Genomic DNA, 56,409 nt, shown 5'->3' with positions numbered 1-56,409 from the left:
ACCCAACCGTGCGACAGCCGCGCGACAGACACACGGACCACCAGCTGGGTCACCGAAGCAGACGCCCCTGCCCAGCCCGACACCCCACACGCCCACCCCGCGGTGTCGGCTCGGACCCATCACCACGGAACCGGAACCGGCCTCGAAGACAAGCCCCGGCGCAGCCGAACCGACAGGCCGCTCACCCATACCCGAATTCTATCCAGTGATCCACACAACTGCTTGATTAGGATCGACCCCGATCTCAAGGCCGGTCGCCCACCACACCCCGGACACCCTTCTGCCAAAAGACCAGCCCGGCCGCCGACGGGCCACCTACGGGCCGACCCGCGTCCAGGTACGCCTGCCCGAGGGGTGGGCGGAAGTGGGCTGGATCCACCGCACCGTGGTCTCCCAGCCGTTCACCGACACGACCTTGCTGCCCGGAGTCGTCGCGCTTGAGTACCTCGCGCGGCTCCGCCGAAGGTACCTGGTGATCAATACCGCTGCCTTCGAGACAGCTTCGCCCCATCGTTGGCGAAAAGCCGACCGACACGCAACGCCGCCACAAGCCCGGCCGTCCTACCGCAAGTACTTGTACTCAGCTCTTAGTTGGAGGTAGGCATGCGAAGGTTGACGACAGCGGCCGCTGCGCTCGCGCTGGCAGGCGCCGGGCTGGTGGCCACGGCCGGGGTGGCCGGCGCCGCGACCGGCCAGGTGGGGAAGGCCGCCTCGGCCACCGCCTGCTCGACCGCCTGGGGCAGCAGCGGCAAGTCGGCCACAGACTCGGACTCCAGGCCGCTGAAGAACATCAAGACCAGCCAGAACACATGCTACGACCGCATGGTCTTCGACATCAGTGGTGCGACAGGCAAGCTCGGCTACCACGTCGGTTATGTCGACAAGTTCCACCAGGACGGCTCTGGTGAGCAGATACCGGTCAACGGCGGCGCCATCCTGCAGGTATATGTGTCCGCGCCGAGCTACGACCCGGCGACCGGTAGGCAGACCTACGCCGGGAAGGCCGGGCAGCCGCTGCCGGGTGTGAACATCACCGGATACAAGACGTTCAAGGACACCAAGTTCGGGGCGAGCTTCGAGGGGCAGACCCAGGTCGGCCTGGGCGTTCGCGCCAAGCTGCCGTTCCGGGTGCTCCAGTCCGGCGACCAGCTGATCGTGGACGTCGCGCACACCTGGTAACCCCGCGCAAGGCCAAAGGCTGCCAGGCCGCACCGCTGGTGCGGCCTGGCAGCCCGGATCCGAGCAGGGCGTGGTAAGCACGGGAGAGGCGGAGAAGATCGCCGTCGGAGCCGGCATCGGTGACCAACCGCAGCAAGCTGCCGAGCGCCAGACGCTCGGCAGCACAGGCTTCCAACTCTTGAGGAGACGAGTCCTGTTGTTGTGACGGGGCGGCCGGTGCAGGCGGCTTGTAGGAGGCAGACGCTGCGCATCGGGCCTGGGAGCCCGGAAACGTATCCAGGCTCCCAGGAACGGTTCAGGCGGGTAGAGAGGTCAGCCAGTCGGTCAGGAGCCGGTTGATCTCGGCGGGGCGCTCTTGCTGGATCCAGTGGCCGCAGCCGTCGAGGATGTGGGAGGAGACCAGGCCGGGCAGCGTGACGGGGTACGCCTTGATCGCGTCGGCCAGCCAGGTGGTGGAGGCGTCCAAACTGCCGCCGATGAACAGGGACGGCTGGGTGATGGGCGCGCCGTCGAAGTCGGCGAGGTCTTCCCAGTCCCGGTCCATGTTCCGGTAGCGGTTGAGTGCGCCGCTCATGCCGGTTCGCTCGAACTCCCCGGCGTAGACATCAAGGTCGTCCTCGCTGAGCCAGGCAGGCCGCCGGCCGACGGGGAACCGGTCGCGCAGCGTCCCGCCCCGACTGACGAAGTGCGGGCCGGGTGCGTCAGGGGCGGGCATGGTGTCGGCGGACAGGGCGGCGTAGAAGCCCGCGAGCCAGCCGCGGACGTCGGGCTCGATCTCGCCCTCGGCCCGACCGGGCTCCTGGAAGTAGGACACGTAGAACTCCTCGTCCCCGCCCATCTGCGCGAAGACCTCGCTGGGCCTCGGTCCGCCGCGCGGGATGTACGGAACACTGAGCAGCCCTACCGCGCGGAAGATGTCCGGTCTGGCCAGGGCGGAGTTGGCGGCGATGGTCGCCCCCCAGTCGTGGCCGACGATCACTGCGGACTGTTCGCCCAGGGCGTGCACGACTGCGGCGTTGTCCTCCACCAGGTTGAGCATCCGGTACGCGTCTGTGTCGCCGGGCTTGGAGGAACGGCCGTAGCCGCGGACATCGATGGCGACCGCGCGGTACCCCGCTGCGGCCAGCTCAGGCAGCTGGTGGCGCCAGGAGTACCAAGATTCCGGGAAGCCGTGCACGAGCAGCACCAGCGGCCCGGTGCCCTGTTCCACCAGGTGGATCCGGCCCGTGGGCGAGGAGACCAAGCGGTGAGTGACGTCCGTGGCTTGCTGTGGCATGAATCCTCCGGGGCTCTCGATCCGCCATGCGCGCCGAGCCCGTGCCGGCCCGCCGTTCAGCGCTTCAATACCGATCATGTGGCGAACGGTGCGGGCACAGCGAGTCTTCTTGCCGCTTCAGCAACACGGCTCTGGACGGTCCTGTCACATGCGTTCCGACGTTCCTGCCCGCGGCAAAGGCACGACGGCCGGACGGATGCGTCCGGCCCGGGTCCATCCGGGCCGCCCAGGTCCGCCTGGCTCAGGTCCGTCCGTCGCCCGGCCCCTCCGCCTCGTCCGCCTCAGACTCATCCGTCGCGGGACCGCCCGCTCTGGACGCCCCCGCCCGCAGCCCGTCCATCACGAGGTCCAGCAGACGCGTCGCACGCGGCTGCCAGTCGCTGTGCGGGTCGATCTGCCAGAGCCCGGCAATGGCGAGCACGAAGTCGTCGGGGGTCAGCCCCGGGCGGATGGTGCCGGCCTCCTCGTTCGCGTTCAGCAGGAGCGTGACCGCCTGGGTCACCGGGCCGTGACCCAGCTGAGCCAGGCTGCCGTGCGAGCTGGTGGTCTTGCGCAGCGCGTCGGCCAGGCCGGCCTTGGCCATGGCGTACTGGGCCAGGCGGTCCATCCACTCCCTCAGGGCCTGGTCAGGTGCGCGGGTCTGGAGCAGTTGGGCAGCGGTGTCGGCGACCTGCTGCATCTCGTAGCGGTAGACCTCCAGGACGAGGGCCTCGCGGTTGGGGAAGTTGCGGTAGAACGTCCCCTGCCCGACGCCCGCCTTCTTCGCGATCGCGCTCAGTGGGGCGTCCGCAGCCCGCGTCAGCTCTGCCAGCGCGACTTCCAGGATGCGCTCGCGATTCCGTTGCGCGTCCGAGCGCAGAGTCGCGCTCTTGTCTTCCTGCACTCGTCCTCCTTCCGGAATCACAGCCATGCCCGGCCTTGCTAACCGGACAGCTGTCCGCTAAGTTCAATGACTAACGGACAGCTGTCCGTTTAGGTCCACCATAGCGGCAGGTCCGGACAGCGTGACCGACCGGCGCCCCCGTCACTGGTTCATTCACCCGCATCGCCCTCGCCCTCCCGGACTCTCTGCCGGGATCGTCTCGTTCGACGCGCATCAGCAATGCGAAAGAAGGCTGATCATGGCCCCATCGACGTCCAGCGCCATCACCCTGAACATCAATGGCGAGAAGTACACGCTGCCCGTCGACCATCGCACCACCCTGCTCGACGCCCTGCGCGAGCATCTCGATCTGACCGGCACCAAGAAGGGCTGTGACCAGGGCCAATGCGGCGCCTGTACGGTGCTGATCGACGGGCGCCGCGCCGTTTCCTGCCTTCAGCTCGCGGTCGCGGCCGAGGGGCACGCGATCACCACCATCGAAGGCGTGGCCGATGGTGAGCGGCTGCATCCGGTGCAGCAGGCCTTTCTCGACCTCGACGGCTATCAGTGCGGTTACTGCACACCGGGGCAGATCTGTTCGGCCATCGCCGTGATCGAGGAACACGCGGCGGGCTGGCCGAGCGCCGTGACCGACGATGTCCGGCCCGAAGCGGGAGTGCCTGCGCTCACCGCCGAAGAGATCCGCGAGCGGATGAGCGGCAACCTGTGCCGCTGTGGCGCCTATGTGTCGATCGTGCAGGCGGTCGCGCGGGCGGCAGAGGCGGCCGAGGCCAAGGAGGCGGCAGCATGAGGGAATTCGGCTACGAACGCGCCTTCGACATCTCCGGAGCGGTCTCCCTGCTCGGCGCCGACCCCGACGCCCGCTTCCTCGGCGGCGGCACCAACCTCGTCGACCTGATGAAGGCCGGTGTGGAAAGGCCCGCGCTGCTCATCGACGTGACCGAACTTCCTCTCGACGGAGTGGAGTTCACTCAGGACGGTGGGCTGCGCATCGGCGCGACCGTCACCAACAGCGATCTCGCGGCCCACCCCGAAGTACGGCGTCGCTACCCGGCGTTGACGCAGGCCGTCCTGGCCGGAGCCTCGGGACAGCTGCGCAACATGGCCACGGTCGGCGGGAATCTGCTCCAGCGGACCCGCTGCGGCTACTTCACCGACCTGAGCAAACCGTGCAACAAGCGTGTCCCCGGCAGCGGTTGCCCCGCCGTCACGGGCGAGCACCACAACCACGCGATCCTCGGTGCCTCCGAGCACTGCGTCGCCACCCATCCCTCGGACATGGCGGTCGCGCTCGACGCCTTCGACGCCGTCATCTCGTACGAAACGGTGGACGGGCCGGGCGAGTTGCCGATTGCCCAGTTCTATCTGCCCGTAGGCGACACCCCGCACAGCGAGACTGCCCTTCCGCCCGGCGCGCTGGTCACCGGCGTCACGCTGCCGCCTGCCCCGGTCGCCGCCCACTCTCGGTACCGGAAGGTGCGCGAGCGCGCCTCGTACGCGTTCGCGATCGGCTCGATCGCCGCCGCGCTCGACGTCCAGGACGATGTCGTACGCGAAGTGCGCCTCGCGTTCGGGGCGGTCGCGTCCCGGCCGTGGCGGGCCCGTGCGGCCGAGCGGGTGCTGATCGGCGGCCCGGCGAGCGCGGAGGCGTTCGCCGCCGCGGCGGATGCCGAACTGGCGGCCGCGGAGGCGCTTCCCGAGAACGGATACAAGGTGACGCTGATACGCAACCTCGTCGTGGCCGTGCTGACCGAACTCACCGAGGAGGCAACCCGATGACGACGACCAAAATCGCCGCCGTGACGGGAGCCGTCGGCTCCGCCCACGCCCGGGTGGAGGGCCGGGACAAGGTCACCGGGGCGGCCCGCTACGCCGGAGAGATCTCCTTCGCCGAACTCGCCCACGGCTGGCTGGTGTTGTCGACCGTGGCCCGTGGCCGTATCCGCTCCGTGGCGGACGCCGCCGTCCTGGCCATGCCCGGCGTCCTCACCGTGCTGCATCACGGGAACGCGCCGCGCGTCGACACCGACTATGTCGGCATGCTGGGGCGGCCGAACCCGATCGTCGGGATCTTCCAGCACGACCGCGTGCCCTTCGTGGGCTGGCCGGTTGCGCTGGTCGTGGCCGAGACGTCCGAGCAGGCCAGGGAGGCCGCCGAGGCGCTGGTGGTTCGATACGACCAGGAGCCGCACGACGTCGCGTTCTTCCCGGGACATTCCGGTGCGTACACACCGGAGAACACCCCGATGGTCCAGGCCGTGACGGAGAAGGGGGACGTAGAGGCCCAACTCGGCGCTTCCGCAGTCGTCGTGGACGAGGAGTACACCACACCGGAGGAACACCACAACGCGATGGAGCCGCATGCGGCGACCGCTCGCTGGGACGGTGGCCGGCTCGACGTCGTCGACTCCAACCAGGGCAGCACCTGGGTGGCGGGCGAACTGGCGTCGCTCTTCTCACTCGATCCGGCTTCCGTACGGGTACGGGCCGAGCACGTCGGCGGCGGCTTCGGATCAAAGGGCCTGAGCCCCCACCAAGTGGCCGCCGTGATGGCCACGACCGTCCTCCATCGCCCGGTACGCGTCGTACTGACCCGCCGCCAGATGTTCTCCCTCGTCGGTTACCGCAGCCCCACGGTGCAGCGGATCAGGCTCGGCGCCGACGCGGACGGGCGGCTGCGCGCGTTCGACCACCAGGCGCAGAGTGTGACCTCGACCGTGCACGAGTTCATCGAGACGAGCGCCGTGATGGGGCGCGTGATGTACGACGCCGACGCGCATCACACCCTTCACCGGCTCGTACGGCTCGACGTGCCGACCCCGACCTGGATGCGCGCACCGGGTGAGGCACCGGGGTCCTTCGCCCTCGAATCCGCCCTCGACGAACTGGCCGAGAAGTGCGGCATCGACCCGATCGAGTTGCGCGCGCGCAACGAACCCGAGACGGGTCCCGTGTCCGGGCTGCCGTTCAGCAGCCGCAATGTGCTGGCCTGCTTCGAGGAGGGCGCCCGCCGCTTCGGCTGGGCGGACCGCGACCCGCGGCCCGGCCTGCGCCGTGAGGGGCGCTGGCTGCTCGGGACCGGCACGGCGGCGGCCACCTACCCCTCGGGAGTCGGCCCGTCCACTGCCGCCGTGACCGCGGAGCCGGACCGAACCTTCACCGTGCGGATCAACGCGACGGACATCGGGACCGGGGCACGGACCGCGATCACCTTGATCGCCGCGGACGCGCTGGCGGTGGATCCGGACCGCATCCGTCTGCACATCGCGGACAGCGACCTCGGCCCGGCGATGATCGCCGGCGGCTCGACGGGCACGCGCTCCTGGGCATGGGCAGTGAGGGTCGCGGCGGAGGAACTGCGGGAGCGACTGGCCCTCGGAGGCAGCATTCCCCCGGAGGGGATCACCGCCCGGTCGAACACCGCCGAGGCCATCGGCGCCCTCGCGGAGAAGGAACGGCACTCCTTCGGGGCACACTTCGCCGAAGTCGCGGTGGACATCACCACCGGTGAGGTGCGCGCGCGACGGCTGCTCGGCATCTACGCCGCGGGCACCATCGTCAACCCGCTCACCGCCCGCAGCCAGCTCATCGGCGGAATGACCTGGGGGCTGTCCATGGCCCTGCACGAGGAGGCGATCAGGGACCAGGCCTCCGGCGGCCACGTCGGCGCCGACCTCGCCGGCTACCACTTCGCCGCGCACGCCGACGTGCCGCCGATCGAGGCGGACTGGGTGGACGACCCCCTCCCGGACGACCCGGTCGGTATCAAGGGCATCGGCGAGATAGGCGTCGTGGGCGTCGCCGCCGCGATCGCCAACGCGGTGTGGCACGCGACCGGAGTACGCCACCGGGACCTGCCGATCCGTCCGGACCGCGTCCTGCGGGCAGCGGACGAAGCCCGGCGTCGGGCGGCGGAGGGAGCCCGGAGTGCTTGACATCGCCGAGGAGTTGAACCGCTGGTTCGATCAGGGCCGGGACTTCGCCGTAGCCACCGTCGTGGCCGCCCGCGGCAGCGCGCCGCGCGGTCCCGGCGCCGCCCTGGCCGTCGACAGTCACGGCACCGCCATCGGTTCCGTCTCCGGCGGTTGCGTGGAAGGGGCGGTGTACGACCTCTGCGTCCAGGCGCTCCAGGACGGCCGGACAGTGCGCGAACGGTTCGGATACAGCGACGAGGACGCCTTCGCGGTGGGACTCACCTGTGGCGGCGTCATCGAAGTCCTGGTCACGGCGGTGCGCGCGGACGCGCCGGTGTTCCAGGCAGGGGTGGCGGCCGCGGACCGAGGAGAGGCAGCGGCACTCGCCCGGGTGGCCCGGGGCCCGGGCGAACTGCTCGGCAGGGCGCTGCTCGTCCACCCCGACGGATCGTACGAGGGCAGCCTCGACGGACATCCGGAACTGGATCGGACGGCGGCGGCGGAGGCCCGCGCGATGCTGGACACCGGCCGCACGGGCACCGTCGAGATCGCGGAGGACGGGTCGCTCTGCCCGGGCGGCGTGACGCTGTTCGTGGAGTCGAGGGTGCCGCCGCCCCGGATGATCGTCTTTGGCGCCGTGGACTTCGCGACGGCGCTCGTACGGGCGGGCAAGTTCCTCGGCTACCACGTGACCGTGTGCGACGCCCGGCCGGTCTTCGCCACCCGCGTCCGGTTCCCCACGGCCGACGACGTCGTGGTCGACTGGCCGCACCGCTACCTCCGGCGCACCGCGACCGACGAACGAACCGTCCTGTGCGTGCTCACCCATGACGCCAAATTCGACGTTCCTCTGCTGGAGACGGCCCTGCGGCTGCCGGTCGCGTTCGTCGGCGCGATGGGCTCGCGCCGCACCCACGAGGACCGCAACCGGCGCCTGCGCGAAGTAGGCGTCACCGACCGCGAGTTGGCCCGCCTGCGCTCCCCGATCGGCCTCGACCTCGGCGCCCGCACCCCCGAGGAGACCGCCCTGTCCATCGCGGCGGAGATCGTCGCGGCGCGCCGGGGCGGGACGGGGGTTCCGCTGACCGGTTCGGGGACTCCCATTCACCATGACGTGGACGGGAGGGAGGAGGGCGAGGCCCGCTCCCGAGCCGCGGCGTGACCCGGCTCGGCTGCAAGGCGTGAAGGCCGGGGCGTCGCCGTGCAGGACAACCGGGAGCCCGAAGGCATCGCGGAGTCCGAGAAACCGTGGTCGGCCTCGCCCTGCTCGGGCCGCTGACGTCCACATCATGGGCGGCCGAGAGGCAGTTCGTCCCCCTCGGGCGGTCAGCAACCCGGCGCCGAGTCCGCCAGCCGGCCACGCGGCCTGGGCCGTGACTCGTCCTGGTCGCCGCGCAGCAGTTGCAGCCCGCTGTGACGAGCGCCGGGGCGTCTCGGCCTGACGGCGACGTACGGGATCGCGATGCAGCGCATTCCGGCGGCGTGTGCGGCGGCGGCACCCGGGCGGCGTCCGCCAGGGCCACGCAGTCGGCCGCGGACACTCCCCGGCGGCGCGGCGCCTCCAGGAGACCGAGACGGTCTGCGAGATCGCGGCAACGCTCGAGGAGCTTGTCACAGCTGAGTGGGCGAGCACTCCATGCCAGAGTAGCGACGATGCTTCGGACGGCCGCAGCACCCTGCGGCGGCCGGAGGCCGCTACGCGGGGCCCTCTCGGGCAGCCGAGTCGCCGGTTGGCTCGCGACTGCCATAGCTGCGGGAGCAGCCCCTAGCGGAGACGATGGGGGGAGGCAGGGCCACGCAAGCCGAGCCGCGGGCTCGGGTAGCGCCCTGACACCGCTGGGTGGCGGCGTGTGCAGTGAGGAGAGCCTGGGATGTGTGCAGCCGAGTCCCTGCGGAGCGGTCCCGACACGGCGGGCGTCGCTCCGACCGCGTCTGGTGGCCTCCTCGATGTGCTGAGCGTGGCGGCCATTCTCCTTGACGCCGAGGGCAGGATCGATCTCTGGAGCCCGCAGGCGGAGGACCTGTTCGGCTACAGCGCCGCGGAGGCCCTCGGCGAGTTCGCGGGCCGCCTGCTGATCGACGATGAGCACCTGGAGGCGGTGCTGGAGCTGTTCGCCCAGGTCATGGAGGGTGGCGGCAGCTGGGCCGGAGTCTTCCCCGTCCGGCACAAGGACGGCAGCAGGCGGCTGGTGGAGTTCCGCAACATGCGGCTGCTGGACGACCAGGGGGACTATTACGCCCTGGGTCTGGCCGCGGATCAGGCAACGCTACGGCAGGTCGAACGGGACCTGGCATTGTCCGCCCGCCTGGTGTCCCAGTCGCCGATCGGACTGGGTGTACTGGACACTGACCTTCGGTACGTCTCGGTCAACCCGGCGGAGGAGCGGATGAACGGCGTGCCTGCCGCCGAGCATGTGGGCCGGCACGTCCATGAGGTGCTTCCCTTCTTGGACGAGTCCTTCGAAGCGACGATGCGCGCGGTTTTGGCTACTGGCACCCCGGTCGTGGACCAGTACACAGTCGGCCGCACCCCAGCCGACCCGGACAATGAGCATGCTTGGTCGATCTCTTTCCACCGGCTCGAAGCGCCCAACGGGAAGGTGCTGGGGGTGGTGACCTCCAGCGTGGACGTCACCGAACGGCACCGTGCCGTCCAGGAACAACGCCGCACCGTGCTCACCCTCCAGCGCAGCCTGCTACCCCGCTCGCCACCGCAGCGGCCGGGGCTGGCTGTCGCCTCCCGGTACCAGCCGGCCCTGGCGGCCAGCGAGATCGGCGGCGACTGGTTCGACGTCATTGCGCTCGGTGGCGACAAGACCGCCCTCGTTGTCGGTGATGTCATGGGCAGCGGCGTCAGCGCCGCCGCCAGCATGGGTCAGCTCCGCACCGCCACCCGCACCCTGGCCGGCCTCGACCTCGACCCCGCCCAGGTCCTCCAGCAACTCGACCACATCACCGAGGACCTGGAGCAGGACACGATCGCCACTTGCGTCTACGCCGTCTACGACCCGCACAGCGCGCAGTGCCGCATCTCCCTCGCCGGCCACCTGCCCCCAGCTCTCCTCCGCCTTGACGGAAAGCACGAACTGCTCAAGCTGCCCACCGGAACCCCGCTGGGCGTCGGCGACGTCGACTTCCGCACCACCACACTGGCGCTGCATCCGGGCGATCAGCTCGTCCTGTACACCGATGGGCTGGTCGAGAGGCGCGACCAGCCCATCGACGCATGCCTGGACACCCTGCTCGCCCTCCTGGACGACCCGCATCGCTCCTTGGACGCAACCTGCGAGCTGCTCCTGCACACCCTGCGCCACCCCGGCGACCACGACGACGTCGCGCTGCTCATCGCCCGAGTCCTACCCTCCGTACTCAGCCGCGACGGCACACACCCGCCCGTGGCCTGAGAACTCCGAGCGAGCGTGCCTGCCCCGAGACCGGCAGCACGTACGGCAAGTTCCACAGTTGCTGGTCCCCTTCCAGCCCCGTGCATTCCCCAGGAACGCGCCGCCAAGAGGGCCGGGCAGAAATCGGCCGTCGATTCGTCCCGGAGGTCGTCAGGTGCAGGTCTGCGGTGAGCGCTTTGCGCCTTTGGGAGAGACCGCGCCGGGATGCAGCGCGCCGCACTCCGGAAAAGACTATGGGCAGTTTTCCGTTTTGGTTGCCGCCCGCTTGTGCGATTGAGGTTTCCAATGAATCCGATTGGTGCTGCCTGTTCGTCCCAGGGGATAAAACAGGAGTCTGTCCCGCCCGCCCCGGGCAGACACGGCGAGGCCTGCGCGGGCCGGGGGCGGATACAGCGGTCGCTGGCATGCTCAGCTGCGGGCATACTGCTCACGGGCTGCTTCGCTGCCGGTCAGAACGCAGCCGGTGACCGGGGTGGACGCCCCACGGCGCAGCACCAGACGCCGGTGACGTCGGGGAACGGAAAGCCGGCCAAAGCGCCGCCAAGCAGCCCCGGCACACGGGCGCCGGCCCCGACGGATGTGAACAGTGTGCTCGCCCGCTCTCTCGAACCGGTCCGAACGCGGAGCGGCGCTCAGGTATCGGTCGCTGTTCTGGAGCCCAGGAACGGTCGGCGGGCGGTGTACGGCCCACAAGGGCACGTCACCGCGAGCGTGGTGAAGGTGGATATTCTGGCGACCCTGCTGCTGCGTGCCCAGCACGAGAGACGGCCGCTCACCCGGTGGGAGGCATCGACCGCCGCTTCGATGATCCAGAGCAGCGACAACGCCTCCGCCAATGCCCTGTGGCAGCGTATCGGCGGCGGCCAAGGACTCACTGAGGCCAACAGGACCCTGGGGTTGACCTCCACCCAAGCGGGGCCGGGCCCCCAGTGGGGCCTCACCCAGACCACCGCGGCAGACCAGCTGGCCCTGCTGTCCGCCGTGTTTGACGACCATTCACCGCTGAATCGAGCCTCACGCGACCTGATCCAGTCCCTCATGGGCGAGATCGACGCCGACCAGGACTGGGGGGTGTCCGCGGCAGGCAGCCGTTGGCAACTCAAGAACGGCTGGCTGCTGCGCCCCCAATCCCAACGCTGGGCAATCAACAGCATGGGGCGGGTCAAGGCACACGGGAGCACGTTCTACCTCGTGATCCTCTCTCACGGCAGCCCGAGCATGTCCCAGGGCATCTCCGCCGTGGAGCAGGCAGCGCAGTCAGCCGTACATGTCCTTTGCAGCACTCCCCCTCCTGTGTCCCCGATCATCCGCTGACCTCTGCCCTGCCGCCCGAGGCCGCATCCCCACTGACACGAGTAGTTGCCTATGAGGCGGTGTTCGCGACGCTCGACGAGCTTGACGCCCCTGCGCCCCACATTTGCGTCAGGAGCTCAAGACGCCCGCTTGCCCGCCCGCCACTCCGGTGCAAGCACCGACCAGACCTCCTCGTCGTGCCGCTTCCCCCGGTACAGGTAGCTCTCCCGCAGCACGCCGTCTTTCGTCATCCCGAGCCGCCCCGCCACGGCGATGCTGGCCTCGTTCGCCGCCGAGACCCACCACTCCACGCGGTGGATGCCCCGCTCCTCGACGGCCCAATCGATGAGCACGCGCGCGGCCCCGGTCACCAGCCCCTTGCCCACCGCCGACGGCTCCAGCCAGCAGCCCGCCTCGGCGGTGCCCTGCTCGACGTCCATCCTCCGGAAGAGGACCGCGCCGACCAGCCTGCCGTCCGTCCAGATGCCGTAGAGCCGCCCGGCGTCGGCTGCGGCCTTCTCCGCGTACGCCTGGAGGAACGCCCGGCTCGACTCCAGGTCCGTTACGACGTCGGGTAGCGCGTTGTGCTGCCCGATGAACTCCCGACCTCGGTCCACGTGGGTCAGGAACTCCTCGGCCTGCCACGGTTCGAGTGGGCGCAGCTCGGCCCCGTCGTCGCCCAGGGATATCGCGTACATCGTTGCCTTCCACGGTCGGAACCAGCACACACGGCGCGAAGGGATCTTCTCACGGGCGTCGTCACGGGCGACTGGGACGGCGTCACGTGCCGGGCGACCCTGACCGCGGGCCGCCCTCGACAGGTCGTGACGCCAACGGCGCCCGACGCGCGATGTGTTCGGCCGACGACCGGGTCAGCGGGAGTCCTCCATACGAAGGCCCAGCGTTGGATCGGTTTCAGTGCTGTGGTGGATGTTCGAAGGGGAGGTCCTGGAAGACCACGCGCCCGGGCTCGATGAGTGACACGCTCGCTCTACGCACAGGGAAGTCGCTGCCGACGTAGCGATTACTCATCCGGTCCATGATCGCGATCGCCTCCTCGCCCTCAATCTCTGCGGCCACCCGGCCGCGAATCACCGCGCTGCGGTACGGGTTGTGTTCGTCGCATACTGAAATTCCCACCCGGCCGTCCCGACGCAGGTTCCTGAGCTTGACATTCTCCTGCGCGGAGAAGATCGCCAGGCGATCACCCTCGACGGCGATCCACACCGGCGAGACGTGGGGCGCGCCGTCAGGCATCAACGTCGCGACGTGGGCCATGTTTCGGCCGGTGAGCAGCTTGCGTACCTCTGGGGAAAGTTCAGCCACCTCTCCGAGCCTACCGATGACCGCCATTCCGCGGCCGGTGACACACCCGAGCGAAGCAGTCACATGATCGGCCGGACAAGTTCCAGTAGGGCTTTGCAAGGTGGATCATGCCGCGGGCCGCAGTTCCCAGCGCGTGCATCTGCGGCGTTGTTGTCGGTCGCCGCAGCCGCGGCATGATCCACCGGATGGGCTTCAGCAGCTGACGGACCAAGTGTGCGAGCCGCCCTGGTCGTTCGCGCCCGAGTCGTATCCGACCTCCTGCCCGGGAGCCAGGCAGAGGGTTACACGTCCCAGCAGCTCGCGGCCCTCGTACACCTTGACGTGGTCGGGGACGTTCGGCCCGGAGATGCCGTGGTTCGCCCACGAGGAGTCGTGCTTGAACATGTCGCCCTCCCACCAGTGGTCGTCGCCGCCGTGCTCAATCTTCAGCCCCTCGAAGTTCGCGTCCGTCCAGACGCAGAAGTAGCCACTGCGGCAGGGCGCTGCCTGGGCGGTGGCCGAGGTGCCCAGAACGGCGCCGGCGGACATCAAGGTGGCTGCGAGGAGAACGGTGAAGCGTTTCATGATGGCGGGTCTCCCTTGGGTAGGTGGTTGTCGAGCAGGGCTGTGGCTCCGGTGAGGGCGTGTGCGCGCAGCCGCCGCCAGTCGGCGATCTCGACGCGGTGCCGGGCGCGGACCTCGGCGAGGCTGCGCTGTGTCCGGGCCGCTTCGGGCTTGAGGTTGTTGACGATCACCGACGCCCTGAACCAGGCGCGCTGATCGCCGTAGAGCCGTCGCTGAGCTGCGGCCAGGCAGCCATCGGTGTGTGCGCGTACGACGTAGCCGGTGGGCAGTGCAATGGACAGCTCTGCCCGACCCCCGCCGAAAAGCGCGGCGGCGACCCGCTGTTGCTCGGGAGCCGGGGGCGGGCTCTGTCCGGGGCGAGGCGGGGTGAGGCCCTGGCGGGTGAGGCAAGCGTCCGTAAGAAGCTGGGTGGCGGTCTTGATCACCTCGTCCGGAACGGGGCGGGGCGCCGGGGCCGTACAGCCCGTCAGAAGGCAGCCGGTCAGCAGCAGGGAGGCAGTCAGCAGCCCGGCGACCGGCGTACGAAAGCTCATCTGCGGATCAGCCCTGCTCACACCCCATGGTGGTGTCACTCACGCCGTCGAACTTCGTCGCCCAGGCGGTCCAGTTGTTGTCATAGTCGTCCGGGCGGATCTCCCGGTAGAGGCAGCTGCCTCCGGGTGGGTAGCTGATCGCGAAAACGCTGACGGAGGCATGGGAGTCGAAGGAGTGGGCGTGCCGCATTACCCGGGGGTCGGCCTCGCGGTAGCCGGGCGGGGTGTAGGCCCAGGCTCCTCCCGAACCCATCTGGTTGGGCTCAGGCCAGAAGTACACCTGTCCCGGCGGTACGGCCTGCGCGTCCGGCGCAGCCTGGGCAGCAGGCACAAGAGCGGCGGCGAGGACAGTGGCGAACGCGGCTGAGGCGGTGACGAGTTGACGCATGCGGGTGGGGCCCCCGAGTGGTGGTGATCGATCTGAACGTGGTCACACTCCCCACCATTTACACGTCTATGCGCTTTACCACCCGTAAGGGTGACTTAGCCCGGTACGGCGGATCATGGTGTGAGCCGCAGGCGGACTGCGGCGACGGCGACGGTGCCGAGTAACGCCTGTAGGTCGCCCGCCGCCGGCGGCGTGGTTCACGGTCGAGGTTCTTCTGCTTGCCGCCGCGTTCGACCCACTGCCGGCCCGGGTGGGGCATTAGGTTGAGCGGGCCGAACTCGTTCAGGCAGAAGATGACTTCAGGCTCACCGACCTCGGGTATGACCTCACCGTCGGCGACCACGTAGAGGTTCTCGACTCGGGCCTTCTTGGCCGCATAGTCCGGATCGCGAGAGGTTTTCCAGGTCTTGAGGCGTTGAAAGGAGACGCGTTCCTCGCGGAGCAGGATGCGCAGGCCCTCATGGCTGATGTCGTCGACAAGCCCCTCAGCGACCAGGAAGTCAGCCAGGTGAATGACGTCGTGGACCCGGTCGTCGCTGGTGAACGACACCTCGACGATCTTCGCCACCGGCATGCCCTGCGCGGACAGCAGCACTATCTGGGGCCTGGCTCCAGGTCACCATTGACCCAGTGCCCCTGCGGATGATCCGCAACAGGCGCTGTCCCTCGTCATCGTCGATCTCACGGACACGCACTCGCTCTGCCACCCGCACACCATCGCGGAAAGGGAGCGTCCGGAGCCAGACCGGGCGGTCTTTTGAGGCGGCATCATGCCAGCGTCTTCCGTAGCCAGGACCGTTCCGCGCGGCTGGTGGCGCGGGCGATGACGAGCATGCCCCGGCGGTACGGGTCGTGGGTGTCGTCAGCGCCCAGTGGGCGGTCGCCATCGTGGAAGAAGCTCGCAGGCTGTTCCAGGAATTCCAGTCGTCGGCGCAGCACCGCGTGCTGGTCGGCGGTGTCGGGAAGCTGGGAGAGGAAGGCCAGGATCGTGAAGTACCGGGTGCTGTCGCTGATGTCCAGTGCGTCGGGCTCTCGAAGCCGGCGCAGCAGCTCGGTGCGGCCGACGGCGGTCAGGCTCAGGGTGTGCCGCTGAGCGGCCGAGACGCCTGGCTCGGTCCGCCTGTCCAGCAGCCCGGCGTTGACCAGGCGGTTGGTCGCCGGATAGAGGCTGCCGTCGCTGACCGGTCGGGAGTGGCCGGACAAGTGCGTTATCCGGCGGCGCAGTTGGTATCCGTGCAGTGGCCCGTCGGCCAGGAATCCCAGGATCGCGAGTTCGAGCATGCTGCTACTCTCGCACATCGAAACGAGGTACCTCGAATCGATGTAAGGGGTGGGGATGACGTATACCGAGGAATGGGTGACCGCGCGGGCGCGTGACGCCTACGAGCACGGCCGGGCATCGTTCGAAGTGCGGCCCGAGTGCTCGGCTCTGCTGGTCATCGACATGCAGGACGAATTCACCCGGCCCGGTTGGAGCCCCTACTGGGTGCCGGCGGCAACCCGGATGGCGCCAAGGCTGCGCCGGCTGGTTGAGGCATGCCGGGCTGTCTCGGTCCCGGTGATCTGGACCATCTTCGACGACACGCATCTCGGACTGGACCGGCCGCACGCCCTGCGATACCTCCCGCACGCCGACACTGTCTGGCGCAGGCCGGGCCCCGCCGAGGTGTGGGAGGAAATGGGCCACCGCGCCGACGAGGTCCTGATCCGAAAACCCTCCTACGGCGCGTTCTACGACACCCCGCTCGACACAACGCTGCGAAACCTCGGCCGCGACACAGTGATCGTCTCGGGAACGCTCACCAACTACTGCTGCGGCACCACAGCCCGACAGGCATACGAACGCGGATACAAAGTCGTGTTCGGATCCGACGTCACAGCCACCGACGACGAGTCCCGGCAGGAGCCAGAACTCGCCGTACTACGCAAAGGCTTCGCACTGGTGCTCACCGCCGATGAGATCACGAACCAGTTGACCGGAAACGCCTCCGGATGAGGCCCCAGGCAAACGTAGCCTGATACGGCATTAGTGGGCATTTGCAGGCACGTTGTAGTCGCACTGTGAGTCACACTTGAATGGGCCCACCGGCTCAGGCTTCAGCACAGCTCCACGACCCCCGAACCGTCAGCAAGTTGCTGACGCCAGCTGCGAAGCTTCCGAGACTCCCCCGCGCGAACCCCGCCGGTGCTGCCGCACTTGTCGCGCCGTCCCAGCGACACGCCGTGCCACGCGAACGACAGGAACACGCGGGCCGGAGAGCAGGGCGACTGGCCGAGGCAGCCAGTGGTGCCGGTCGGCCGCCGAGTCCAGACCGCTGATATACCTGGTCCGATCGATGACGCGGTGGCGGCGGCACCCCCGGGAACAGACGGCAGCCCGGCGGCGGGGAAGTCCCTCGTGCGGTTCACGAAGCCTGGTCGGCTGCCTCCCGGTCCTGTTGGCCGGCCAGCTCGCCTTGAACGAACGGGTCACTCGCAGGGTCGTAGGGCCCGTCGTGGTCCGCCAGGGTTTCCACGATGCGCTGCCATTCCTCTTCCTCGGATTCCCTCCGCTCACGCTGCTCGTCTGCTGCGGAGCTCTCTTCCAGGGAGTGCTGTACGGCTCGGAGCGCGGCTTTGGCCTCGTGGTGTGTCAGCCCAGTGGCCTGTTCACGAACGGAAGACCACGCGGCTCTGGCCGAAGGGATGGGCTCGTCCATGTCTGATGTGTCTCGTTCGGGGAGGGCACGGGAGCGAGAAGGCTTGGTCATGTTGTTCCCAGCGTTGTCGAGTTGCGGAGTGCAGGTCTGTCCGGAGACTGGCGAAGGGTACGTAGTGGCTGTTGTCCGCTGACTCGGGTCGCTATTCCTGCGGGGACCGGCGGGGACGCCGTACTGCAGTCGAAGGCGTCATTCCGCGCATGGCCATGCCCTTCGCCGGGCCGAGTATGGCTCGTCAGCGCTGGATACGTCAGGAGCCATGGGAGCGCGAGCCTACGCCGGGCGCGCCACCTCTATGCCCCCGGCCTGCAGTGCACGGGCCCGGTCTACCTGAACAGTGCGCGGATACAGGATGTCCTGGTGCTCGGCGGCGCGCGCATCAGCGGCTCGGGCGCATACCTTCAGGCACCCGAACTCACCGTGGGCGGCGGACTGTACCTGGGCCGGGGGTTCGCCTGCACCGGCATGGTCAATCTCTATGGGGCCTCAGTGGGCGGCTCGGTCGCGCTGGGCGACAGCACGCTCGCTCCCCATGTGCCCGGTCGGCAGGCTTTGCACCTGGAGTGCGCGGAGATAGGAGGCGATATCGAGTCGGTCGGGGGCGGCCTGACCGTGCACGGTCCGGTCGACCTCCGGGATACCTCGGTACGGGGTAGCGTCGTCCTCAGGGGCGCCCGGTTCCACAACCCCTCCGACTCGGGTCTCGCGCTCAACGCGGCCCGTCTGCGCGTCGGCGGCGACCTCGACCTCCGGGGCGGCCTCGTCGCGTACGGCACGATCGACCTCTGCGACGCCCGCGTCGGCGGTTCCGTTCTCCTCGAGGGCGCCGACCTCACAGCCCACGACAGTCAGCCCGCCCTGCGCGGCAACGGAATCGAGACCGGCGGCGTGCTCAATCTGTGCGACGGATTCACGGCGCACGGCAGGATCTCCCTCAACAGTGTCACGGTCCGCAGCCGCCTCTGCTTCGACGACGCCGCCCTCGACGTACCCGCCGGCGGTACGGCGCTGTCCTGCCGAGGATCGTCCGCGGCCACGCTGTCGCTGCACACCCGTGAGGCATCGGCCGGCATCATCGATCTGCGGCAGAGCAGATTCGGGATGCTGCGCGACGATCCCGCCGCCTGGCCCGCCGGACTTGTCCTCGACGGAGCCGTCTACGACAGCGTCCAGCCTGCCCTTCCGGCCCGCACTCGTCTGCCCTGGCTCGGCCGCGACCCTGCCGGCTTCGTCCCCCAGCCCTACGAACAGCTCGCCGCCACCTGTCAACGCCAGGGCCAGGACGCCGAGGCCCGCACCGTACTCGTCGCAAAGCACCGCAGCATGCGCCCCACGCTGGCGCCGCCGGCCCGGCTGTGGAGTCTCCTCCAGGACGCGACGGTCGGCTACGGCTACCGCCCCATGCGTGCAGTGGTGCTCCTGCTGGGCTTCCTGACCCTGGGAACGGCACTGTTCACTGCATGGCCCCCGACGGTGGTGGGGGACGGCAAGGCACCGCACTTCCAGGCGGCCATCTACACACTCGACCTGCTGCTGCCCCTCGTGGACCTGGGCCAGGAACGCTCCTACGCCCCGGACGGCGCCCTGCAGTGGGCGGCCGTCGTATTGATCGGCACGGGCTGGCTCCTCGCGACCACGGTCGCAGCCGGCGCGGGACGGGTGCTGCGCCGCACCTAAGGGGCTCGTGCATGGTTGGCGCCGGCACCTCGACCGTGCGCTCGCTTTGATCGACCCGGTCGCGCCGGCGCAGCGCCGCTTCGATGATCCCCTCTCATCCAGGCTCGAGTCGTGGCGGCGGTCACAGAGAACCTGTCGGGTGGCGGCGTACTACCTCGGCGAGCAGATGCGAGCAGCGCCGTGTCCGCTTGCCGCTCCGGAGCCTAGGAGGCCGTCGGGACCTTCGGCGGGGTCAGGTCGCGGTTGATGATGCGGGCAGCGCCTTCGATGGTGGCGATGCCGTCGTTCATCGAGCGGTTGCCGTGGGAGAGCACGACGATCCCGTACTCGTGACCTCCGCCGGTGAACGCGCCGATGCTGTGTACCCGCCAGCCCTTGGTCGCACGCGGCAGCCAGCCGTTCTTCAGATGGACCGTCGCCGAGCCGGGCGCCCCGGCCGACACCCCCCACCGCTGGTCGGGGACGACTCGGTTCATCAGGCCGAGGGCGTAGGCGCGTGTGTTCCGGTCGAGGACCGAGTTGTCCGAGGTGAGCAGTCGCAGCAGTTTGAGCTCGTCACTGGCGGTGATCTGGGTGCGCCCCCAATAACCCTTCGGCCCCGCAACGGTGTCCCGCATTCCCGCCAGGGTCAGGAAGTGCTGGATGCCCTTGGGGCCGATCTGTCGCCACAGAGCGGACGTCGCGTCGTTGTCCGACTTGGTGATCATGGCGGTGGTCAGGTCCACCTCGTGCGGTGTGAGGCTGCGGTGCTCCTCCATGGCCAGCCGCAAGAGGGCTCCGAGCACCGTGACTTTGACCACACTTGCCGAATCGAATGTCGCGTCGGCTTTGTACGTGCAGGAGGTTGCCGTGGGCCGGTCGTAGAGCGCGAGCGCGGAGGCGCCCTGGCGCCCGTGGAGTGCGCCGGCGATGTCCTTCGACAGTCGGCCCGCCAGCCCCGGCAGCCGCGAAGTGCACGTGACCCGCGCGCCGCCGACCGTTGCGCTGGCGGTGCTTGCCCCGGCCGGGGCGGCCGTCGCCAGCGCAGCCAGCGTTGTCCCGGCAACCAGAACCGTGGCCAGGCCTCGCCGCGCGCGGCGCGATATATGCGTTCCGAGCATGAAAATTCCGTCCCGCTCCGTGTCTGCGATCACATCGGCAGCCCGCCCGCGATCGGTTTTGCGAGTTCGACGCCCTGCGAGTGCCGACGGTCTTCGGCCGCTGTCTCGTCCCAGGCGTGGACGCCGCCCCGCGAGACCGGCGTGGCAGAGCGCAGAACAGGACGCAGTGCAGGAGCCCCGGGCTGATTCACCGGCGGGCAGCCTGACGAGCGTCCCGGTCCCCGAACACCGGTGACCTTACAGGGGCGGGGACGAGAGCAACGCGAAGAAGATGTCGACTTGTCCGTTTGGCACCTTTTGCTCATGTGTGATGCTTGTCAACCCACTTCGTGTGGCCCGGCTTCGGGCTTCAATTGAGGGGCTGCACCGCGGGTGCGGCCCCTCTCACTGTCTGACGCACCCCGCGCTGCACAGCGCCGCCGCCACGGCTACCACTCATCACAATGGTCCTTGGCCTCTGTCGGCGAAAGACGCGTCGAGCCGTGCGCGTCGGCAGCGCGCTCGGGAGGCGGCCGGCCGATGCGGCCATGCCATGCCGGGGCACTTCTGCTCGCAACCGCACACTCGTATGGTGAGCCGTCACTTGTGTCCGGCCAGAGGGGAACTGATGGTGCGTAGGACCAGGCTCATCCGACACGCCGCAGCGTTCGCGGCAGCCCTGCTGCTCTCCGCCGGGCTCGCCCCGGCAGCCTCCGCCGACGTCCCCCCGGCCGGGCCGAGTCCGGTCGCCGTCCAGCTCAACGCCTACTGGACCCCGGCCCGGATGGCGGGCGCACTGCCCGGCGACACCGGCAAGGGCTCCGAGACCGGGCTGACGACCCCAGCCGCCTCCCCCACGGTGGACGGGCCGCGGCCGGGCGAGTACATCCCGCCCAGCAAGAGCTTCGACGGGATCCCCCAGGCCGGCACCTTCTTCTGGACCGACGCCACCGGCACCAGGCGCACCTGCAGCGGCTCTGTGGTGCGTAGCCCCGGCCACGACCTGGTGCTCAGCGCCGGGCACTGCCTGAAGGGCTACTCCGGCACTTCCCCCAAGCGCAACCTGGGCTTCGTGCCGCAGTACCACGACGGCCTCAAGCCCTTCGGCATCTTCCCGATCAGGAACAACGGCGTCTACGTCCCGCAGCAGTACTACGACCGGGGCGAGCATGCCGGAGCCGAGTACGACTTCGCCTTCGCGGTCACCGAGCCCAACCAGGACGGGACGCGGCTCCAGGACGCGGTCGGTGGGGTGCGGCTGCTCACCGGGACGGGGTACTACCACGCCCCGGTGCGGATGATCGGGTATCCCGGGAGGGCGCAGAAGCCGCTGGAGTGCTGGAGCTGGACCACCAAGTGGGCCAGCGATGACCCGGCCGACCCGGGCACCTTCCCGCGCATCGCCTGCGACGCCTTCGTGGGCGGGACCAGCGGCGGGCCGATGCTGGTGCCGTGGCCGGGCGGCTGGGCGGTGATCGGGGTCATCGGCGGCTACCACACCGGCGGCAACACCCCCCAGGTCTCCTACAGCTCCTACTTCGGCGCCGCAACTCAGGCCCTCTACCGCGCCGCGATCGCCGGCGACCCGCCCGCAGGCCCGACTTCCTGAGCCCCAACTGCAAAGCCTCATGCCCGCAGCACAGCCCCTTTCGCCGCGGCGGCGAGCAGCGACTCAACCCGATCGGCGGTTGTCGACGGACGTGACTGATGCGGTCACGGTCTTTTTCGCGGCCGGACGTCGGCGGCCAGGTTCCCGGGAGCCCTGCCCCGCCCCCTCGCCGCTGCCGCCGGGTGAGGAGCGGCCGAACGAGGCCAACGTCCTGGCGAGGCGGCGAGAGACGCCCGAATGGATGAACCAGGCATTCTTGATGTGTTTGGTAATTGACGCTACATCACACAATGGCAATTCTGAAGCGCACTCAAGAATCCATTTGTATGAGGGGAGGAAGAATGCTTTCCGTTTCAAAGTGGGGTGTGGTGGCGACAACGGTGGTCTCGCTGGCAGCTCTCGCGGGTTCTGCCTCTGCATTCCATGACCCGTACTCCCTGGACAGGGGGATGGGAAGTGGGCGCACCGAGGCCATCCGACTGACGTCGACCAGTACGGGCACCACGGTGGTCGACAACGGTACATCCGGACCTGGGATCGGCGATCAGATCATCATCAGCGCGAACCTCTTCCGCAACGGTGCCGGCTATGGCACCGAGGGGGCGGTGTGCACTCGAGTGGCAACAGACACCACCCTCTGCTCGGGCACCTTCAGCCTTCCCCGTGGGCAGGTGTCATGGCAACACCTGAAGACCACCCCCATCGGCACCCCGCCCAGCGACTTCGACATCGCCATCACCGGCGGCACCGGTGCGTACGCCACTGTCCGCGGCTACGCTCACATCGCCCGCACCGCTGAGTCGGGCGGCGCCTTCACCCTCCATCTCCTGCACTGACCCCTCTCGCCACATGCACGCCCAGGGCTGAGCTCAAGCCCCGGTTCTCCTATGATGAACAGCGCGCACCGCCACGCCCTGATGCCGTGTCACGGAGCAACCGGGCCAGTGCGGATGTTTCGGCGGTCCTCCCGAGCACAGTGCGCGCGGCGGTCCGGGCATCAGACGCGTGCTCGCTGCCGTATCCGGCCTGGCGGAACAGCAAACTGCGTCGCGCCGACCGACGAGCACATGCCCACGCTGCGTTTCCCGCGGCCGCCTACCCGCTCGTGGGTCACGGAGCGGACTCCCTGCCCGACCCAGGCCCTGGAGCAGGCTCCGGTGCCCGCTTGGCGGGGCGGGAAGACCACATGCGTGCCAACAGCAGGAGAGCGGAGAGGCCGAACAGTACGGCGGTGATCAGTAGCCAGCGGCCGAGAAACACGTCATCGGGGAGGCCGGTGTAAGCCGTGAAGTTGTCCACCTGTCCCAGGATCAGGGGAAAGTAGGTCAGGAGCAGGACGCCGGAGAGGAAGACGGGCACCCGGACGTAGTTGATCCATCCCCACATCGGCGGGGTGCCCTCAGCGGCAGGTTCTCGACGTCGGCCCAGTACGGTCAGGGCGGCCCGGTCGGTGAGCGTATAGAGGGGGAGAAAGACCAGGTCGTGCAGGAGGGCCGCGCCGACGAACCACACGACGACCATCCACGGTTCGTCTCCGTCCAGCAGCCGGATACCCGCATACCCGGCCAGGGTGAAGGAGCACAGCACCAGCAGCAGGTGCAGCGGCGAAGCCCCGTAACGCGCCCGGAAGCCCCTCACGCGCCCTCCCCGAAAGTCAGCCGGGTGACCCATTTGGTGTTGTGGACCCCCGGGTTGGCCGGGACGATGACGCGAGCCGGATACCCGTGATCCAACGACAAGTCGGTTCCGTTGACCCGCAACGCCAGCAGCGAGCGCGCGTCGCGGACCTGGTTGTCGCGCAGCATGGCCGAGCGGAAGGCCCCGCTGCGCTGGGCGGATTCGACGAACACACCCGGCGCTCGGTCCGCGAAGCCGACGAGTGCGGCGAGGTCTGCCAGCCGCACCCCGCTCCACTCCTGGTTGTCGGTGGACCACCCTTCCACGCAGGCGATGGGCAGCGCCGCACTGTGTTGCGGCAACGCCAGCACCTGGTCGCGGGTGAGGATGCTCTCGCGGCCCCCGCCCCGCACGACCAGCCGCCAGCCGGGGCCAATATCGCGGGCACGGATTCCCACACCCGCCGCGGTCTTGTTGATCTGGAAACCGTTCGGTCCTTGCCCTGGCTCCTGGCCGTGCGGGGCGAGCAGGGCGGTGGTTCTGAGGGAACCGCCGATGCTCTGTCCGGCCGTCACCGCGAGCAGTACCAGGGAGCCCGCTCCCACCATGCCCAGAGCACCCCGCCGCGACATCGTCGGCGGGGCCGGGTCCGGGGTCACCAGGCCGGTCTCGTCCACGGCTGCTGCTTGCTTGCGGCCGATCGGCGTACGCAGCTCCACGCCGAGGGCGCCGCTGCGCAGTGTCCGCATCACCAGGGGAATGCGGAAGGCGATATGCACAACGAAGGCGCCGATGAACACCCACGCCCCGTAGAAGTGCAGGACGTAGAAGGAGCCGGGAAAGATGTAGTCCAACTGGATATTGAGCACACCGGTGGCGAACTCGAACAACACCCCGCCCACAAGCAGCAGCAGAGACAGCCGTTCGAGCACCTGGCTGACCGATCTCACAGGCGGCCAGGCGAACAGCCGGGGAATCACCGACCACAGCTTGGCAAGCAGCACCGGGATCAGCACGATGCCGAGCGTGACATGGACGCCCTGGTTGAGGCGGTACAGCCAGTACGGATCGGTGGGCCAGGCGAACAGATAGAAGCCCAGCCACCCCCTCTCGGGGGTCTGGTCATTGCCGGCAAGATCCGGGTTGTAGGCGGCGTAGGAGAGCAGCCCGGTCACGAACAACACCGGGACACCGACGAGCAGAACCGCGCCGAAAACCGACGTCAGCCACGGCCCCCGCAGAGGACTACGCCAAAAACCCGGCCGGGACGGACCGGCCGGCGGGCCCTCCCGCAGCATGACCGCAAGCCGTTCCCTCGACGCCTTTGGGCTTGAACCGGCCGTTGAAGTACCCGGAGGGCGGTCGCCTCCTTCGCGCCCCTCCGGCGGCTCGCCCGAGGATGTGCCGCGACCCCGGCCGCTAATTTCCTCGTGTCCCGCCGACGACTTGGTGCCGCTCACCCCGCCCGGATGCTCGTTCGTCGCATCCCCTTGTTGCGCTGACGTGCCGTCAGCGCCACGACGACCCGACCCGCCGGCGCTCGCGGCCGGCTCATCCGCCTTGGACGGCTCGTCCGTACCGTGTGTGTCGCCCATTGGATCCCTTGTGCGGTTCACGGAACGGCTGGCCACCGCCCAACGCCGAACAGTAGACCCGAATGTCAAGAATTGATGGTATTCGTTGCGTTCGTCTTCTGGTGACTCCGGCGCCGACCGACTGTCCCTGAAGCAACTGCCGAGGCAACGGCATCTCGCCTCTCGAACCCGACCTTGTGGAAACTGCCCGCCATGATGTGGCGAGCGCCTCCACACATCTGCGTCGCCCCTACGCATACGAAGAGATTCCCTGCCGCCGGCGCGACGCTTCTGCGCACCGCAGTGGCCGGGCCAACTGCCTCTCACCGCCAAGCAGTCGTTGAAAGTCCGCAATTCAGGACCATCATCCTCACTGTTTGGTGCCCCAGGCATGGTGACGATCGATACCTTGCCAGTACGGCGGGTCGCGGCGGGCAGGGATTGTGCAGGCCGGGGTGGGGGTTGGTGCGGGGTGGAGCGGGGGTTGTCCACGCAGGGCACGGCGGCCGCAGCGTCGACGCTGCTCGGCTTCGGCTCGGGGGTACTGGCCAACGTGGCCACGTCGCAGTGGACCTGGTCTGTTGGTGCCGGTCTGCTGGTGTGGGTCGCGGTGTGGGTCGGGTTCGAGGCATGGCGTGCGAGCCAGGAGCCGCATGCGGCGCCACAACGCGGTCCTGGTGGTGGCCGCGGCGTCGGCCACAGACGTGGGCGTGCGGAGGGAAACCATGAGCAACCGTGGATGGCTCCCCCGCTGGACCGGATGATCGAGCGACCCGAGCTGGCTGGTCGACTGGTGGCCGAGCTGACGGCACCGGAACCGAGCGAGGTCGGCATGACCACCGGGCTACGGGGGGCGGGAGGGTTCGGCAAGACGACCCTGGCGGCTTGGGTGTGCCACCGCCCCGAGATCGCGGAACGCTATCCGGGCGGTCTGCTGTGGGTGACTCTGGGCCAGGAGATCCACGGCGCGGACCTGGCCGAGCGAGCCAACGATCTGGCCTGGGCACTGAGCGGCCGGCGGCCAGTACTCTCCGATCCGGACGCGGCTGGAGCCGAGTTGGGCCGCCTGCTCGACGAGCACAGGCAGCCGGTACTGCTGATCCTCGACGATGTGTGGCAGGAGGCGCAACTGCGGCCGTTCCGATTCGGCGGGCGATGCTGCACCCGGCTGATCACCACCCGCATCCCCGACCTGCTGCCTCCCGGCGGCCCGCACATCGCGGTGGACGCCATGTCCGTCGACCAGGCCCAGCTGCTGCTCGCCGACGGAGTCACCGGGCTACCCGCAGAGACAGCGCAACGGCTGGCTCAAGCGGCCGGGCGGTGGCCGGTGTTGCTGAATCTGCTCAACGGCGTACTGCGTCGACGCATGGATCGAGGACAATCGGCGCAGGAGGCGGCCGAGCAGATCCTGCGCACCCTGGCCGCTGACGGGCCGACCGCGTTCGACCCGGCCCGACCGGCCGTGCGCAGCCGGGCTGTGGCCACCACGGTCGAGGCCAGCCTGGCGCTGTTGGCGCCGGAAGACCGGCACCGCTACCTCGATCTGGCCATCTTCCCCGAAGACGTTGCCATCCCCTTGGAAGTGCTCGAGCTGCTCTGGCCCAGTGTCCGCATCGACCGCCTGTGTGAGGAACTGACCGGGCTGGGGCTGGTCGCCGACTACCGGCTGGATGCGCCCGGGCCCCGCCTGGTACTTCACGATGTCATCCGTGCCTTCCTGCGCACCCGCTTCAGCGCCGAGGACCGGGCGGAGGTGCACCGGCGGCTGATCACCGCCGCTTCCGGGCTACTGGCCCACCGGGATGGCGGCCGGCCACGGCCGTGGTGGACCCTGCCTGTCGACGCCGACCACCTGTGGCGCCATCTGCCGCAGCATCTGGCCGCAGCCGGCGAGGGAGAAGAGCTGACCGCACTCGTTGGTGACCTGCGGTGGGTGGAGGCCAAGACCCGTAGGCTCGGCTCGGTGGTGGGAGTCACCGCCGACCTTGCGCTGGTGGACACCCCCGCCACCGACATGCTGCGGCAGGTACTCGAACGCGCCGCTTGCCTGCTCGGCCCGATCGATCCACCTGAGGCGCTGGGTGCGACGCTGGCCAGCCGGCTCCACGGTCTGCCTCAACTCGAAACGTCCCTGCACCGCTATCAGGACACGCTGCCCCGACCCCGGCTGGAACCCGCCTGGCCCCTGCCGGATCAGACCGACCCGGCCCAGCCACGCCCAGCCGGACATGTCGGCGGGGTGACCAGCTGTGCGTTCTCCCCCGACGGCACCCTGCTCGCCACCGCCGGCAACGACGACACGGTGCGGCTGTGGCAGGTCCCTCATGGCAGGGAGCAAACCGTACTCACCGGCCACACCGGCGGAGTGTGGGACTGCGCGTTCTCCCCCGACGGCACCCTGCTCGCCACCGCCAGCGACGACCACACGGTGCGGCTGTGGCGGATCCCCGACGGCACCCCGCAAGCGGTCCTGGCCGGGCATACCGACTGGGTGCACAGTTGCGCGTTCTCCGCCGACGGCACGCTACTGGCCACCGCCAGCAGCGACCGCACGGTGCGGCTGTGGCAGGTGCCCACCGGTCGCCGCCACTGCGCCCTGCGTGTTGCCAGCGACCTGACCGGGATCGCTTGGCACCCCGGCGCCGCTTTGCTCTGCGTCGCCGGCGGAATTGTTACGTACGCGCTGGCCTACGTGCCGTAGACAATCTGCGGCACAGTCGCACGGCAGAACGGCAGGCACCTCGTCAGACTCCCTCGGGTGTCCCGCGATACGCATGGTGCGGGCCCCGTGGTTCGGTCAGCATGTCGCGTCGTCCCGGCCCAGTGGAGCGCCCCGGGAGCCGCGTCGTCGCGACGCCGAAGGCGCCCCTGACTGGGCTCTCGGGCACTCACCATTCTCAACGGGCACGTTGTTAACACGTGCGTCAGGAAGGCTTCACCGCCGTCACGGCGGTGACGGTCACCTTGTTGTCGCACTCGGCGAAAAGCCCGTCTTCCAGGGCGACTTGGTGCGCCCCCGACCCCGGCAGGCCGACCACCAGCGTCGGGTACACGACGGGCTCGGAGCCGGACTTGCAGTAGCCGTCCGCCTCGCCCTGGACCTGGACGAAGGTCAGCTTCACCCATGCCTTGCCGCCGGGCGCCAGCCGCACCGGAGACGCCGATCCCGTGCGCGTCACCGTCAGCGGAGTGTTTTTCTGCGGGGAACCATTACCCGCCCCCGCCACCGTCGGGTGGCCCTGCAGAGTGCACGCGTGTCCAGAGGTGTTGGCGAACTCGACGACCGCCGCACCGATGCCCGTGCCCTCAGGGCGAACAGCGGCCTGATACGCGGTCGCCTTCAGCCCCGTCCCCGGACAGGTTCGGGCCTCGTCGCCCGCCGATCCCGTCCCCGAACCGGGCGTCGAGGGAGAAGCGCTCGCCGCCGGCAGCGCCGATGTGCCCCCCTCGGCCGGCTTTGAGGCAGCAGAGTCCGGCGCCCCCGAAGAGCCTCCTGCCGTCGGCGATCCGGACTCCGCTGCATCGCCGCCACCAGGCTGGCACCCTGTCACCAGCAGAATGGCCGCCGACGCCGCGACCATCGCCATCCCGGCTCTGCGGATGCTGTTTCCGTACTTCATGACGCCCCCCGATTGAGAAGTGGACAGGTACCGGCCTCTCGCCGGCACTCGTCACTGCAGACAGCGCCCGTCGGCGTCAGGTTTCCGCCATTGATCGTCTGTGACACATCGGTGACAATGCCGGATCAATGCAACCGCCCCGCGTCCCACCAGCATCGTCACGCCCATCAGCGCGCCTGCGGACGCCGGCCGGTTGGCCCCGCCCCGGTGCGGGCGGGGCCAACATTGGGATCTACCGGGACAGCATCCCGTTGGACACCGCGGCCGGCACAGGGGCGTAGCCGGTGGTCCGGGTGGTGAAGGTTCCCCGGCCCTGGGTCCGGCTGCGCAGCCGGGATGCGTAGCCGAACAACTCGGCCAGCGGCACGGTCGCGGTGATCACCGTTGTGCCGGCCCGGGCGGCCTGGCCCGAGACCCGGCCGCGTCGTGCCGCCAGGTCGCCGAGCACCCCACCCACGGCGTCTTCGGGCACGGTGGCGGTGACCTCAACCACCGGTTCCAGCAGCTCCATCACGCCGGCGCGCAGGGCTTCCCGAAGTGCGAGCCGGCCTGCTGTCCGGAACGCCATCTCCGAGGAGTCCTTGGAATGCGTGGCTCCGTCGGTCAGTGTGACCCGCAGTCCGGTCACCGGGTGGCCGCCGAGGGGGCCCTCGGCCAGGGCGTCCCGGCAACCGGCCTCCACCGCGCGGATGTACTCCTGCGGCACCCGTCCACCAGTGACGGTGGACCGGAACACGAAGTCCCCTGCGCTGCCGCCGACGTTGTCACCGGCGTCGCCGGCCGCAGTCTGAAGGGCATCCACGTCGAGGACGACGTGAGCGAACTGGCCGGCGCCTCCGTCCTGCTTGACGTGCCGGTACACCAGTCCGGACACCCCACGGGCGACCGTCTCACGGTAGGCCACCTGCGGCCGCCCGACGCCCACATCCAGCCCCTGGGCGCGGCGGATCTTCTCCACCGCGACCTCCAGATGCAGCTCGCCCATCCCCGACAACACCGTCTGACCGGTCTCGGGGTCGGTCCGGACCGCCAGTGAAGGATCCTCCTCGATCAGCCGTGCCAACGCCGACGCCAACCGGCCGGTATCGAGGCTCCTGCGGGCCTCGACCGCTACAGAGACCACCGGATCGGCCACCGTGGGCGGTTCGAAGACCAACGGCGCCGCGGCTGTGCACAAGGTGGCCCCCGCGCAGGCGGCCTTCAGCCCGATCACAGCGACGATGTCCCCGGCCACCGCCCTGTCCACCTCCGCGTGCCGGTCGGCCTGCACCCGCAGGATCCGGCCGACCCGCTCGGTGCGGCGCGCGCCTACGTCGAGCACTGCGTCTCCCTTCTGGATCGTTCCCGAATACACGCGCAGGTAGGTCAGGCGCCCCGTGGCAGTCGAATTCACCTTGAAGACCAATGCGGCGAACGGCGCCGCCGGGTCGCAGGCTCTCTCCTGCACCGTGCCGTCCAGGGTGCCGCGTACCGCCGGCACGTCCAGAGGCGACGGGAGGTACGCCCCGACAGCCTCCAGCAGCGGCTCGATCCCGCAGTTGCGGTATGCCGATCCGCACAACACCACCACGCCCTCACCACTACGGGTCAGGTCGCGCAGTGCTGCGGCCAGAGTCTGTGCGCAGACCGTCGACTCCGTGCAGAACTCCTCCAATGCAGTCGGGTGGAGTTCCGCCACGGCCTCCTCGAGCAGTCGGCGGCGACGGTGCGCCTCCTCCCGCAGGGCGTCAGGCACCGGGCCCTCCTCGAACGTGTCGCGGCCGGCGCCCCAGACCAGCGAGCGCATACGCAGCAGATCCACCACCCCAGTGAACCCGTCCTCCTGCCCGATCGGCAGCTGGACCACCAGCGGGACCGTATGCAACCGTTCCCGGATCGACTCGACCGCCGTGTCGAGGTCGGCACCGGCGCGGTCCAGCTTGTTGACGAATGCGATCCGCGGCACTCCGTGACGGTCGGCCTGCCGCCACACCGACTCGCTCTGCGCTTCGACTCCCGCGACAGCATCGAACACCGCGATCGCGCCATCGAGCACTCGCAGCGAGCGCTCCACCTCGTCGGAGAAGTCGACGTGGCCCGGTGTGTCGATCAGATTGATCCGGTGACCGTTCCAGACGCAGCTCACCGCCGCGGCGAAGATGGTGATCCCACGGTCGCGCTCCTGTGAGTCGAAGTCGGTGACGGTCGTGCCGTCATGGACCTCGCCCCGCTTGTGGGTGGCGCCAGTGACGTACAGGATCCGTTCGGTGATGGTGGTCTTGCCGGCATCAACGTGGGCGAGGATGCCCAGATTTCGGACGCCGGTCAGCGGACTGGTGGAATGCAGGTCGGTACGCACGGCCCAAGGCCTTTCAGGATGATCGAGATCAGGGCAGCGCGATTCCCGGACGAAACGGCCTGGGGTCAAGCCGGCAGCATCCCCTGATCCAGCATCATCCGCTGGTGCAGCACGACGGCATCGGGACGTACTCGGCCAGTCGGCTCACCGGGCAGGCAGGGATCAGGCGTTCGTCACGGACGTCCAGTGGCGGCCGCGCAGCCGGCACTGGGCACACATGGACATCAGGATCACGTCGTACCGTGAACGGGGAACGACGACAGCGGTGCGGTAACGCACGGTCGGCTCCCCTCACTTGTCGAAGCGCGCACTGCGATGTCGTGGCAGCGCGCGTGGCGAGTGTAGTAAGCCAGGATGAGCCCGTGCACCGGATTTTCGAGCCGGTGGTCCGGGCGGCTTTCGCCGTGAACCGCTCGACCGCCGCGGTCCACTGCCTTCCAGCCGACGAGGATCCGACAGGCCGCCTCGGTGGGGTCCGCTTCCGACATGCGGTCCGTGCCTCAGCGGCGGCTCCGGAAAGTTCGGCGCACGTCGTCGATCCAGGCGCCGGGGACTTCCCAGGGGATGAAGTGGCCGCCTTCGTCGTGGGCGGTGAGATTGACGTGGTTGTACCAGTCGGCGCGGTCGCCTGCGAGCCAGTTGTCGACGCGCTGCTGTGCGGTGGTGACGCCGGGCGGGTTCTCGTAGCCGACGAAGGTGATGCCGGTGGGGGCTTCGATGGCGGGCGTCCGGGGGTGCGCGGGGGTCCAGGGGTAGCGGTTGGCGTTGGCGTAGTAGCGCATCGAGGTGCCGATGGCGTTGCTGGCCCAGAAGATCGTGGCGTGGGTGAGGAGTTCGTCCTTGGTGAAGACGGTCTCGATGTCGCCGTGGTTGTCGCTCCAGTTGACCCAGCGTTCCAGGATCCAGGCGAGCAGGCCGACGGGAGAGTCGCTCAGGCCGTACGAGAGCGTGCTGGGGTCGAGGACGTGGGCGGCCAGGTGGACGGCGAAGCGGCGGTCGAAGGCGATGATCCGGGCGTGGATGTCGTCGGGCAGTCCGTCGGGGATGGGCCGGCCTCCGCTGAGGTCCCAGGCGCGGTCGCCGTTGAAGAAGGTGAGCTTCAGACCGGAGCCGATGTGGATGCCGTGCAGCTCGTCCGCGTACTTGTGGCCGAGTTGGCCGGTGACCAGGGCGCCGATGTCGCAGCCGCCGGCGGCGTACCGGGTGTGGCCGAGGGTGTCGGTCATGAGGGTGTGCCAGATGTCGGCGACCTTCCAGAAGTTCATGTCCGGGTGATCAGGCAGCGGGGTGGAGAAGCCGAAGCCGGGCAAGGAGGGGACGATGACGTCGAAGGCGTCGGCCGGGTCGCCGCCGAAGGCGGCGGGGTCGGCGAGGGGGTCGATGACCTTGGACCAGTGCCAGAAGGTCCAGGGCCAGCCGTGGGTGAGGATGAGCGGGATCGGGGCGGGGCCGACTCCGGGTTTGCGCATGAAGTGGACCGGTACGCCGTTCACACGCACCTGGTAGTGCTGGTAGGCGTTGATGGCGGCTTCGGCCTTGCGCCAGTCGAAGTGGTGGAGCCAGTACTCGGCCAGTTCCTGGAGGTAGGCGCGGCCAACGCCGTAGAACCAGTCGCTGTTTCCGGCGTCGTCGGGCCAGCGGGTGAGCTCCAGTCGCCTCCTGAGGTCGTCCAGTACGGCGTCGGGCACGTGGACGGGCGTAGGGTCCAGCGGCAAGCGCGGTGTGTCTGCCACGGTGGATTCCTTCCTGTGCGGGAGGAGCGGCGCCGCCGGGTGTCAGAGCCCGCTGTCCATGAGCGCGGCCATGCGGGTCAGCGCGGGAAGGGCGGCGGCGATGGAGTGCCGTTCCTCGGTGGTGAGTTGATCGGCCAGTTGGGAGAAGCGGCGGACCCGTTCCTGGCGGCGGCCGTGGATAACCCGCGCGCCGGCGTCGGTCACCCGGACCAGGACGGCGCGGCGGTCGTCCGGGTCGGGTTGGCGTTCGACCAGTCCCTCGCGTTCCAGGCGGGTGACGAGCTGGGTGACGGCCGGCTGGGTGATCTGCTCGGTCGCTGTCAGGGCGGTCAGCCGCATGGGGCCTTTGCGGGTCAGGGTGTGCAGGACGGACAGCGTGGTGAAGCTGTGCTTCTCGCCGACCGGGAGCCGGATGTTGCTGCGGGTGAACTCCTCTATGGCCGAGGCGAGTTCGTCGGCGTCGAAGTCCGGGTTGCGGTGTCCTGCCATGAACCCGAATGTATCACTGACTTATTAAGCTGCTTATGCAATTCCGCGTCGCGCCGCCGCGCGGCTGACGGACCTGATGCCATCGACCCGGGTGACGGCGCCCTCCCGGAGATGCGTCGTGGCCGTGCAAGTCGCCGGAGGTACGACCCGGTGCTGTCGCCCGACTCGGCCGCGCTGCCCTTTGGGAGTGCCGTCATGGCGCTGAGCTGTTGACGGCGTCATCCAGGGCGACGTCGTCGCGCAGCATGCTGTAGCGAACCCCGTCCCGCCAGCGTCCGGCCCGGAACACGACGCTGCGCGTCACGCCCTCCCGAGTGAAGCCGCACTTCTCCAGCGCGCGCCGCTCACCGATGTTCTCCGCCTCGGTGTCCGCCTCAAGCCTGACCACCTGGGTGTACGTAAACAGGTAGTGGCACAGGGCCCGTTGGGCTTGGGTGCCGATGCCGCGACCCCGGGAGTCGGGCAGTAGTTGGGCGCCGATGTTCCAGTAGTAGGAAGTGCGGGAGGCCACCATCTTCCGCCAGGCGACGAAGCCGTGCCGTTCGGCGCCGGTCACCACCAGAAGCTGGCCACCGTCCTCGCCGAGCAGGCCGTTCTCCGCCCAGCGGCGCCGCCAGACTCCCGGGTCGGACCAGCCGTGCCACTGGAACGGCCCGGCCGCCTCCGGTTCGGTCAGGAACCGTTCGAGCAGCGGGAGATCGGGCTCGGCCATGGGCCGCAATGTCACGTGATCGTCGCTCATCGGGCAGACATTAATTCACCGGTCCGGACCGGCAAGGGCCGGGCGAACTCCGCCAGTGCGGTGCGCTGTGTCCGGTCCAGGAGTTGCGAAGAGCGAGCGAACTGCGGTGAGAACCGGTGAAGTTCATCGCCGCGGAGCTGATGGCGTCGGGGCGGTATGCGGCCCAGGTGCCATTTGTGATCTTTCTACAACATGCCAGTCGGAAGCCTGGCGGGGCTCTCGTTCGCGCACAGCACTCGCTCCCCGAAAGGATGGCCCGGCAGGCGAACGCCACTCGACGCCAAGCCGGTCAAGGGGGAGCTTCATGAACGACGGGTACTCGATTTTCGCTGGGACGATCGCTGACCTTACGTACCCAGAGGTAGAGGCGGCAGCCGAGCGGGGAGCATGCGTTCTGCTGCCCACCGGGGTCATCGAACAGCACGGCCCTCACCTGCCACTGGGCACCGATGCCTACGGTGCCTACCAACTCTGCCGACTCGTGATGGCAGAGCTGGAGCAGCGCGGGGTGGAGGCTCTGATCGCCCCGCCGGTCTTCTGGGGGATCAACCAGGTGTCGTCGGCGTTCGCCGGAACGTTCCGTACCCGCCCCGAGACCGCCGTAGCTCTGCACACCGACATCCTGGACTCCCTGGCCACGGACGGGTTCGACCGGATCTTCGTGATCAATCATCAGGGGGACATCGCACACAACCAGATGCTGCTGGATGTGGTGCAGCGCCAGCACGAGCAAGGACGCGCCGGGGTCGTGCTGCTGGAACCCGACTTTATCGCCGACCGGCTCGGTTGCTCGCCGACCCCCGCTCTGGCCTCCTTCGCCATGCAGCCGCTGTTTGAGGGCCTGGAACTGACGGGCGAACTCGGCGTTCACGCCGAAGAGATCGAAAGCGCCCTGATGATGCGCTGGTTCCCCGAACTCGTCGACTACGACGCCATGGCCGGACTGAAGCCGACGGGCCTGAGCCCCGATGACCTCGCAGAATGGCGGAAGGGAGGCGAGCACGCCCGCCGGGTGACACCGCAGGGATTCTTCGGTGCACCCAGCCCCCGCGACCCCTTCCTCTGGCGCTTTCACCAGCGCATGGCCGCAGCCATGGCGGATCTTGTGACCGCGTCGCTGTCACCTTCTCACCGAGCCTGATGATGGTGCGGCATTCATCGGTCAGTTCATGTCGACGCACCAGCAGATGACTCCAAGAGCACTTCGAAGGCGGACCCTAGCCCGACCAGGTGCCGAGACTCATCTCGGCAGTGATGCCGGGCCCGAAACCGGCCAGCAGACCTTTTTGCCCGTCAAGGGCTGATGCCTCGTCGAACATGCGGGCCAGGGCATCGAGCACCACGGCGCTGGCGATGTTGCCGTACTCGGTGAGCGTGGCGCGACTGAAGCGGAACACTTCGGGGCGTACATCGAGGAAGCGGCTCAGGTCATCCAGGATCCGCGGACCGCCCGCGTGGATGACGTAGAAGTCCAGCTTGGAGGCGTTCCACTGGTGCTGTTCGGCAACGGCACGCAGCGCCGGGGCGAGCGGCTCCATGGTCCCGGGCACGCGCTTGTCGAGCTGGAAGTGGAACCCCGTCGGCCGGACCGCGTAGGAGATCCAGTCCTCGGTGTGAGGGATGAGGTAAGAGCCGTTGAATTCCAGTCGGATCCCGATGCCACCGTTGCCTCGGACCGCTGCGGCGGCGATCCCGTCGCCGAACAGGCCATTGGACAGCAGCGATCCCACGCCCAGGTCGCTGGGCTGGTAGCACAGCGAGCAGAACTCACAGGCGACGACGAGCACATTGGCGTCGGGGTACGCCGTGCAGAAGTCGTGGGCGCGGTTGACGGCCGCACCGCCTCCGGCGCATCCGAGTTGCGCGATGGGCAGCTGCCGGGTTTCCGGGCGGAAACCCATCGTGTTGATGAGCCATGCGGTCAGCGACGGCATCATGAAGCCTGTGCAGGAGACATAGACGATCAGATCGATCTCCTGCGGCTCGAGTTCCGCGTGATCGAGCGCCTGGCGCACCACGGCGGGCACTCGGGCTTTGGATTCCGCTTCGTAGACGGCGCTGCGGGCATCGAACCCCGGGTGTTGCAGCACCTTTTCTATCGGCTGGATCAGATGTCGCTTCTGTACCCCAGTGTGCTCGATCAGACTCAGGATCAGAGGGAGTTGCGGATGGTCTGCATGCAATCGCGTTGCCAGTTCGAGGGTTTCCTCGTTGGTGATGACGTTGTCGGGTACCGTTACTGCCGGTTTGCACAGAACCGCCATGGATATCCTCCCAGCGTCTGATGGTCCATACGGCACAGCCTTGGCCGGATTTGGGGTCATTCATCAGGTGACACGCGCGCGGCTTGATGCGCGCGGAGGGCGAAGTGGGCGAAGAGCGCCCGGCGCTTCCGGCGGCGTTGAGGCCGACAATCCTGAGACGGCGCAGACAGGTCGACCGTCGCGAGCAGAGCGAGCAGAGCGCTCGCCTTACGACTGGATCCGCATCCGCCACGCGGTTGGCCAACGACCCACAACGCTACGCCAGGCGATTGGAGCCTGCATGCCGACCGCGGCACCGATTCGCATCCGACGCGAGGGTCACCCGTTCGGAGCATTGCGGCTGGTCATCGGCCGGCCGGTCGGTTGAAGTGGACGGTGGATTCGTTCGACCTCCGCAGCCGTCCTGTGCGCTCCATGCCGCCACTGGACGCGCGCAGGCGCCGACAACGGGCGCCGTCTGATCGCCGGGGACCGACGGCACCGCCGGCTTCTGCCTCGGCATGTGGACCACCAGTGGTACGCCCACCCTGCCCATTGCGCTGTCCGGCTCGGAAGGACCCCCACATGACGCCAGCAGCACCCCCGGAGAACAACAAGCAGCTGACCATCGGAGGCGACCTGACGATCAACCGCCTCGGCTTCGGCGCGATGCACCTCACCGGCCCCGGCATGTGGGGACCGCCGGAGGACCCCGACAACGCCATCGCCGTGCTCCGCCGCGCCGTGGACCTGGGTGTCACCTTCATCGACACCGCCGACGCCTATGGGCCCGGCGACAACGAACGCATCATCCGTGAAGCTCTGCATCCCTACCCCGGCGAACTGGTGATCTGTACGAAGGGCGGCATGCTGCGCTCCGGGCCGGACGACTGGCCGGACGAGGGCGAGCTGTACATCGTCCCCCTGGGCCGTCCGGAATACCTCCGCCAGCAGGTCGAGATGAGTTTGCGCAACCTCGGCGTGGAGCGCATCGACCTGTACCAGCTGCACAGCATCGATCCGGCCGTGCCTCTGGCCGACCAGCTCGGCGAACTGGTCAGGCTCCAGGAGCAGGGCAAGATCCGCCACATCGGTATCTCCGGACAGCCCGGAGTCACAGTGGAGCAACTCGAGCAGGCCCGCAAGACCGCGGCTCTCGTCGCAGTGGAGAACCGCTACAACGTCGCCGACCGCGTCGGCGGAGACGCCCTGCGCTATGCGGAGGAGCACCGTATCGCCTTCATCCCCTGGTTTCCCATGGGGCACGGAGAGCTCGTCGGGCCCGACGGTCTGCTCACCCCGATCGCCGCGCGGTACGGCGTGACGGCCTCGCAGCTCGCCCTGGCCTGGCTGCTGCACTGCTCACCGGCCACCCTGCTGATCCCGGGCACCGCTTCCCTCACCCACCTGGAAGAGAACATGCGCGCGGCCGACATCCGGCTGAGCGACGACGACTGGAACGCCATCACCTACGAGGTCGACCGCAGCCGGTCCGCCGGCATCGCCCCCGTGCCGGTGCGCTGAGCGTCAACCACGCGACGACGGAGAACTCATGGACACCTCATACGTGCACCCCAATGCCACCGTTCTGCGCTCCTTGTACGCGGACCTCGCCCGCATCGCCGAATACATCGCTGACGACGTGGTGCTGCACACCGCGCAGCGAGGGATCCTCGGCCGGCCGTCGAAGGTTCACGGCAAGGAAGCCGTCCTGGCGCATGAACGCGACCTCATCCGCCTGACGGGCCACACCCTGGTCATGGACGTGGAGCACATCACAGCCAACGACGAATTCGGGGCAGTGCTCGGAACACTGCGAGCACATCGCGACCGCCGGGACATCGCGATGCCCTTCTGCGGACTGTGGCGCTTCAAGGGCGGCAGGATCGTCGAGCACTGGGAGCACGCGTATGACCCGCTGCTCCTCGACCGGTCCCTGACCGGCGGTACCGAACCCGTGACGCCCTGAACGCTGGTCGGCCCGCCGAGCCCGTGCGGGCGCGGTGGGGCCGATGCCCGTCCGGGCCCGTCTCCCTCTGGCACCTGATGCGCGACGACGGCCGTCCGGCCGTCTGTTGGGCGCAGGAAGATCAGCCTGGCGCCGGGGAGATCACCGCACGGCGTTCATGACATCCTGTGACATCACAACTCGCCGGGACTGGATCGGCGGACGTCCGGGGGTTACGGGGAAGGTCGATGAGGCTCTGCTTCCTGGTGGAGGAGCACTACCGTCACGACGGCATGCCGATTGAGGTGATCCGTCAACTGACATCTTGGGGACACCAGGTGGACGTGCTGCGGCCGGGCGGTTCCCTGCTGCGCATGACCGAGACGGTGCAGGCGGGCACCCATGACGCTTGGGTTCTCAAGACCGTCTCCGGCGGCCCAGGGCTCACCTTGCTCGAAGCCGCCGCCGCGGCCGGGATGACGACAGTCAACGACGCCCGGTCGATACGAGGTGTACGGGACAAGGCACTGGCCGCGGCGATCGGTCGCAGCCGCGGGCTTCCGCTGCCACAGACCTACGCGGCGGCGCGGCCCGAGCTGCTGGCGGAAATACCGGCGTCGGAGTACCCGCTGGTGGTCAAGCCCGCCGACGGAAGCTCGGGGCGGGCCGTGTACCTGGTGTCGTCACCGGATCGACTCGCCGCGATGGTCCCCGAACTGGCGAGGGAGGGCATGCTCATCGCCCAGCCGTATGTGACCAACCCGGGCATCGACGTCAAGGTGTACTGCGTCGGCGGCGAGCTGTACGCGACCGAGCGCTGCTCCCCGCTCCACCCGGACCGCTCGGTGCGAGAACGCCGCGTTCCGCTGTCGGCCGAGGTGGCCGGGATAGTCGCCCAGGTCGGGGCGGTCTACGGCCTCGATCTGTACGGCGTGGACGTGCTGCTGGGACCCGACGGTCCTGTGGTCGTCGATGTGAACGATTTCCCGAGTTTCCGTCAGGTCCCTGACGCGGCGGCCCGGGTGGCACGAGCCGTGCTCGGGCTGGCCCGCACAGGCCAGGCGTCCGGCGCGGCCACGCTGCCCTCCCCCCGTCCGCCGGAACAGCGCAGCGAGGCCGCCGGGTCGTCGTTGACACCGCGCCCGCACCCTGAGCAGGTCCCGACTCCGGTGCAGGTTCCTGCGGCGGCGGCTGAGAGCGCATGAGGATTGGTCTGATCACGCCCGAGCCCGACCATCCGCTGCTGGCCGCCACCGCCGCCCTGCTCACCCCCGAGCATCGAGTGGAGACGCTGGACCCGAAAACGGTGGTCGACGTCCTCGAGCCGCTCGCCGACGTCTACCTGCTGAAGTCGCGTACGCCACGTGCCCTGGCCCTCGCCCGCGACCTGGAGCAGCGGGGCGCCCCAGTGGTGAACTCGGCTGCGGCGACCACTCTGTGCCAGGACCGTACGGCGATGGCGGAACAGGCCCGGCGGGCCGGCCTTCCGTTCGCCGCCACCCGCACCTTCACCGCGCTCGCTCAGCTGGCGTCCGGCCCACGGCTCCCCGGCCCGGTCGTGGTCAAGAGCCGCCACAGCCGAAAGCACGACCTGGTGGCCCGCATCGACAACGACGGACAACTGCGGGAGCTCGCGGCCGCATACCCACAGGAGCCGGTCGTGGTCCAGGAGTTCGCACCGAACAGCGGCTGGGACCACAAACTGTGGGTGGTCGGGGACCAGCTCTTCGCCGCCCTGCGCCGTTCCGAACTCTCGCCCGCAGGGCGGGCCTCCGCACGCCCGCTCGCCCTCGATGATCTGCCGCCCGGCTGGCCCGCCTTCGCGCGGCGGGTCGGCGAGGTCTTCGAACTCGACGTCTACGGCGTGGACGTCATCGACACGGGCGACGGCGCCCCGCTGATTGTGGACATCAACGCCTTCCCAGGAGTCCGGGGTCAGGCCGGTGCTCCGGAGGCCCTGGCGGCACTGACCCTGCGCAGAACGAAGCGGTCATCGACTGCCGGCACTCGGCGGGTGACCGGGGCGCGGGGCAAGTCGAGCGCGACTGCAGCCACTCCTGCTTCCTGACAGGCCGGCGTACTTGAAATACGAAGGAGTGACGCCGCTGATCGTCCTGTCGGCCAAGCAGCCGCCGGGTCGTGAGGACCGGTGGGTGAGGCCGGGACGGCGACCCGCTCGGCGCATTGTGCGGGACGTCCGGCGTGTCCAGGGGACATGGGCACGAGGCTCCGTCACTAATGGCAGGTGATCGGTTCACCCAGGCGTCGTGGGAGGCGGCGCGGCGGGGCCCTACCTTGCGAGGAACGCACATGAGGAAGCTGCTGCCCACACGGCTGCGTGTCTGCGGGAAGTCCGCCGGTCCCGCGCGCACCGGCCCTGCGCCCGCCGGACGGCGGGTCCTGCTGCCCGCCCTGCTGCTGGGCCTGACGGCATGGCTGACGCCCACCCCGCAGGCTGTCGCCGACCCGCAGTCGGGCCACGTCGCCGCCTCGCAGCGGACCATCAGGGCCTGGGGATGGAACCAGTACGGCCAGGTCGGTGACGGCACCACCACCGACCGCTTCACACCCGTCACCGTCCCCGGGCTCACCCGGGTCCGCGCCGCCGCGGGCGGCGTGCATCACAGCCTCGCCGCGCTCTCCGACGGCACCGTGAAGGCGTGGGGGCTCAATCTGACGGGGCAGCTCGGTGACGGCACCACGACCGACCGCCTCACACCCGTCACCGTCCCCGGGCTGTCGCACGTCCGAGCTGTGGCGGCGGGCCTACACCACAGCCTCGCCCTGCTGGATGACGGCACCGTGAAGGCCTGGGGCCGCAACTCGACCGGGCAGCTGGGCGACGGCACCACGACCGACCGCCTCACACCCGTCACCGTCCCCGGCCTCACCCGCGTCCGCGCCATCTCGGCCGGGGCGAACCACAACCTGGCCCTGCTCTCCGACGGCACCGTCAAGGCCTGGGGGTTCAACGACTCCGGTCAGGTCGGCGACGGCACCGAGACCGACCGCCTCACGCCCGTCACCGTCCCCGGCGTGACCCGGGTCCGCGCCGTAGCCGCCGGTGGGTATCACAGCCTCGCCCTGATCGCCCCCCGCGTGGGGTGCGGTTCCTGCACGGGAGGCACCGTCATCGCCTGGGGAAACAACGAGCTCGGCCAGCTCGGCAACGGGCCGCTGCGCGAGCGCGCCGGGAGGTCGGTGCCACCGGCCCAGGTCACCGGGCTCAAGAACGTGCGCGCGATCGGCGGCGGCTGGGCCCACAGCCTCGCCGTGCGGGCCGACGGCACGGCCAAGGCCTGGGGATGGAACGCCTACGGCCAGCTCGGCGACGGAACCCTCACCGACCGCAGGGCCCCTGTCACTGTCACCGGGCTCACCGGCGTCCGCACCATCGCCGGGGGAATGTTCCACAGCATCGCCCTGCTGCGGAACGGCACCGTCAAGGGCTGGGGGCACAACGCCGCTGGGCAGCTGGGCGACGGCACCGTCACCGATCACCAAACGCCCGTCCCGGTCACTGGCCTCACCAGCGTCCGCGCCGTCTGGACAGGCGGAGGTCACAGCATCGCCGTCTGAGCCCGCGCCCACACCAGCCGCTTCACTCCCCGCCAGGGAGGCGGCGCGGGAGCGAAGCGGCTGGTGTGGGGGCGTCCCCGCGTGTGCGGGGGACTCCTACGAGGCCCTGAGGCATTGCTGCCCGGGGCTGTGTGGGACCGCCCACCCGGTACAGACATCGCCGTCGTACAGCGTCCCTACCACTGCAACCCATACACGTCGCGTCTGGCGACAGCGGCTGACGTCAGAATGCTGCGAGCAAGTGCTGCCCGAGCGGCCGGATGGAGAGCCGACTGAGGCCGCCCACTGAAACCGCTCATGACCAACCCATCGACATCCGATTTCCAAATCCGCTGACATTTCGATGCCCAACGGCAATGAATCCCATATCGGGGTTGATCGCTGTTTCGGCTTGCCGTCACCGCAACGCATTCACATAACGGCGACTTGTGTACCGGGCGCCTCAAGCGGCAACTGACCTGCAGCGTTGCCCTTCAGAAGCAGATGCTTAGGCCGCCACCCATCTCCTGGTCAACTGAATTCCGCGCGCCGGTGCGGACTGGTGCCGGACTTTGCCTATCGGAGCCGCCGAAGATCTCGACAACGGGGGCGCCGGCAGCGGTCGGCTGCGACGCATACCCGAAATGCGCTCTTCGTATTCGCATGCAAGTCTGGTAGCAGCCCATCGTCCGACATCCGCTACAGGAGGCACGATCGTGGGCAAGAAACAGAGCCGGCAGAATCGCGGCGCCCGCACCGGCGGCCATGAGCGCAGCGCCACCGTGGAGGCGAAGGAGCAAGCGAAGACATCGGCCGCGCAGGAGACGGTGCGCCCGATCGCGGAGCCGGTCTCCCATAAGCAGCAGCGGAAGTTCGGCCACAACTGACACTCCGGCGATCTTTTGCCGTCAACGTCGGCAGGGTCAAGGTCCGCCCCTGGGCCCTACCGCGGCACCGAGTCCGGACCGAGCGCGTGGGACCAGCCACCGCCGCGCACCTGAAGCAGGGTTTCATGCCCCGCTTCCCTTCGACGTCCCGCCTCGCGAACACGGAGGGGGTACATGACGGGACGGGCGGATCAGCGCGTCGATCGCGCCGTGGGCTGCGCCGGTGCCTCCCATCATCGGACTGCCGTTGCCGGACGCACTGTTCAAAGACAGGATCACGCCCGATCCCTGCGCGGTCATCCGGCGGGCCGCGGCACGGGCGGTGATGGACTGGCAGGCGATGCCCTGCACGACCGGCCGTGTGGAGTCCTCGTCGACATCTCGGTAGCGGCACGCCGTGGAAGTCTCCACGCGGCACGAGGTTGAGGGAGATGTCGATCCTGGTCCCGCACGCTCGACGACCGAGGCCGCGTGAGCCTCGACGGCTGCTTCGTCACGGGCGTCGAGCACGTCGTACGCGGCACCGGTCTCGGCGGCGCCCGCCGCCTGACGCACTCACGGATGATCCACAGGAGCTGGACAGTTACTCGTCCGCGCCGGCCGTGAGCGATACGGGTCAGGTGCGTCCGTAGCGGTTGGTCTGGTCGGCGAACTCCCGCGCCATGTCGGCGCTGACTGTCGGTCGCGTACTGCCGATGGTCCTCAGATAGTCATCGGTGCTGGGATGGGCCCTGTCCCCGGTGTCCAGCGTGCGTTCGAACAGGGCCTGGGCGACCGTGCGGGCGGCCTGCGCAATGTCGGCGGGGGTGAACCCCTCGCTGGCCTCGGCCAGGACCGGAATGTCGGCCTCGGCTCCGGCCCTGGCGAGGTAGCTGGTCCACAGGGCGCACCTGGCCTCCTGGTCGGGTGGACCGACCGGGAGTACGTAGTCGAAGCGGCCGTGCCGGAGGAACGCCGGGTCCAGGGCGGCTACGTTGTTGGTGGCGCAGATCAGCAGTCTGTTGTCGCGGTCCCGGAACCGCACGATGGACTTGAGCAGTTCGTTGACCACTCCGACGGTAGCCGGGTCGGCGTTGCTTCGTGTGCCGGCCACCTCCTCGACCTCGTCGATGAAGACCAGGACGTGGTCGAGCTGGGCCAGCTCGTCGAACCGGCGGCTCAGGCTCGTGGCGAGACCTTCCTCCAGCGCGAGCCGGGACGGGAAGAGCTCGACGAAGGGCCACCCGAGACGACCGGCCACCGCACGGGCGAAGGTGCTCTTTCCGGTGCCGGGCGGGCCGAACAGCACCACGGCCCGGGGCGGTTCGACGCCGTGCTGGGACGCGAGTTCCGGATGTGCCAGCGGCAGGACCAGACGACGCTCGATGAGCCGCTTCTCCGCGGCCATCCCGGCCAGCTTGTTCCAGGCCCCGGTATCCGGCATGGCTGCTCCGAGAGAGGACAGCACCACCACGTCCTGGGCCGTCACCCCTTGGGACTTCTCGAAGTAGATCAGACCCTCGCGAGGTCTGAAGCCGGAATTGCGCAGTGCGGTGGCGGAGGCCTCATGGTCGGGAAGAACCGCACCGAAGGTTCTGCAGCCCATGCCCTGCAGCCGGTGTTCCAAGGCGGACAGCAGCGCGGAGCCCAGTCCGAGATTCCGCCATGCGGGGTGCAGACTGAGCCGCAGGACCCAGGCCCGGTCGCCCTCCAGCCGACTCACGGCCACTCCGACGAGGTGACCGTCGGCGACGGCGACGACGGTCGGATGAAGTGCCTGGAGCGCAGCGACGACATCGGAGAGCCGGAACACCGGCGGCAGCTCGGGGCTGGTCGCCTCGGTGTCCAGTCGGACGACCGCTTCCAGATCGTCCGGAGCGAAGTCCCTCACGTGCCAGCCGGCCACGCTTCGCCTCCAGTCGGCGTCGCCCCTCCTCCCATGATCGGCCCCCGCTCACGACCCCGCCTGTCCGGTGGACAGGAGCCAGCCGGACGCCGGGTGGCGTCGGGGCCGAGGAGGTCGTATACGGCTTGGGGGCCGTGGTTGCAGCGTCCGTCGGCACGTGTCGGCGGACCGCGACACCTCGTCGATCAGCGATCCAGATCGTCGGTCAGGCACCCAGAGTCTGGCAGGCGGGGCAGAGCTCGTAGCGGCCATCGTTCACCACGCTCCCCCAGCCGCGGCACTCGTCGCAGTCGCGAGCCAGGGCGATGTTCGCGCGGGGGGCAGGAGCGTTGGGGTGGGCTCCAGTGGTCATCAGGTCGTGTTCCTCGGGTAGAGGGCTATACATGGCAAAACTATGACATACGGTGCATATCTATGCAACGACTTTCCTGTGACTCGATACGCGTGGATCACATCGGTCTCGCGTCGACGGCAGCCCCGGCGGCGCGCCATGTCAGTACCGCTACCCAGGGTCCGCCGTGAAGTAGCCAGGGGGCGCTCGAAAGCCTCGGCGCCCACGTGGCCCGCAGATGCATTTCGGGCCTTCCAGGGGTGGCGGTAGCCGCCGACGGAAGGGCATCACATGCGTCACCCACGGCCCCTCCCGGGCTTGTCACAGGCGCCTAGGGTCGCCAGGTGCGCAGATGCTCGGCGACGCGGCCGGCGGTGCAGCGCGGGTCGTACAGGTCGCGAGCCAGGGCGGTGAGCTCCTCTCGGGTGGGAGCGACGGGGATGCCACTGGCCTCGAGGTACATGACGGCGACGGCGCAGGCGACCGTGAGGTTGGAGCGCTCCAGCCACCGGCAGCGGCCCAGCGTGTGGACCAGAGCAGCGGCGCGCGCGAAGGGGCCGCCGTAGACGGGTTGTTCCAGGAGCTCGGCGCGGTGGCGGGCGACCGCACTGATGGGCACGCCGAGGTCGTCAGGGGCGGGATCGCGGTGGCCGGCACGCTCGGCCACCTCCAGGACCCAGGACAGATCGACATGCAGGGACATGCTCACGCAGCGGCGCCCCGCGGACTGGTGGCGGTGGCGCACTGCGCGTCCATGCCGGCTTCCAGGTCGTCGAGAAAGGCACCGTGAGTGTCGATGAGGCGCTGGGCGGCAGCCATGCCTGCCGCCCGGGCACCGGAGGTGTCCTCGGCGATGAGACGCTCGATATACCGGTTGAAATCGAGGCCGCGGGCGGCTGCGGCGTCCTTTCCGGCGGCGAGCACGCCGGGCTCGAGTCGCACCTGCGTCTGCTTCTTCGCGCTGCTCATACAACCGAGGGTAGCAGGGTGGTAGCAGCCAAGGGGGCTGGATTGGACTGGCGATACACCTCGCGGGCGCGCATGCGGGTTCAGGCGTCTTCCGACGGCCAGGTCTGCAGAACCTGGTCCAGGCGGCGATAGGCGTCGTCGAACCAGGCGTCGGTCAGAACGACCGTGACTGTCACGGTGGTGAGCGACATCGAGCGGTCCGCGATGGTGACGTGGGCCCGCTCACCGTCCGGATCGAGCTCGATGAGCATCTCGGTCGTGCGCTTGCCCTCGAGCCACGCGACGTCGGCCCCGCCATCGAGCGCGTCCAGGACTCCCTGCCACTCCGTCAGGTCCTCCGGGAAGATCCACGTCGCGATGCTTCCGCGTACGAAAGCGGTGTCGACGATGATTTCTCCGACCAGCGCGTCGGTGCGGGGCGGGTCCTGGGCGGACTTCTTCCCGGTGATCCGTACGATCACGCTGGTGCCCTCGCCCTCCAGACTGATCAGATCGATCGGACCCTCGGACGCCATCGCTACTCCCACCCTCCCCGGTACTTGTGCCCGGCACCATAGCCGACGGCGCTGACCCCGTCTCACCGACGTTCGTTCCCGCTTTCCGTAGGCCGCACGGCGGATGGACTCATCGCCTTCGAACTCCGAGCCCAGGGCTCCTGCCACGGTGGACGCCGAGCCTGCCAACCAGGCCTCAGCCCTTGATCACTCCGCCGGATTCGCCTCCTCGGACAGCGCTGCGTCACCCATACGCTCGGCAGTCCTCCTGTACGCGAACCAGGGCATGAAGAACTGGGTGGTCGGTCCGACCGCCAGTGCGTACAGCACGGTGCCGACACCCACGCTCCCACCGAGCAGCCAGCCCACGGCGAGCACGGTGATCTCGATCAGGGTGCGGATGAACCGGATGGAACGCCCGGTTGCGGCGGACGCGCCGGTCATCAGCCCGTCCCGGGGCCCGGGTCCGAAGCGCGCGCCGACGTAGACGGCGACAGACAATCCGTTGAGGAGGACACCACCGACGAGCAGACCGACCCGGGCGGGAAATCCGAGGTGCTCGGGGATGAGCGAGAGACCGAGATCGGCTGAGTACGCCAGGACGATGATGTTGGCGACGGTGCCGAACTTCGGCCTCTGCTTGAGGGGGATCCACAACAGCAGCACGAGAACACCCACGACGGCGGTGATCGTGCCGAAGCTCTGGAAGGTGTGGTGCTCCAGGCCCTCGGACAGGACGGTCCAGGGGGTGACGCCCAGCGATGCCCGGACCATGACCGCGAGGCTGAATCCGTACAGGGCGAGGCCTATGAACAGTTGGGGCAGGCGTCGCAGCGGACGCTCGCCGAGAGGGACGTAGGTGAGTGGGGGCGGGGGCGGGCCCGTACGGGACCTGAGCGGAGTCGCGGTGCGATCCTCGTGACCGCCCTGGAGTTCGGGCTCGGAGCAGTCCGTGATGTCCTGGTGCATGCCTGGTTGCCTCCAAATGTGCTCGTGCGCCTTCAAGGCCAATGGGGCAACTCTGTAGAGTGATTGGCCCAGATAACATGGCCAATCTCGGGAGAATGGTGTGGCTGACACGAATCCGTTCCCGCTCGTGGGCAGGGTGGGCCGCACGGACCGGACCCTGGGGAGCCGAAAGCTTGCCGCGATGCTGCCCGACCCGGCGGGAACGAGGCCCGCCTACCGTCACCTGGCCCAGGCGATCAGCGCGCTGATCCTGGACGGACGCATCGCGTTGCACGTCAAACTCCCCGCCGAACGGGAACTGGCCGCCGCCCTCAACACCAGCAGGACCACCATCACCGCCATGTACGACCTGCTGCGTGAGAGCGGATACGCGCACAGCCGCCAGGGCTCCGGTACCTGGACGACCCTGCCCGAGGGCCGTACTCCCAGCGGCATTACACGGCTCCTCGGGCCCGAGGACACCGCGATCGACCTGGCCAGAGCCGCACCCGGACTGCCGGAGCAGACGCTCATCGATGCACTCGTCCAAGTCACCCCTCGGCTGGCCGAGCACGCGCACACTCCCGGCTACCACCCCTACGGCCTGCCGGAACTGCGCGCCGCCATCGCCGAGCGTTTCACCCAACGGGGCCTGACCACCGTGCCCGAACAGATCCTGGTGACCTCCGGCGCTCAGCACGCGCTCACGCTCGTCATAGGGCTGCTGTGCCGCCCTGGCGACCGGGTCATGGTCGAGAACCCGTCCTACCCGAACGCTCTGGAGGCCATGCGCCGCGCTCGGCTGCGCACCGTGTCGGTGCCCGTGACCGATACCGGCTGGGATATCGAGATCATCGAATCGACCTTCCGCCAGGTGGTGCCCCAACTGGCCTACCTGATCCCCGACTTCCACAATCCGACGGGCTGCCTCATGCCCGAGTACGAGCGCGTCCGCATCCTGAGCGCCGCGGGGCGCTCCGGCACCTGGCTGGTCGTCGACGAGACCCTGGCCGACCTCGCCCTCGACGTCCCCGCACCGCCGCCTTTCGCCGCCCACACCACGCCCGGTGGAACCGGGCAGGTCATCACCATCGGCTCGATGAGCAAGACGCACTGGGGCGGTCTGCGCATCGGCTGGCTGCGTGCCCCCGCGCGGCTGGTCACCGAACTTGCCGGCCAGCGAGTCGCCACCGATATGGGCGGCTCAGTCCTGGACCAACTCCTGGCCCTCGCCCTGCTGGCTCGGGCCGGGGAACTAATGCCGCCCCGCCTGGAACAGATGCGCCAGCAGCGCGCTGCTCTGGCCGCGGCCCTGGCCGAGCACATCCCGCAGTGGACCTGGCAACTGCCGCCAGGCGGTCTGTCGCTGTGGGTCGACCTGGGCGAGCCCGTCGCCTCGGCGCTGGCCGAGCGGGCGCTGGACAACGGGGTACGCATCGAGAGCGGCGCCTACTTCGCCACCGATCCGGGCATTTTCGAACAACGGCTCCGCATCCCCTACACCACGCCTGTAGAAACCCTGCGCGAGGCTGTACACCGCCTGGCCGCCGCCCTCGCCGATGGCCGCTCGCTCCCGTCCACCACCCGACGACCGCACTGGGTCGCCTGAGAGCGGCCCTGCCTGCCGTCGCTTCACCGTTCCTGGACAGTGGAACGACTCGCATGACGAGGTGGACGGTTGGACCAGCCTCATCACCGAGCCTCCGTGTAACGGTGTCGGCCTGGTGGAGACGCCCAACCTGATCATCAAGGCGCCGAAGGGCCATCAGCTCAAGGTGCGCTTGGCTGCTTACCACGGCTCCGAACTGGCCCACAAGGACATCGAAAAGCTCTAGCCAGATAGCGCGGCGACTCCAGATTGCCTGAGGTGGTCCGGTGTCGGCGCGCTACCGGGTGCGCTCGCCCCTGGACAGGTGCGGAACGATGGCTGCGATCGGCGTGGCAGTCCCCTGCTCGACGCGGCGCTCGGCTGATTGCCAGTTGGGCCATGGTGTACGAAGTGTCTGCCGACAGCAACGAGCAGCTGTCATGGTTGAGAGTAGGGTCCCCGCCGTGGCCGGCGGGCTAGGCAATGCTTCTTGGATCTCCTGACAGGGGTGGGGAGTTGGGGCCAGGCTGGCTGCATCCCCGACTCCAGCATGTCCGGCGGGGTGCCGGTCGGCACCTGCACTGCGCTCTCGCCCGGCCCGCGCCCGTACACGGACGACGAGGTGCGGGACTTGATCCGTGCGGCGGCCAGGCGGCCCGCCACGTCCGGCTCCGAGGGCCCGACCGACGTTGCAGTCCTACGGGCCGAGGCGATACCCGTCGAGGACGGGGTGCCGAGCGACGAGGCGCTGTTCTACCTGGTGGGTGACTCCCGGTTCGTACTGATCGGAGAGGCATCCGCGCGGGACGCTCTTGAGCCGATCAGCGAAGATCAGGGAAGATCAGGGAAGAGGAGCGCCGCGGGCAGTGAGCCAGAGTTCGTACCACTCCTCTCGGCTGAGGTCTGGTTCCTGCTGCGCGGCGTCACGGCAGGCGCGGATACGTTCAGGACGCACGCTTCCGATCACCGGCACGATCCCGGCCGGATGCCGCTGGAGCCACCACAGCAGAATCGTCTCCGGCGTCGTGCCTTTCTTGTCGGCCAATGACGTGATGAGCTGCGCGGTCGCGTACTCGTCCGGCGTCTGCTGCCGACCCGTGAAACGGCCCTGCGCGAGTGCCCCCCATGCCTGCAGGGAAATGCCGTTCTCCTGGCAGAATTCGAGCGTCCCGAACGGGAAGCCGATTCCAGCGGCTTCCGGGGTGTTCACGAGGACACCGGCTTCGAGCCAGTCCCGCCGCTGCAGGCTCATCTCCAGCTGATTGGCGACCAGCGGGACGTCGAGACGTGCCTGGAGAGGGGCCATCTGCACGGCGCCCATGTTCGACACACCGAACCGTCGCACAATGCCCTGCCGGTGCAGCGATGTCAGTGCCTCGGCGATCTCGTCCGGGTCTGCCAAGGGATCCGGCCGGTGCAGTAGCAGCACATCGATGACGTCAGTACGCAGACGAGCCAGGCTCTCCTCGACCCGCCGGGCGATGCTCTGCCCACGGAGGTCGTAGATGCCGGGCCGCTCGCCGTCTGCAAGACGGATACCGCACTTGGTCTGCACGACGATGCGCTCACGCAGTCCTGGGGTGCGGGCGAGAACCTCACCGAAGACTGCCTCACCCTTCCCGTGCCGGTAGATGTCGGCGTGGTCGAACGTGCTGATCCCGCAGTCCAGCGCCGCCTCGATTGCTGCCTCGGCATCTGCAATCTCCGGCGCGCCGTAGGGCTCGGTATCCCAACTGCCGCCGAGCCCCATGCACCCGTACAGCAGCCGCCCACCGCTCGTCCCCGCATTCGTCGTCACACCGTCACCTTACGACGCAGCATCAGCAGCAGCTGTCCACAGGCCGTCTGTAAGGCGCAAGCGGAACATAAGGCGCCCAATCCCGCCCCCTGAGGGTCAGTGGAGGCACAGCCGCGGCGAAGTCGGTCTGCTGGACGGGGGGCAGGCGGCCCTCAGTTCCCCGCGGAGAGAGCGGCTCGGTGCGGTCGGCACCGGGCCGACGCCCTGAGGCCTGCAGATGATGCAGACCTCAGGGCGCGGTGTGTCAGTGCTTCGTGACGGCGTCGAGTGCGTTGACGATGCCGTAGCCGTAGAAGCCGTTCACCCGCCTGTGGCCTTTGCAGGTCGAGTCTTCGATGCCGTTGCCGTCGGGGTCGTACAGTCCGGTCGGGCAACCGGGGTTGTCCGCCTGGGCCTTGAGCAGCGCCTGCAGAGCCTGCGGGCCGGCCCACGGGTGGGTGCTCTTGAGGAGTGCCGCGACACCGGCCACGTGCGGGCCGGCCATCGAGGTGCCCTGCAGGAAGGCGTACCCGTTGTTGGGCATGGTGGCCAGGATCCGGCCGTTCTTCGACGGGGTGTCCGGGATCTGGTACTTGTCGCCGCCCGGGGCCGCGACGTCGACGACGCCGAGTCCGTAGCTGGAGTAGTACGACTTCAGGTTCTGCACGCCGGTCGCCGAGACCGTGACGACACCCGGCAGCTGGGTGGGGATGTCGAAGCACTTGTGCGGGTCTACGGTCCGCGGGGCCGGGGTGGTGTCGTCGGGGCTGGATTCGTCGACGATCGCGTCGGAGTCGAGGTCGTGGTTCGAGTTGCCCGCGGACGCGACGTGCAGCGTGCCCTTGCTCTGTGCGTACAACGAGGCCCGGTTGACCGCGTCGACGATGGCCTTCTGGTCCGGGTCGTCGAGGCAGTTGTAGAGCCACGGGTCGATGTAGTAGCTGTTGTTGGTGATCTCGACGCCATGGTCGGCGGCGAAGACGAACGCGCAGACCACACTCTCCGGGAAGAAGAGGCTGGTCTTCGGGTCGCTCACCTTGATCGAGGAGACCTTGACGCCCGGAGCAACTCCGGCCACGCCGATGCCGTTGCGGGCGGCGGCTATCTCACCGGCGACGTGCGTGCCGTGGTAATCCTCCGCCGGGTCGTATGGACGCCAGGCACCCTCGCTGGTGTCCGCAACGCCGCCCACGCAGTTGGCGGACTGACGCTTGGAGAAGTTCGCGGCGAGGTCGGGGTGGGTGTCGTCCACACCCGTGTCGATCACGGCGACAGTGACGTTCCTGCTACCCGGGTTGACCTTGGCTGCCTTGTCCGCACCGATGGCGCGCAGGTCCCACTGGTCGGCCTCGAGCGGCTCGGTGCCATCGGTGGCGGCCGTACGGGCCTGGGCCTTGGCGCTGTCCACGTACTCCGGGGCGCCCATCTCGGTGGTGCTCGCAGGGGCGAGAGCGGCGGTACGCGTGGCACCCGCGCTCTGCACGCCCTTGACCGTGCGTATCTGCTTGGCGAAGTCGGGGTTCGCCGAGTGGACGACGATGACGCCGATCTTCTCGTAGGTGATGACAACGGTGCCGCCGGCTTCGGCTATCGCCTTCTCAACGGCCTTGATTTTGCCGTGGTTCGCCTTGGTGTTGACCACGTACGAGAGCTTGGGGCCGTCCGTGGTCGCTGTGGCAGGGGTGTCCTGCACGGCGGCCTGGGCGGAGGCGACGCCCGGCAGGAAGCCGAGCGACGCGGTCAGCGCCAGTCCGGCCGGTACCGCGAGGGCGGCACGCAGGCGTCTGGAGCGCAGATGAGCCATGGAGGTACTCCACATCATCAAAGGGCTGCCCGAATTGTGTACGCACGGGCGAGGTACGTGACGAAGCAAGCTAGCGTCGATCAAGCGTGCGTATCAATGGCCAACGGCAATAGGCTTCCTTACTTGTTTCCGACTCCCCGTAGACATTTCGCCCACCGTGCGATGCTGAAGATCGTTGCCGTCGGTGGCAGTGCGTCCCGGGCGACAGCCCGGCCAGGGCACGTCGGGGCCGGTCACCCCGTGGTTGCTGGTGCTTCCCGATCGCACCGGGTCGTCGGCCGGCTGCATCTCCAGCCCACACGATCAAGAGTCCTCGCGGACTGGGGTGTTGGTGAGAACCGTGACACCAGGGGCCAAATAGTTGGTCTTACGTTGGCCCCTGGTGTGGGGTACCGACTACGGGGTACCGACAACGGTCAACGGGCAGCCGGGTTCATGCGTAGGTCGCGAGGACCGCGCTCAGCGGACAGCCTCGGACTGGACCGTCCACGTGGTGTGAAACGTCATTCCTTGACAGCGAATGTCGGTGTCTTCCTTCAACTTCACGGCGTCAGCCAGCACGAATGGCAGGTTGGCCTGGCTGAGGTCAAGCGTGGGCAGCGTGCCCACGCCGGTTGTGGACAGTTCGATCTGATCGTGGCAGTACGTCATGTCGTCGGCGTTCGCAACGGTGTCGACAACGACGTCGCCGGCGGCGATGGAGATCAGCTTGGCCCTTACGTTGCTGTTCGGGTTGGTGAAAGTGAGGGTGACGTCTGCGGTTTCGCCGGGCAGCATCTTGCCGGTTTGCCCGCCGGTAACCGTGATGGGGGCGAAGGACTCGGCGGAGCCCGTCACGGCGTCCGATGTGCTCTGCTGGATGAACGCGGCGATGGCGAATCCGCCGATCCCGAGGATTGTGCCGACGACGGTGACGCCGAGCACGGTGCGGATTTTCGTGTTGAGGCGCATGGGGGTTCCTTTACATCGGGATGAAGCCTCGCGGCCGGCAAGCTGGAGGGGGGTACAGGTGCGCCGTTGGCTGCTGGCGTGGCGTGGGGATTGCGGGCCGCCCATGTGCCGGTAGTGCCGTTGACCGAAACGGTCGTCGTGGCTGTCAGGCCGGGCCTGACCACGGCTTCGCCCATTGCCGGTCCGGCGATGCCGAGGGCGGCAGCGACAACGATGGCGGTACGCATACCAGTGGAGCGCCGCAGGACCTGGAGTCTCAGGAGGTACCTCCGCGGCTCGGGTCCGCGTCTGGAGACGGCCGGTTCACGGCGCCATTCGTCAGCCCCAATGATCACGTGATGGGCAACGCCCGACCTGCACAATGGTCACGGATTGTCCGCCGGACACGCACCGCCATGGCGTCGTCGACGGCTTCAGCACCGGACGCCATTCTTTCCGGCTGTTCAAGGCTTCGTAGTACAGCTCGGCGACTTCGGACGGCTCCGCGACCACCTGGTTCAGGGCGTCGACAGCCAACATCCTGAGGCCGATGGGGAATTCCGGCATTGGGTCCGAGGGACCGTAGTGCGGGCAGGCCGGTTCGCCACCCGGACATGGTGCGACGACCAGGGCAGCCGCGGCCACGGCGCGCATGGCGTCGGAGGCGTCCAGTGAGTCCGCGGTGCCGGCTCGACGGCGAAGTCTGCGGCGTCCTCGTTTGTCGAGGGGGCCGATGCCCCAGGCGCCCATGGTGATCTCCTCCAGGAGTCCGCGGCGTCGGCGTGGTCAGGAGCGGCAGGCGATTCCTCCGCGAGTTCGCCCGCAGGCGGAGCGCCACCTCGCCGGTGCTGTGCGCTGCGGCCATCGAGGTGCCCGAGAGTGGGGCGAAAGCGGCGCTGTGATCGCGGGGCCCGACCCTGCCCTCGAACTCGGGTTTCGTCGAAGGACACGTCAACGGGATCAAGATGCTCAAGCGCCGGATGCTTGAGCCCACCGACCGAAAAAACGCCACAAAGCAGGCGTACGCTGGTCAGAACGCCGTATTGCACCGCGAGTGAACGCTGGAGGCGGCGCATGACCGACCCTCACGGCTTCCTCAAGATCCCCCGTCGGCCCGTCCCGCCGCGCCCCATCGAGGAACGGCTGAGCGACTGGAACGAGGTCTACGCGGGCCAGGCGCTGCTTCCGCTCGTGTCCGAACAGGCCGGGCGCTGCATGGACTGCGGCCTGCCGTTCTGCCACAGCGGCTGCCCGCTGGGGAATCTCATCCCCGAGTGGAACGCGTACGCGACGCAGGGCGACTGGCGAGCCGCGGCCGAGCGGCTGCACGCGACGAACAACTTCCCCGAGTTCACCGGGCGCCTGTGCCCGGCGCCGTGTGAGGACGCCTGTGTGCTGGCCATCAACGCCGATCCGGTGACGATCAAGAACGTCGAGCAGGCCATCGCCGACCAGATCTGGGAGCGCGGGTACGCGCCACCGCAGCCGCCCGAGCGGCTCAGCGGCAAGACCGTCGCCGTCATCGGCTCCGGGCCCGCGGGACTGGCAGCGGCCCAGCAGCTGACCCGGGCCGGCCACACGGTCGCGGTGTACGAGCGCGCGGACCGAGTCGGCGGACTGCTGCGCTACGGCATCCCCGCGTTCAAGCTGGAGAAACGGCACCTGGACCGCCGAATCGAGCAGATGCGGGCGGAGGGCACCAAGTTCCGCACGGAAGTGGACGTCGGCACCGATCTCGACGCCACCGAGCTCAGGAGGCGTCACGACGCGATCGTCGTCGCCGTCGGAGCCATGGAGCGCCGGGAGCTCCCCGTCCCCGGCCGCGAGCTGTACGGCATCCATCAGGCCATGGAATACCTGACCCTCGCCGACCGGGTCAGAGAAGGCGACTACGCCTCACCCCCCATCACCGCCGAGGGCAAGCATGTGGTGATAGTCGGTGGCGGGGACACCGGCTCGGACTGTCTGGGCACCGCCCTCCGCCAGGGCGCCGCCTCCGTGGTGCAGCTGGACATCAACCCGGAGCCCGGCGATGCCCGGCCGGACACCGACCCCTGGCCCACGTATCCGAAGGTCTACCGGATCTCCCATGCCCACGAAGAGGCCCGAGGGCGGGAGGGCACGGATCCGAGGGTCTTCTCCTCCGCCACCCTCCGCTTCGAAGGGGGCCCGGCCGGCCACGTGCACACGCTGCGCCTGACGGAAGTGGAACCCGAGGCCAGAAGGCCGCTGGCGGACACCGAGCGGGTGATCCCGGCGGAGCTGGTCCTGCTCGCCCTTGGCTTCTCCGGTCCCGAACGGGGCACCGGCCTGATGAAGCAGCTCGGGCTCACGCTGGACGAGCGCGGAAACTTCGCGCGGGACGCCGCCTTCGCGGCCCAGGCGGCCGAGACGCCCGAGACGGCGGAGACGGCGGAGACGGCCGTGCGGACGGTGCGGACCGTCCGCACCAAGACGGACGGGATCTTCGTCGCGGGCGACGCGGGACGCGGCCAGTCCCTTGTGGTGTGGGCCATCGCGGAGGGACGTGCCGCCGCGGCGGCCACGGACCGCTATCTGACCGGCTCCACCGTGCTCCCGGCCCCCATCACTGCAAAGGACCGGCCCCTGGCGGCGTGATGCCCGGGGCCGGCCGCTGCCCCGGCGGGCGCGGCCCGAACCTGCCGCGCATCCTCCCCCCTCGGCTGTAAAGTGACCGGTGTAACTCCTGTGTGACCCTGGCTGTCGAACCCGCTGGTGAGCGCAGGGAAATGGCCATCTGGGTCGTGACGGTGATGCGCATGGTCACGTGAACCAGTCCCGCAGTGCTCGGCCTCGACTGCGCCGCCGTGCAACTGGCGGTGGGTTTGGTCCGTACCTGTGCCAGGGCCCAGGGTCAGTGGCCCTGGGAGCAGCTACTGAAGGATCTCGTCACCGACCGGACCGACCGCTGATGGATCCACCCGCCCTCGCTAGCCGGCCATAGGGGCGGACGTGGCCGACGAGGTGCGCATCGGTCTGCTCGGTGGCTTGGACGTGGGGGGGGGGGGCCCCCCCCCCCCGGGGGGGCCCCAAGGTGTGTTGCACCCCCCCAACCGGTGACGCGCCAAAAAAACCAGTGAATTATA

At 68.9% G+C, this 56,409-nt stretch carries 51 protein-coding genes and 1 pseudogene; 22 read left to right on the top strand and 30 right to left on the bottom strand.

The window, feature by feature from the left end:
- Positions 1-603: 603 nt before the first annotated feature.
- Entirely contained in the window at positions 604-1,179 is a 576-nt protein-coding gene (locus ACFWDI_RS08800) for a hypothetical protein (RefSeq protein ID WP_385302223.1), read from the top strand.
- Between the two features lie 295 nt (positions 1,180-1,474).
- Here ACFWDI_RS08800 and ACFWDI_RS08795 read toward each other — a convergent pair whose 3' ends face one another.
- Both ACFWDI_RS08795 and ACFWDI_RS08790 read right to left on the bottom strand, forming a co-directional pair.
- Positions 1,475-2,455 carry an alpha/beta fold hydrolase gene (locus ACFWDI_RS08795; protein ID WP_385302221.1) on the bottom strand — a complete coding sequence of 327 codons (981 nt, stop codon included), beginning with the start codon at positions 2,453-2,455 and terminating at the stop codon, positions 1,475-1,477.
- A 241-nt stretch (positions 2,456-2,696) separates the two neighbouring features.
- Positions 2,697-3,365 (bottom strand): TetR/AcrR family transcriptional regulator, encoded by a 669-nt coding sequence (locus ACFWDI_RS08790; RefSeq protein WP_385302219.1) that lies wholly within the window; start codon positions 3,363-3,365, stop codon positions 2,697-2,699.
- Positions 3,366-3,576: 211 nt separating this feature from the next.
- On the opposite strand from ACFWDI_RS08790, the gene ACFWDI_RS08785 reads away from it, so the two are divergent.
- The 6 genes from ACFWDI_RS08785 (at position 3,577) to ACFWDI_RS08760 (ending at position 11,970) form a co-directional block, all read left to right on the top strand.
- Positions 3,577-4,128, top strand: coding sequence for a 2Fe-2S iron-sulfur cluster-binding protein (locus ACFWDI_RS08785; RefSeq protein ID WP_385302450.1), 552 nt, complete (start codon positions 3,577-3,579; stop codon positions 4,126-4,128).
- Entirely contained in the window at positions 4,125-5,117 is a 993-nt protein-coding gene (locus tag ACFWDI_RS08780) for an FAD binding domain-containing protein (RefSeq protein WP_385302218.1), read from the top strand. Before ACFWDI_RS08785 ends, ACFWDI_RS08780 begins: the two co-directional genes overlap by 4 nt.
- Positions 5,114-7,273, top strand: a complete 2,160-nt coding sequence (locus ACFWDI_RS08775) for a xanthine dehydrogenase family protein molybdopterin-binding subunit (protein ID WP_385302217.1) — start codon at positions 5,114-5,116, stop codon at positions 7,271-7,273. Before ACFWDI_RS08780 ends, ACFWDI_RS08775 begins: the two co-directional genes overlap by 4 nt.
- Positions 7,266-8,414, top strand: coding sequence for an XdhC family protein (locus tag ACFWDI_RS08770; protein WP_385302215.1), 1,149 nt, complete (start codon positions 7,266-7,268; stop codon positions 8,412-8,414). The genes ACFWDI_RS08775 and ACFWDI_RS08770 overlap by 8 nt, the downstream gene beginning before the upstream one ends.
- Before the next feature lie 709 nt (positions 8,415-9,123).
- On the top strand, positions 9,124-10,656 hold the full coding sequence (locus ACFWDI_RS08765; RefSeq protein WP_385302213.1) for a SpoIIE family protein phosphatase: 1,533 nt from the start codon (positions 9,124-9,126) through the stop codon (positions 10,654-10,656).
- A gap of 720 nt (positions 10,657-11,376) precedes the next feature.
- The gene (locus ACFWDI_RS08760) at positions 11,377-11,970 is read left to right on the top strand and encodes a serine hydrolase (protein ID WP_385302211.1); all 594 of its coding nucleotides are present in this window, start codon (positions 11,377-11,379) and stop codon (positions 11,968-11,970) included.
- A 116-nt stretch (positions 11,971-12,086) separates the two neighbouring features.
- Here the strand turns inward: ACFWDI_RS08760 and ACFWDI_RS08755 are convergent, their stop codons facing one another.
- The 7 genes and pseudogenes from ACFWDI_RS08755 to ACFWDI_RS08725 all read right to left on the bottom strand — a co-directional run bounded on the left by ACFWDI_RS08755 (position 12,087) and on the right by ACFWDI_RS08725 (position 16,041).
- Positions 12,087-12,647 (bottom strand): GNAT family N-acetyltransferase, encoded by a 561-nt coding sequence (locus ACFWDI_RS08755; RefSeq protein WP_385302209.1) that lies wholly within the window; start codon positions 12,645-12,647, stop codon positions 12,087-12,089.
- 217 nt (positions 12,648-12,864) lie between these two features.
- On the bottom strand, positions 12,865-13,275 hold the full coding sequence (locus ACFWDI_RS08750; RefSeq protein WP_385302207.1) for a PPOX class F420-dependent oxidoreductase: 411 nt from the start codon (positions 13,273-13,275) through the stop codon (positions 12,865-12,867).
- A gap of 192 nt (positions 13,276-13,467) precedes the next feature.
- Positions 13,468-13,839 carry a peptidase inhibitor family I36 protein gene (locus ACFWDI_RS08745; protein WP_385302206.1) on the bottom strand — a complete coding sequence of 124 codons (372 nt, stop codon included), beginning with the start codon at positions 13,837-13,839 and terminating at the stop codon, positions 13,468-13,470.
- Positions 13,836-14,372, bottom strand: coding sequence for a hypothetical protein (locus ACFWDI_RS08740; protein ID WP_385302204.1), 537 nt, complete (start codon positions 14,370-14,372; stop codon positions 13,836-13,838). The genes ACFWDI_RS08745 and ACFWDI_RS08740 overlap by 4 nt, the downstream gene beginning before the upstream one ends.
- A gap of 7 nt (positions 14,373-14,379) precedes the next feature.
- Positions 14,380-14,760, bottom strand: coding sequence for a hypothetical protein (locus ACFWDI_RS08735; RefSeq protein ID WP_385302203.1), 381 nt, complete (start codon positions 14,758-14,760; stop codon positions 14,380-14,382).
- 163 nt (positions 14,761-14,923) lie between these two features.
- A pseudogene (locus ACFWDI_RS08730) lies at positions 14,924-15,467 on the bottom strand (IS630 family transposase); the annotation flags it as partial.
- 61 nt (positions 15,468-15,528) lie between these two features.
- Positions 15,529-16,041, bottom strand: a complete 513-nt coding sequence (locus tag ACFWDI_RS08725; RefSeq protein WP_385302201.1) for a PadR family transcriptional regulator — start codon at positions 16,039-16,041, stop codon at positions 15,529-15,531.
- Between the two features lie 55 nt (positions 16,042-16,096).
- Between ACFWDI_RS08725 and ACFWDI_RS08720 the strand changes: the two genes are divergently transcribed.
- Positions 16,097-16,756, top strand: a complete 660-nt coding sequence (locus tag ACFWDI_RS08720) for a cysteine hydrolase family protein (RefSeq protein ID WP_385302200.1) — start codon at positions 16,097-16,099, stop codon at positions 16,754-16,756.
- Positions 16,757-17,165: 409 nt separating this feature from the next.
- Here the strand turns inward: ACFWDI_RS08720 and ACFWDI_RS08715 are convergent, their stop codons facing one another.
- Positions 17,166-17,459, bottom strand: a complete 294-nt coding sequence (locus tag ACFWDI_RS08715) for a hypothetical protein (protein ID WP_385302198.1) — start codon at positions 17,457-17,459, stop codon at positions 17,166-17,168.
- Between the two features lie 360 nt (positions 17,460-17,819).
- Here ACFWDI_RS08715 and ACFWDI_RS08710 point away from each other — a divergent pair, with 360 nt between their 5' ends.
- Entirely contained in the window at positions 17,820-19,136 is a 1,317-nt protein-coding gene (locus tag ACFWDI_RS08710) for a hypothetical protein (RefSeq protein WP_385302197.1), read from the top strand.
- A 203-nt stretch (positions 19,137-19,339) separates the two neighbouring features.
- On the opposite strand, the gene ACFWDI_RS08705 is transcribed toward ACFWDI_RS08710, so the two are convergent.
- Positions 19,340-20,236 carry a serine hydrolase gene (locus tag ACFWDI_RS08705; RefSeq protein WP_385302195.1) on the bottom strand — a complete coding sequence of 299 codons (897 nt, stop codon included), beginning with the start codon at positions 20,234-20,236 and terminating at the stop codon, positions 19,340-19,342.
- Between the two features lie 607 nt (positions 20,237-20,843).
- On the opposite strand from ACFWDI_RS08705, the gene ACFWDI_RS08700 reads away from it, so the two are divergent.
- Together ACFWDI_RS08700 and ACFWDI_RS08695 are read left to right on the top strand one after the other, a co-directional pair.
- Complete coding sequence (locus tag ACFWDI_RS08700) at positions 20,844-21,824, top strand: trypsin-like serine peptidase (protein ID WP_385302193.1); 981 nt, start codon at positions 20,844-20,846, stop codon at positions 21,822-21,824.
- Between the two features lie 341 nt (positions 21,825-22,165).
- Positions 22,166-22,660, top strand: coding sequence for a hypothetical protein (locus tag ACFWDI_RS08695; protein ID WP_385302192.1), 495 nt, complete (start codon positions 22,166-22,168; stop codon positions 22,658-22,660).
- Between the two features lie 274 nt (positions 22,661-22,934).
- On the opposite strand, the gene ACFWDI_RS08690 is transcribed toward ACFWDI_RS08695, so the two are convergent.
- Both ACFWDI_RS08690 and ACFWDI_RS08685 read right to left on the bottom strand, forming a co-directional pair.
- Positions 22,935-23,495, bottom strand: a complete 561-nt coding sequence (locus ACFWDI_RS08690) for a hypothetical protein (RefSeq protein ID WP_385302191.1) — start codon at positions 23,493-23,495, stop codon at positions 22,935-22,937.
- Positions 23,459-24,739 carry a molybdopterin-dependent oxidoreductase gene (locus tag ACFWDI_RS08685; protein ID WP_385302449.1) on the bottom strand — a complete coding sequence of 427 codons (1,281 nt, stop codon included), beginning with the start codon at positions 24,737-24,739 and terminating at the stop codon, positions 23,459-23,461. Before ACFWDI_RS08685 ends, ACFWDI_RS08690 begins: the two co-directional genes overlap by 37 nt.
- Before the next feature lie 760 nt (positions 24,740-25,499).
- Between ACFWDI_RS08685 and ACFWDI_RS08680 the strand changes: the two genes are divergently transcribed.
- Entirely contained in the window at positions 25,500-27,719 is a 2,220-nt protein-coding gene (locus ACFWDI_RS08680; protein WP_385302189.1) for an NB-ARC domain-containing protein, read from the top strand.
- Positions 27,720-27,942: 223 nt separating this feature from the next.
- Here ACFWDI_RS08680 and ACFWDI_RS08675 read toward each other — a convergent pair whose 3' ends face one another.
- The 5 genes from ACFWDI_RS08675 to ACFWDI_RS08655 form a co-directional block, all read right to left on the bottom strand.
- The gene (locus ACFWDI_RS08675; RefSeq protein WP_385302447.1) at positions 27,943-28,599 is read right to left on the bottom strand and encodes a DUF4232 domain-containing protein; all 657 of its coding nucleotides are present in this window, start codon (positions 28,597-28,599) and stop codon (positions 27,943-27,945) included.
- A 271-nt stretch (positions 28,600-28,870) separates the two neighbouring features.
- Positions 28,871-30,976, bottom strand: coding sequence for an elongation factor G (fusA, locus tag ACFWDI_RS08670; RefSeq protein WP_385302187.1), 2,106 nt, complete (start codon positions 30,974-30,976; stop codon positions 28,871-28,873).
- 500 nt (positions 30,977-31,476) lie between these two features.
- On the bottom strand, positions 31,477-32,709 hold the full coding sequence (locus ACFWDI_RS08665; RefSeq protein WP_385302185.1) for an epoxide hydrolase family protein: 1,233 nt from the start codon (positions 32,707-32,709) through the stop codon (positions 31,477-31,479).
- A gap of 42 nt (positions 32,710-32,751) precedes the next feature.
- Positions 32,752-33,198 (bottom strand): MarR family winged helix-turn-helix transcriptional regulator, encoded by a 447-nt coding sequence (locus ACFWDI_RS08660; RefSeq protein ID WP_385302183.1) that lies wholly within the window; start codon positions 33,196-33,198, stop codon positions 32,752-32,754.
- Between the two features lie 193 nt (positions 33,199-33,391).
- Positions 33,392-33,940: a GNAT family N-acetyltransferase gene (locus ACFWDI_RS08655; RefSeq protein ID WP_385302180.1), complete on the bottom strand. Its 549-nt coding sequence runs from the start codon at positions 33,938-33,940 to the stop codon at positions 33,392-33,394.
- Positions 33,941-34,244: 304 nt separating this feature from the next.
- Between ACFWDI_RS08655 and ACFWDI_RS08650 the strand changes: the two genes are divergently transcribed.
- Positions 34,245-35,081, top strand: a complete 837-nt coding sequence (locus tag ACFWDI_RS08650) for a creatininase family protein (protein WP_385302178.1) — start codon at positions 34,245-34,247, stop codon at positions 35,079-35,081.
- A gap of 76 nt (positions 35,082-35,157) precedes the next feature.
- Here ACFWDI_RS08650 and ACFWDI_RS08645 read toward each other — a convergent pair whose 3' ends face one another.
- The gene (locus tag ACFWDI_RS08645; RefSeq protein ID WP_385302177.1) at positions 35,158-36,204 is read right to left on the bottom strand and encodes a type III polyketide synthase; all 1,047 of its coding nucleotides are present in this window, start codon (positions 36,202-36,204) and stop codon (positions 35,158-35,160) included.
- A 564-nt stretch (positions 36,205-36,768) separates the two neighbouring features.
- Here ACFWDI_RS08645 and ACFWDI_RS08640 point away from each other — a divergent pair.
- From ACFWDI_RS08640 to ACFWDI_RS08615, 6 genes are all read left to right on the top strand, one after another.
- On the top strand, positions 36,769-37,707 hold the full coding sequence (locus ACFWDI_RS08640; protein ID WP_385302176.1) for an aldo/keto reductase: 939 nt from the start codon (positions 36,769-36,771) through the stop codon (positions 37,705-37,707).
- Positions 37,708-37,735: 28 nt separating this feature from the next.
- Positions 37,736-38,152, top strand: a complete 417-nt coding sequence (locus ACFWDI_RS08635) for a nuclear transport factor 2 family protein (protein WP_385302173.1) — start codon at positions 37,736-37,738, stop codon at positions 38,150-38,152.
- 227 nt (positions 38,153-38,379) lie between these two features.
- Positions 38,380-39,336, top strand: coding sequence for a RimK family alpha-L-glutamate ligase (locus tag ACFWDI_RS08630; protein ID WP_385302170.1), 957 nt, complete (start codon positions 38,380-38,382; stop codon positions 39,334-39,336).
- Entirely contained in the window at positions 39,333-40,199 is an 867-nt protein-coding gene (locus tag ACFWDI_RS08625; RefSeq protein WP_385302169.1) for a RimK family alpha-L-glutamate ligase, read from the top strand. The genes ACFWDI_RS08630 and ACFWDI_RS08625 overlap by 4 nt, the downstream gene beginning before the upstream one ends.
- Positions 40,200-40,441: 242 nt before the next feature.
- Positions 40,442-41,710, top strand: a complete 1,269-nt coding sequence (locus ACFWDI_RS08620; protein WP_385302167.1) for an RCC1 domain-containing protein — start codon at positions 40,442-40,444, stop codon at positions 41,708-41,710.
- Positions 41,711-42,405: 695 nt separating this feature from the next.
- Positions 42,406-42,576 carry a hypothetical protein gene (locus tag ACFWDI_RS08615; protein ID WP_385302165.1) on the top strand — a complete coding sequence of 57 codons (171 nt, stop codon included), beginning with the start codon at positions 42,406-42,408 and terminating at the stop codon, positions 42,574-42,576.
- A 123-nt stretch (positions 42,577-42,699) separates the two neighbouring features.
- Here ACFWDI_RS08615 and ACFWDI_RS08610 read toward each other — a convergent pair whose 3' ends face one another.
- From ACFWDI_RS08610 to ACFWDI_RS08580, 7 genes are all read right to left on the bottom strand, one after another.
- Positions 42,700-43,131, bottom strand: coding sequence for a hypothetical protein (locus ACFWDI_RS08610; RefSeq protein WP_385302164.1), 432 nt, complete (start codon positions 43,129-43,131; stop codon positions 42,700-42,702).
- A gap of 61 nt (positions 43,132-43,192) precedes the next feature.
- Entirely contained in the window at positions 43,193-44,461 is a 1,269-nt protein-coding gene (locus ACFWDI_RS08605; protein ID WP_385302161.1) for an ATP-binding protein, read from the bottom strand.
- 205 nt (positions 44,462-44,666) lie between these two features.
- Positions 44,667-44,813, bottom strand: a complete 147-nt coding sequence (locus ACFWDI_RS08600) for a hypothetical protein (protein WP_362686188.1) — start codon at positions 44,811-44,813, stop codon at positions 44,667-44,669.
- Positions 44,814-45,123: 310 nt separating this feature from the next.
- A complete protein-coding gene (locus ACFWDI_RS08595; RefSeq protein WP_385302446.1) occupies positions 45,124-45,495 on the bottom strand; it encodes a fic family toxin-antitoxin system, toxin component in 372 nt (123 codons plus the stop codon).
- Between the two features lie 2 nt (positions 45,496-45,497).
- The gene (locus tag ACFWDI_RS08590) at positions 45,498-45,761 is read right to left on the bottom strand and encodes a hypothetical protein (RefSeq protein ID WP_385302159.1); all 264 of its coding nucleotides are present in this window, start codon (positions 45,759-45,761) and stop codon (positions 45,498-45,500) included.
- Positions 45,762-45,841: 80 nt separating this feature from the next.
- Positions 45,842-46,276 (bottom strand): DUF5959 family protein, encoded by a 435-nt coding sequence (locus ACFWDI_RS08585; protein WP_385302157.1) that lies wholly within the window; start codon positions 46,274-46,276, stop codon positions 45,842-45,844.
- Positions 46,277-46,462: 186 nt separating this feature from the next.
- Complete coding sequence (locus tag ACFWDI_RS08580; protein WP_385302156.1) at positions 46,463-47,224, bottom strand: YitT family protein; 762 nt, start codon at positions 47,222-47,224, stop codon at positions 46,463-46,465.
- Between the two features lie 100 nt (positions 47,225-47,324).
- Between ACFWDI_RS08580 and ACFWDI_RS08575 the strand changes: the two genes are divergently transcribed.
- Together ACFWDI_RS08575 and ACFWDI_RS08570 are read left to right on the top strand one after the other, a co-directional pair.
- Complete coding sequence (locus ACFWDI_RS08575) at positions 47,325-48,812, top strand: PLP-dependent aminotransferase family protein (RefSeq protein WP_385302154.1); 1,488 nt, start codon at positions 47,325-47,327, stop codon at positions 48,810-48,812.
- 61 nt (positions 48,813-48,873) lie between these two features.
- Positions 48,874-49,038 (top strand): hypothetical protein, encoded by a 165-nt coding sequence (locus tag ACFWDI_RS08570; protein WP_385302153.1) that lies wholly within the window; start codon positions 48,874-48,876, stop codon positions 49,036-49,038.
- A gap of 594 nt (positions 49,039-49,632) precedes the next feature.
- On the opposite strand, the gene ACFWDI_RS08565 is transcribed toward ACFWDI_RS08570, so the two are convergent.
- From ACFWDI_RS08565 to ACFWDI_RS08550, 4 genes are all read right to left on the bottom strand, one after another.
- On the bottom strand, positions 49,633-50,589 hold the full coding sequence (locus ACFWDI_RS08565) for an aldo/keto reductase family oxidoreductase (RefSeq protein ID WP_385302151.1): 957 nt from the start codon (positions 50,587-50,589) through the stop codon (positions 49,633-49,635).
- A gap of 244 nt (positions 50,590-50,833) precedes the next feature.
- Positions 50,834-52,372: a S8 family serine peptidase gene (locus ACFWDI_RS08560; RefSeq protein ID WP_385302149.1), complete on the bottom strand. Its 1,539-nt coding sequence runs from the start codon at positions 52,370-52,372 to the stop codon at positions 50,834-50,836.
- A gap of 459 nt (positions 52,373-52,831) precedes the next feature.
- Entirely contained in the window at positions 52,832-53,323 is a 492-nt protein-coding gene (locus ACFWDI_RS08555) for a hypothetical protein (protein WP_385302148.1), read from the bottom strand.
- 318 nt (positions 53,324-53,641) lie between these two features.
- Positions 53,642-54,052 (bottom strand): DUF4259 domain-containing protein, encoded by a 411-nt coding sequence (locus ACFWDI_RS08550; RefSeq protein WP_385302146.1) that lies wholly within the window; start codon positions 54,050-54,052, stop codon positions 53,642-53,644.
- Positions 54,053-54,376: 324 nt separating this feature from the next.
- Here ACFWDI_RS08550 and ACFWDI_RS08545 point away from each other — a divergent pair, with 324 nt between their 5' ends.
- On the top strand, positions 54,377-55,921 hold the full coding sequence (locus ACFWDI_RS08545) for a glutamate synthase subunit beta (protein WP_385302144.1): 1,545 nt from the start codon (positions 54,377-54,379) through the stop codon (positions 55,919-55,921).
- Positions 55,922-56,409: the final 488 nt, after the last annotated feature.

Source organism: Streptomyces sp. NPDC060064 (assembly GCF_042736455.1).
Lineage (GTDB): Bacteria > Actinomycetota > Actinomycetes > Streptomycetales > Streptomycetaceae > Streptomyces.
The sequence above is the reverse complement of the archived record's forward strand: the minus strand, read 5'-3'. Positions and strand labels throughout refer to the sequence as shown.

What these genes read in the sequence shown, in the direction of transcription:
- ACFWDI_RS08800 (WP_385302223.1), top strand. Translation starts at nt 604, where the DNA reads ATGCGAAGGTTGACGACAGCGGCCGCTGCGCTCGCGCTGGCAGGCGCC.
- ACFWDI_RS08795 (WP_385302221.1), bottom strand. Translation starts at nt 2,455, where the DNA reads ATGCCACAGCAAGCCACGGACGTCACTCACCGCTTGGTCTCCTCGCCC.
- ACFWDI_RS08790 (WP_385302219.1), bottom strand. Translation starts at nt 3,365, where the DNA reads ATGGCTGTGATTCCGGAAGGAGGACGAGTGCAGGAAGACAAGAGCGCG.
- ACFWDI_RS08785 (WP_385302450.1), top strand. Translation starts at nt 3,577, where the DNA reads ATGGCCCCATCGACGTCCAGCGCCATCACCCTGAACATCAATGGCGAG.
- ACFWDI_RS08780 (WP_385302218.1), top strand. Translation starts at nt 4,125, where the DNA reads ATGAGGGAATTCGGCTACGAACGCGCCTTCGACATCTCCGGAGCGGTC.
- ACFWDI_RS08775 (WP_385302217.1), top strand. Translation starts at nt 5,114, where the DNA reads ATGACGACGACCAAAATCGCCGCCGTGACGGGAGCCGTCGGCTCCGCC.
- ACFWDI_RS08765 (WP_385302213.1), top strand. Translation starts at nt 9,124, where the DNA reads ATGTGTGCAGCCGAGTCCCTGCGGAGCGGTCCCGACACGGCGGGCGTC.
- ACFWDI_RS08755 (WP_385302209.1), bottom strand. Translation starts at nt 12,647, where the DNA reads ATGTACGCGATATCCCTGGGCGACGACGGGGCCGAGCTGCGCCCACTC.
- ACFWDI_RS08745 (WP_385302206.1), bottom strand. Translation starts at nt 13,839, where the DNA reads ATGAAACGCTTCACCGTTCTCCTCGCAGCCACCTTGATGTCCGCCGGC.
- ACFWDI_RS08740 (WP_385302204.1), bottom strand. Translation starts at nt 14,372, where the DNA reads ATGAGCTTTCGTACGCCGGTCGCCGGGCTGCTGACTGCCTCCCTGCTG.
- ACFWDI_RS08735 (WP_385302203.1), bottom strand. Translation starts at nt 14,760, where the DNA reads ATGCGTCAACTCGTCACCGCCTCAGCCGCGTTCGCCACTGTCCTCGCC.
- ACFWDI_RS08725 (WP_385302201.1), bottom strand. Translation starts at nt 16,041, where the DNA reads ATGCTCGAACTCGCGATCCTGGGATTCCTGGCCGACGGGCCACTGCAC.
- ACFWDI_RS08720 (WP_385302200.1), top strand. Translation starts at nt 16,097, where the DNA reads ATGACGTATACCGAGGAATGGGTGACCGCGCGGGCGCGTGACGCCTAC.
- ACFWDI_RS08715 (WP_385302198.1), bottom strand. Translation starts at nt 17,459, where the DNA reads ATGGACGAGCCCATCCCTTCGGCCAGAGCCGCGTGGTCTTCCGTTCGT.
- ACFWDI_RS08705 (WP_385302195.1), bottom strand. Translation starts at nt 20,236, where the DNA reads ATGCTCGGAACGCATATATCGCGCCGCGCGCGGCGAGGCCTGGCCACG.
- ACFWDI_RS08700 (WP_385302193.1), top strand. Translation starts at nt 20,844, where the DNA reads ATGGTGCGTAGGACCAGGCTCATCCGACACGCCGCAGCGTTCGCGGCA.
- ACFWDI_RS08695 (WP_385302192.1), top strand. Translation starts at nt 22,166, where the DNA reads ATGCTTTCCGTTTCAAAGTGGGGTGTGGTGGCGACAACGGTGGTCTCG.
- ACFWDI_RS08690 (WP_385302191.1), bottom strand. Translation starts at nt 23,495, where the DNA reads ATGGGTCACCCGGCTGACTTTCGGGGAGGGCGCGTGAGGGGCTTCCGG.
- ACFWDI_RS08685 (WP_385302449.1), bottom strand. Translation starts at nt 24,739, where the DNA reads ATGCTGCGGGAGGGCCCGCCGGCCGGTCCGTCCCGGCCGGGTTTTTGG.
- ACFWDI_RS08675 (WP_385302447.1), bottom strand. Translation starts at nt 28,599, where the DNA reads ATGGTCGCGGCGTCGGCGGCCATTCTGCTGGTGACAGGGTGCCAGCCT.
- ACFWDI_RS08660 (WP_385302183.1), bottom strand. Translation starts at nt 33,198, where the DNA reads ATGGCAGGACACCGCAACCCGGACTTCGACGCCGACGAACTCGCCTCG.
- ACFWDI_RS08655 (WP_385302180.1), bottom strand. Translation starts at nt 33,940, where the DNA reads ATGAGCGACGATCACGTGACATTGCGGCCCATGGCCGAGCCCGATCTC.
- ACFWDI_RS08650 (WP_385302178.1), top strand. Translation starts at nt 34,245, where the DNA reads ATGAACGACGGGTACTCGATTTTCGCTGGGACGATCGCTGACCTTACG.
- ACFWDI_RS08645 (WP_385302177.1), bottom strand. Translation starts at nt 36,204, where the DNA reads ATGGCGGTTCTGTGCAAACCGGCAGTAACGGTACCCGACAACGTCATC.
- ACFWDI_RS08640 (WP_385302176.1), top strand. Translation starts at nt 36,769, where the DNA reads ATGACGCCAGCAGCACCCCCGGAGAACAACAAGCAGCTGACCATCGGA.
- ACFWDI_RS08635 (WP_385302173.1), top strand. Translation starts at nt 37,736, where the DNA reads ATGGACACCTCATACGTGCACCCCAATGCCACCGTTCTGCGCTCCTTG.
- ACFWDI_RS08630 (WP_385302170.1), top strand. Translation starts at nt 38,380, where the DNA reads ATGAGGCTCTGCTTCCTGGTGGAGGAGCACTACCGTCACGACGGCATG.
- ACFWDI_RS08625 (WP_385302169.1), top strand. Translation starts at nt 39,333, where the DNA reads ATGAGGATTGGTCTGATCACGCCCGAGCCCGACCATCCGCTGCTGGCC.
- ACFWDI_RS08620 (WP_385302167.1), top strand. Translation starts at nt 40,442, where the DNA reads ATGAGGAAGCTGCTGCCCACACGGCTGCGTGTCTGCGGGAAGTCCGCC.
- ACFWDI_RS08600 (WP_362686188.1), bottom strand. Translation starts at nt 44,813, where the DNA reads ATGACCACTGGAGCCCACCCCAACGCTCCTGCCCCCCGCGCGAACATC.
- ACFWDI_RS08595 (WP_385302446.1), bottom strand. Translation starts at nt 45,495, where the DNA reads ATGTCCCTGCATGTCGATCTGTCCTGGGTCCTGGAGGTGGCCGAGCGT.
- ACFWDI_RS08590 (WP_385302159.1), bottom strand. Translation starts at nt 45,761, where the DNA reads ATGAGCAGCGCGAAGAAGCAGACGCAGGTGCGACTCGAGCCCGGCGTG.
- ACFWDI_RS08585 (WP_385302157.1), bottom strand. Translation starts at nt 46,276, where the DNA reads ATGGCGTCCGAGGGTCCGATCGATCTGATCAGTCTGGAGGGCGAGGGC.
- ACFWDI_RS08580 (WP_385302156.1), bottom strand. Translation starts at nt 47,224, where the DNA reads ATGCACCAGGACATCACGGACTGCTCCGAGCCCGAACTCCAGGGCGGT.
- ACFWDI_RS08560 (WP_385302149.1), bottom strand. Translation starts at nt 52,372, where the DNA reads ATGGCTCATCTGCGCTCCAGACGCCTGCGTGCCGCCCTCGCGGTACCG.
- ACFWDI_RS08555 (WP_385302148.1), bottom strand. Translation starts at nt 53,323, where the DNA reads ATGCGCCTCAACACGAAAATCCGCACCGTGCTCGGCGTCACCGTCGTC.
- ACFWDI_RS08550 (WP_385302146.1), bottom strand. Translation starts at nt 54,052, where the DNA reads ATGGGCGCCTGGGGCATCGGCCCCCTCGACAAACGAGGACGCCGCAGA.
- ACFWDI_RS08545 (WP_385302144.1), top strand. Translation starts at nt 54,377, where the DNA reads ATGACCGACCCTCACGGCTTCCTCAAGATCCCCCGTCGGCCCGTCCCG.